This window comes from Micromonospora echinospora (genome assembly GCF_900091495.1).
GTDB lineage: Bacteria > Actinomycetota > Actinomycetes > Mycobacteriales > Micromonosporaceae > Micromonospora > Micromonospora echinospora.
In genome coordinates this window covers 6,324,910-6,382,580 of the sequence record NZ_LT607413.1, presented here as the reverse complement: position 1 = coordinate 6,382,580, position 57,671 = coordinate 6,324,910, and the positions used below count along the sequence as shown (strand labels likewise).

Below are 57,671 nucleotides of genomic sequence, written 5' to 3'. Positions count from 1 at the left end.
TGGCCGATTCGGAATCCGAGGTTTGACATGTTCTTCAGCGTTCGCCGCCCGTCAGCGCCGAACCGGTCGGCGCGGCGCGTCCGGCTGGTCCGCTCCGTCACCGTCCGGTCGGCCCTCGCGGCGTCACTCGCCGCGATCCTGGCGCTCAACCTTGGTGGAAGCGGCATGCCCGGGCTGTCGCCGACCGCCGCGTGGGCCGACGGCCGCACCGATCGCTCCACCCCCAAGCCGGGCCAGCAGTGGGGCTCCGCCGCCGGCCGGGACCACGTCGAACAGGGCCGGGTCAACCGGGAACTGCCCCGGTCGTTGCGTGGCCAGTACCCGCTGCACACGTTGACCGAACGCCCGGCCCCCGGCCGGAACACCGCGAGGACCGCCACGCCGCCGCCGCACCCGGGCCGTGGGTTCGACCGGTCGAGCAGCCGGGAACGTCCCGCCGAGCGGGGCTCCCACCAGCGGGTCTACGACAACGCCGATGGCACCCAGACCACCGAGTTCTCTGCCACCCCGGTCAACTACCAACGCCCCGACGGCAGTTGGGCCCCGATCGACCTCGCCCTGGCCCCCGCTGCTGACGGGGCCGGATGGCGTAACACCGCCGACGCGGTCGACGTCCGACTGGCCGACCGGGGTGACGCCGCCCACCTGGCCCGGCTGACCTTCGGTGAAGGCGTGGAGTTCGGCTTCGGCCTGGCCGGCGCGGCGGCGGCGAAGGGGCGGGTCGCCGGCGACACGGTCACCTACCCCGAGGTCCAGCCCGGCGTCGACCTCCGGCTCGAACCGGCCGCCGGTGGCGTCAAGGAAACCATCGTCCTGCGCTCGGCGAAGGCACCCACGTCGTACCTGTTCCCGCTGCACCTGCGCGGGCTGACCGCGCGTCTGGTGGACGGCCGGATCCTGCTCATCGACACCGGCGGTCGGGAGCGGGCCGCCATCCCCGCCGGGTACATGCTCGACGCCGGCACCGACACCATCGGCCCCGCCCTCTCCACGGGCGTCGACTACCAGCTCGTGCCCCATGCCGGCGGGACCGCGCTCAGGGTCACCCTCGACGCCGACTGGCTGAACCAGCCCGGCCGGCATTACCCGGTCGAGGTCGACCCCACCGTCGGTCCGCCGGTCACCGGGGGCAACGCCGACAGCAGCATGTACGTGCACGGCGGCAGCTCCACCTCCGGCGGGCAGGAGCTGCTGGTCGGCCGGATGAACGGCGCCAACGCGGCAGCGTACGTGAAGTTCGGCGACCTGGTCGGACGGCTGCAGAACCACACCGTCTACGGCGCGGCCCTGTCCGCCGTCAACTACGACGCGCCCTCCTGCACGCCCCGCGCCGTCACCGTGCACCCGGTCACCGAGGCGTGGACCGCCGGCACCGGCCACTCGTACCCCGGCCCGGCCGTGGGTAGTTCCCTGGCCACCCGGTCCTTCGCCCACGGGTACATCGGTCTCGGTCAGTCCCAGTCGGCCTGCCCGGCGGCGGGGGAGATGTTCGACCTCGGTGCGGCCGGCCGCAGCCTGGTCCAGCGCTGGGTCAACGGCCAGCAGGCCAACCACGGCCTGTCGCTGCGGGCGTCCACCACCGACAGCGGCGCCTGGAAGCGGTTCGCCGGAACCGCCACCGCCAACCCGCCCAAGCTCTACGTCACCCACACGCCCTACAACGCGAACTACGCCATCCCCAAGCCTTCCCCGGAACCGCCGGTGCTGCGCAACCAGGACGGCAAGGTCAAGGTCACCGTTACCAACCTCGGCGCGGAGGCCTGGTCGCCCAGCAACTACTACCTGGCCTACCGGGCGTACAACGCGCAGACCGGCGCGGCGGTGACCCAGCAGCGGGCCGCGAACCTGAGCACCACCCTCGCCCGGGGCGCGAAGGTGACCCTGGACGCCACCATCAAGCGACTCGAGCCGGGCACGTACTTCCTCGACTTCACCATGGTCCGCACCGGCGGGGTGGTCTTCACCGACCACCAGGTCCCGCCGGGCCGGATCGTGCTCCAGGTCTTCGACGTACCACCGGTGGTGCAGGAACTCCACCCGCCGAACGGCTACCAGGCGCCCACCCTGACACCGCTGCTCTGGGCGCGGGCGGTGGACTCCGACGCGCCACCCGGGGCCACGCTCTCCTTCAAGTTCGAGGTCTGCGACCGCACCGACGCGGGTACGGCCACCAACTGCACCAACTCCGGCTACCAGACGAAGCCCTCCTGGGTGGTGCCCGCCGGTCGGCTCTCCTGGACCAAGGAGTACCTGTGGCGGGCCTACGTCAAGGACGGCGCCAACGAGGTGATCTCACCCGACTCGGTGCTGACCACCGCCGTACCGCAGCCGGACGTCATCTCCCGGATCGCCGGCTCGCCCGCCGCCGAACAGGGCCGTGAGTTCGACGCCCAGACCGGCAACTTCACCACCACGGCCATCGACGCCGCGGTGGCGACCGTCGGACCGGAACTGAACCTGGTCCGGACCTACAACAGCCTCGACCCGCGCTCCACTGCGGTTTTCGGCACCGGTTGGTCCACCCGGTACGACATGTTGCTCACCCCGGACAACGACGGCTCCGGCAACGTGGTGATCCGCTACCCGGACGGGCAGGAGGTGCGGTTCGGCAGGAACCCGGACGGCACGTACGCCGCCCCGTCCGGCCGGGTAGCCAAGCTGACCGTCGACGCCGTCAACTGGAAGCTGCTCGACCGGTCGAACACCACATACACGTTCTCGCTCGCCGGCCGGCTGACGAAGATCACCGACGGGATGTTCCGCTCGCTGGTCCTCACCTACGACTTCATGACCGGAAAGCTGGCCAAGGTCCAGGTCTCCAACAGCCAGACCAACACCGCCGGCCGGTCGCTACGGTTCACCTGGACCGGCGAGCACGTCACCACGGTCAGCACCGACCCGGTCGACGGCGCGGCGCTGACCTGGACGTACACCTACGACGGCGACCTGCTGACCAAGGTCTGCGGCCCCGGCGGCACGGCCTGCACCAGCTACGACTACGCCGCCGGCAACCACTACCGCACCGCCGCCCTCGACGCGCGCCCCGACTCGTACTACCGGCTCGGCGAGGCCGAGGGGACCGGCGCGGCCAGCGACGTGGCGATCAACCTGGGCAAGGACGCCGGCACCTACCGGAACGTGACCCTGGCCCAGCCGGGCGCGCTGGCCGGGACCGGCAACACCGCGGCCGGCTTCAACGGCACCTCCTCGTACGTGGAGCTGCCGAAGGGCCTGGTCAAGAAGAGCCGGGACGCGGCCGTCGAACTGTGGTTCAAGATCGGCCTCACCCAGACCGGCGGGCCGCTGATCGGCTACCAGGACAAGGCGTACGGGACCGCGGCGACCAGCGGCGTGCCCCTGCTCTACACCGGCGCCGACGGCAGGCTGCGCGGCCAGTTCGCCACCGGCGCCGTCGCGCCGATCACCTCGGCCACCCCCGTCAACGACAACAAGTGGCACCACGTCGTGCTCTCCGCGATGGGCGCCACCCAGACCATGTACCTCGACGGCGTCAAGGTCGGCGAGCTGACCGGCCAGACCATCGAACACTCGCTGCTCACCTTCAACCAGATCGGTGTCGCCTCCGCCACCACACCGACTTCCTGGCCGTCCTGGGGTGCCAGCGTCCAGCGGCACTTCGCCGGCGTGATCGACGAGGTGTCGGTCTACTCCCACCCCATCGGCCCGGCCACCGCCACCGCCCACTTCCAGGCGGGTAAGGCCGCGCAGCAACTGACCCGGGTGACCCTGCCCAGCGGCCGGGTGGCCAGCGAGGTCGAGTACGACACCACCAGCGACCGGGTCAGGGAGTACACCGACGACGACGGCGGCACCTGGAAGGTCGGCCTGCCCGCCGTCTACGGCGGCGACACCGACCTGCGGCGCAGCGTCCAGGTGCTCGACCCGGCCAACCGGCCCCACCTGTACGAGTACGACGCGTTGGCCGGCCGACTGCTGCGCTCCGGCACGCCGCTCGGGCTGGAGATCCGGGAGGAGGACCGGCCCGGCGAGCCCACCTCGCCACCGACGTCCCCGCCGACGGAGACCTGCACCCAGCCGGACCCGAACGACCCGGCCTTCTGCACCATCATCCCGGGCGAATCGGGCGGCCCCGTCTTCATCCGGCACCCGCTGGACGGCATGGCGATCCGCACCTTCTCGTACGACGAGGACGGCTACCAGAGCAAGGTCACCAACGAGAACGGCGACTCGGTGGAGATGACCTACGACAGCAAGGGCCACCTCGCGTCGCGCAAGAGCTGCCGGACCGCCACCCAGTGCTTCACCACCTACTACACGTACTCGACCACCATCACGAACCCGTACGACCCGCGTGCCGACCTGGCGGTGGAGACCCGGGACGGCCGGTCGGCCAGCGCCACCGACACCACCTACCGCACCACCTTCGAGTACCACTCCAGCGGCCAGCTGAGCCGGCAGGTCAACCCGGACGGCAGCATCGTCAGCCACACCTACACCACCGGCGGCGAGGCGGCGATCGGCGGCGGCAATCCACCCGCCGGACTGCTCTCCACCAGCACCGACGCACGGACCAAGGTCAGCCGTAACACGTACTACAGCAACGGTGACCTGGCCAAGGTGACCGAGCCGTCCGGCCTGGTCACCGAGTACACCTACGACGCGCTGGGCCGGCGGATCACCGAGAAGGTCATCTCCGACAGCTACCCGGCCGGCGTAACCACCACCATCACCTACGACAACCACAACCGGGTCGCCACCGTGACCGGGCCGATCACCACCGACGCGGTCTCCGGCGCCCAGCACCAGTCCCGCACCGTCAACGAATACGACCTGGACGGCAACGTCACCAAGGTCACCGTCTCCGACCTGCTCGGCGGCGACCCGGACCGGGTCACCACCACCGAGTACGACGAACACAACCGGCCGGTGCGCGTGGTCGACCCGGAGGGTAACGAGACCAACTACGGCTACGACCGGTTCGGCAACAAGACGTCCATGGTGGACGCCAAGGGCAACCGCTACGACTGGGCGTACACCGCGCAGAACAAGGTCGCCGAGGTGCGCTTCCGTGACTGGCGCAGCGACCCGCCCGGCTCCCCGGGCACCGGCGACCTCGACTACCTGGTCCTGCACTCCTACTCGTACGACCACGCGGGGCGGCTGGCCAGCGACACCGACGCGATGGGCCGCCGGCTGGAGTACCAGTACTACCGGGACGACCTACTCCACAAGATCACTCTCAAGGACTTCCGTAACCCGGACGGGACCAAACGGAACTACGTCGTCGAGGAGAACACCTACGACGGCGCGGGCAACGCGACGAAGAAGATCGCCGGCAACGGCACCCAGGTCACCGAATACACCTACGACCGGGGCGGCAAGCTCACCAGCACCGTCCTGGACCCGACCGGGCTCCGCCGCACCACCACGTTCGGCTACGACCTGAACGGCAACGTCACCCGCACCACCCGCACCGGCAACCCTTCCAACCTGCCGTGGCTGGTGGCCGCCGCGACCGAGACCGTCGAGTACACCTACGACGACGCGGGCAACCAGCTCACCGAGAAGGTGATCGCCGGCACCGAGAGCCGGGTGACCAGCTACACCTACGACCAGCGCGGCCTGCGCAAGACGATGACCGACCCGCGCGGCAACGTCACCGGCGCGGACAAGGCCGCGTTCACCACCACCTACCGGTACGACGAACTCGGCCAGCTGGTCGGCGCGACCGGCCCGGCGGTCAGCGCGGAGAGCAACGGCGGCACGCCCGCCACCGTCAGCCCGGAGACCGCGCTCGGCTACAACGCCTTCGGCGAGCAGGTCGCCTCCCGCGACCCGCGCGGCCAGGTCTCCACTGCCGAGTACGACAAGCTCGGCCGGCCGGTACGCACCGTCGCCCCCACCTATCTGCCGCCCGGAGTGACCGAGCCGGTCACCCCGCAGACCAGCACGAGGTACGACGCCCTCGGTAACGTGGTCGAGACGATCGACCCGAGCGGCACCACCCGCTTCAGCTACGACCAGCTCAACCGGATGGTCAGCCGGGACGAACCGTCCAGCACCGACTACGAACGGGCCGTCACCACCTACACCTACACCCGCACCGGTGAGGTGCTGTCGGTGACCGACCCGACCGGTGCCCGCGTCGAGTTCACCTACGACGACCTGGACCGGCAGGTCACCCAGACCCGGGTGGAGCGCCACCCGGTGGTGCGGAACCTCGTCACCCGGATGGTGTACGACGACCGGGGCGACCTGACGTCGACGGTGTCGCCCAGCGGCGCGACCACGGTCAACGTCTTCAACGCCCTGGGTGAGCTGACCCGCAGCACCGCGCCGACCGGCGAGGCCACCCTGTTCGGTTACGACTTCACCGGCCGGCAGGTCCGTACCTCCGACGGGCTCGGCCGGACCACCCGGGTCGGCTACGACCTGTTCGGCAACCGGATCGCCGACTCGCACCTCAACGCCGAGGGCACCCCGCTGCGGACGCAGACCTACGGCTACGACGCCGCCGGCAACATGACCTCCTCGAAGGACCCCTACGACGTCGTCACCGCCTACCGGTACGACGCGGCGAACCGGTTGGTCGAGCAGGTCGAGCCGGTCAGCGACACCGAGTCGATCACCACCACGTTCGGGTACGACGTCGCCGGCAACCGCACCCGGTACACCGACGGGCGGGGCAACTCGACCATCTACACGTACAACAGCCTGGATCTTCCGGAGTCGGCGATCGAGCCGGCGACGGCGAGCCACCCGGCAGCGGCCGACCGGACCTGGACCGTCGGCTACGACGCCGAGGGCAAGCCGGTGCGGCTGAGCGCCCCCGGTGGCGTGCACCGCACCCGCACCTACGACGCGGCCGGGCGACTCACCACCGAGACCGGCTCCGGCGGGGAGACCGCCACCGCTGCCCGCGACCTCGACTACGACCTGGCCGGCCGGCTGGTCAACGCCAACGGTGCAACCGGCACCAACACCTACACCTGGAACGACCGGGGCGGGCTGCTGACCACCAGCGGACCGTCCGGGGCGGCCAGCTTCGGCTACGACGACGACGGCAACCTCACCAGCCGCACCGACGCGGCCGGCACCGGCACCTTCGGCTACGTCAACGGCCGGCTGGACTCGCTCAACGACGGACTGACCGGCCAACAGCAGAAGCTCACCTACGACGCCGCCGGGGACGTCAAGACCATCGACTACGGCGGCGGGCGGATCCGCACCTTCGGATACGACGACTACGGCCGGGTCAACAGCGACGTACTGCGCAACGCCGCCGGTCAGACCGTCGCCTCGGTCAGCTACGGCTTCGACCTCAACGGCCACCTGACCAGCAAGAACACCACCGGTACGGCAGGCGCGGGCAACAACAGCTACGGCTACGACAAGGCCGGACGGCTGACCTCCTGGACCGGGCCGGGCGGCACCGTCGACTACCAGTGGGACGCCAGCGGCAACCGGATCCGGGCCGGCTCCAAGTCGGCCACCTTCGACGAGCGCAACCGGCTGCTCTCCGACGGCGACTTCACCTACACCTACAGCGCCCGGGGCACCCTGCTCGGCCGCACCAGCTCCGGCCTGACCGAGCAGTACGCCTTCGACGCCTTCGACCGGCTCACCGCGGCCGAGGGGCAGACGTACGCGTACGACGGCCTGGACCGGCTGGTCACCCGCACCGGGCAGACGTTCACCTACGCCGGGCTGGGTGACGACGTGGTCGCCGACGGGGTCGAGTACTTCGCCCGGGGACCGGCCCACGAACTGCTCGCCACCGGGGCCGCCGACCAGGAGCGGCTGTCGCTGACCGACGCGCACGGCGACGTGGTGGCCGCCATCGACCCGGCTGACACCGACCTGACCACGCTGAACGACTCCACCGCGTACGACCCGTTCGGCAAGAAGGTCGGCAGTGTCGGGAACACCGGCAACCTGGGCTACCAGGGTGACTGGACCGACCCGGACACCGGCAAAATCGACATGGGTGCCCGCTGGTACGACCCCGGCACCGGCACCTTCGCCTCCCGTGACAGCGTCGACTACGTCAGCGGCGACTCGATCCTGGCCAACCGCTACACGTACGCGGCCGGCGCCCCGCTGGACTTCGACGACCCGGACGGTCACTGGCCGAAGTGGGTCAAGCGGGCGGCCCGGGCGGTCAGCAACACCGTGTCCCACGTGTCGAACACGGTCAGCAGCTGGGCGTCGACCGCCTGGAACTGGGGTGTTTCGGCGGTCAAGGCCGTCGGCAACGCCATCTCCAGCGCCGCGAAGTGGGTCTACAACAAGGCCAAGACGGTCGTCAGCACCGTCTACAACAAGGTCAAGTCCGGTGTCGCATACCTGAAGAACACGGCCGTCAACTGGGCCAAGGAACAGGCCCGCGCGGTGGCCCAACGAATACACCAGGCCAAGGTCGCGGTGACCAAGGCGGCCAAGGCGGCCGTCCAGCAGGCGGTGAGGTTCACCAAGCTGCCCGTCGTCCAGGCCCTGACCAAGCCGCTGATGGCCGGGATCAAGCTGGTCTCGGCCGGCGTCAAGGTGGCGGCGAGCGTCGTCGCGGTCACCGCCCAGGCCATCAAGGACCCGGAGAAGTTCAAGCAGAACCTCTACCTGAGCGTCTCGCAGAAGCTCGCGCCGCTGGTCGAGGGCGCCACGGCGATGTGGGACAAGGCAACCCAGTTCGTCGAGGACCACGCCGCCGAGATCGCCGGGTTTGCCGTCGGCGCGGTGGTCGGCCTCGGTTGCGGCGCGGCCATCGGCTGGACCGGCGTCGGCGCGGTCGCCTGCGGGGCGCTCGCCGGGGCGGTCGGCTCCGCGGTCACCGGATACATGAACGGCAAGCGCGGCTGGGACCTCGCCGGCGCCACCGCCATGGGTGGTCTGACCGGTGCACTTGGCGGTGCCCTGGGCTCGGTCGCCGGGCAGGCGCTCGGCGCGGGCGTCCGGGCGCTCGGTGGTGGCCTGCGCGCGGCCGGCAGCAAGGCCCTCAGCGCCGGCATGTCGGAGGCCCGCAGCATCGGCCGTGGCCTGGTCGGAAAGAGCTGCACGAACAGCTTCACCCCGGAAACTCGGGTACTGATGGCCGACGGCAGCCGTAAACCGATCAGCGAGGTCCGGGTGGGCGACAAGGTGGTCGCCACCGACCCGACCACCGGTCGGACCGAGGTGCGGGCGGTGACCGCCCTGATCATCGGCTCGGGCAGCAAGAACCTGGTCGAGATCACCGTCGACACCGACGGCGACAAGGGCGACCGCACCGGCAAGATCACGGCCACCGACGGACACCCGTTCTGGGTCGCCAACGAGGGCCGTTGGGCCGACGCCAAGGACCTGAAGCCCGGGTACGTCTTCGAGACCGCCGACCACCGCCCGGCCTCCGTGGTGGCCGTCCGGAAGTGGACCGAGCAGCGGCAGGTCCATAACCTCACCATCGACGAGATCCACACGTACTATGTGCTCGCCGGAAAAACTTCAGTACTCGTGCACAACTGCGGTGGTGTCGGCCGGGATCTCATTGACGGTGAGGCCCAATATCACATCATTGCTGGCAATCGTACGGGCGGCGGACATAAATGGCCGGGGCAGCCAGGGAAGACGGTTTTCCCGCAGTCTTGGGATACCGACAAGATTTTGGACGGTGTTGCGGACGTTGCTACGAATCCTTCCAATTCCTGGACCTGGCAGAAGGGCGCGCATGGATCGCTCTATACCAGGAGGGGAGACCCATCGCGGGTAAAGATTGAGGGTGTTCATGATGGGGTGCAGATTCGGGTGATCTTTGAGCCAGCTACGGACCGTGTCATCACGGGTTTCCCGATTGGGTGAAGAAGTGGATTTTCGCCAGGCGCAAGCGGACATTTTGGCCCTGCTTAACGAGTCGCCCATCACGTCGGGTGATGTCAGAGCAGATGTCCGTGAGTTGGTGCAGGTTGGAGAGTTAGGGCTGGCTTTCGATACCCTCTGCTCCTGGATCTTTGAGGATTCACTTGCTATATCGCGGCATTTTTATGAACGACTCAAAGTGCTTGGAGATGAACTGGAGGAGAAAGCTGCTGTTAATCGGCTCGACGAACTCATAGTTGAGTGATCGGGTTTCGTTGGAAAGCAGCAGCATTTCCCAAATCCCTGTGGCCGGCACGGGTCAGTCCGGATGTCTCCGACCCGGCGACGACCGGCCCGACCGTCGCGCCGTTCACCGGGGCCAACGGACAGTCTTGGATGATCGTGTTGCGAAACGCCATCGGTGCCACCGGTTTACGAACGGCAGGTCGTGTCGACTGCGCTGCGGACCGCCAGGCCGGCAGTGGGTTTCGTCGCTCATATGTTGCAGGCCTTGTGACAGGGCTGGCGGCCTTTATAGGGCGTACGGCCAATCGGAAGAGTTGCGAATGGAAGGGATGCGGGGTTGGAACCGGTGACTACGGCTCGGAGGCTCGATGAGTTGGGCAGCCGACGAAGAGTGATACGACGGGATGGCCGATCATGGCTGGCCGCAGCCAGCGCGCTGCTCTGCGTCTCGGCCGCACTGTCGGCTCCGTTCACCTCTCCCGGTGTGGCCCAGGCGGATGCGGCGGGTAAGGGCGGAGACTACGTTCCGGTCAGCGCAGTGCTGTTGGACACCCGCAGCGGTGTCGGTGGCGTCACCGGAACGCGGGGCGCCGGGAGCACCACGGCGGTGACCGCATTGGGCGTCGGCGGTGTACCGGCGTCCAACGTCAGTGCGCTGATGGTGGAAATCACCGCGATCGGCCCTACCGCGAGCACCGCCCTGACGGTCTTTCCGGACGGGGCCACCCGTCCGGTCGGAGCGTCTCTGAATGTCTCGGCTGGGCAGACCCTTTCCAACTCGGCCGTCGTGCAGGTCGGCACCAACGGCAAGCTCGCGGTACACAACAGCGCGGGCAGTACCCATGTCAAGCTTGACGTGCAGGGCTACTTCACGACGAGCACCGGCAGCACGGGCGCAGGCTTCGTTCCCATAAAGCACACATATATCGTCGACACCAATGTCGGTCAGGGCACCACTGCCGGGACCATTGCCAGCGGGGCGAGCCGCACCGCCACTCTGACCGGCAGTGCGATACCGCCCGGGGCTTCCGCACTGGTCGCCAACATCAGGGTCACGGGGGCCACGACGGCGGGAACCCTGACGATCGCCCCCACGAACGAAGCGGGTACGGCGAGGCAGGTCAACTACCTTGCGGGCTCGACCCACGAGATCATGACGGTGAAGCTCCCGTCTGACGGGCAGGTGACTCTGACCAACAGTGGCTCCGCCGTACACGTGGTCATCGCAACCTACGGCTACTTCGGGAGCAGCGCCAGCACCGGTGCGGGAATGCGTCCGTTGTCCGCTGTGCGCCTGGCCAATTTCTACAATGGTGGCGGGACGTCAATCCCGAGCGGGGGCCGGGCCTCTTTCAGGATCGGTGGTGCGTTCGGTCTTCCTACTCTTGGCATCGCTGCGGCGGCGGTCAACGTCACGGTTGCCGCGCCGACTGCAAGCGGGTCTCTCCAGGTGTTGCCAGGAGATGCGCTTTATCCCCCGGATATGATCAGCAGAGCCCACGCCATATATTTCACGGCAGGTCAGACGGCGCGTTCCTACTTCGTCGTTGCGGATGTCAGGAGTGGCGCTTTTACTATCCACAACGGTAGTGAGGGAACGGTCCAGATCCTGGCCGATCTGCAGGGGTGGTTTGCGGACCCGCTGCCCACTGTGGCAATCGAACAGAACACGCCCACCTCGGTACTCCAGACTCAGCCGTCCGGCACGGCAGCGGGCACCATCGAGTACGCGTACACCGACAACCTGGGGCGGGTCCGGGTCGGACATCAGACGGATCCGGACAACTACGGAAGCGTCCAGTGGACCACGATCTCCGGCAACGACGCCTTCACTGGCCGGCCGGGGCTGTATCAGCCGACCGGCAAGCCGATGGAGGTGGTGACGCAGAACATCGACAGCAACATCTGGAGGTCGGCCCAGACCGCCACCGGTTCGGCAAGCTGGAATCCGTGGACGAGCCTCGGCGGCTCGATGCCGTCACCGCCCCTGGCCGCTGTCCAGGCTGATGGCACGAGCGTACTGTTCAGCATCGAGGACGGCCGGATCTGGCATTACCGCTCAGGTGACAGCAGTCCGACCTGGAAGATCCTGACCACCACGCCGTGGTATTCGTACAGCACCTTCGACAAGTTGACTGTGGCGCGGATCGACAGTGGGCTACGGATGGCGGCTACTACGGATGACGGTGTGCTCCACACTGCGGTCTACTACCCCGATGGGACGCTCTCGGACTTCACCGACCTCGGCGGTAACGTCACCGGCTCGACCAGCATGATCGTCTATCCCGGTTACCGGACTCGAGTGGTCGGCCGCTCGACGGACGGCTCCGTCGTGACCAAGCTCCAAAATCTCGATGGCACCTGGCCGTCCGGATGGGACACGGTCGGCACCCTGACCGCTGTTGGTACGCCGGCGGCGATTCTCGATCCGGTTTTGGGTCGGACGGCGATCGTGGTGCGCGGTGTCGACAACGAGGTGTACCGGGTGTTCGAGACGGCGCAGGGCTCAGGCGCCTGGGGCGACTGGGCGCGGGTCAACCCGGACGTCTCCGACCCGGCGGTGACCGACCCGACCGTGGCGCCGTTTGCCGGGGCCAACGGACAGTCCTGGATGATCGTGTTCCGTAACGCCAACGATGCCACCCGGGTCTACGAGCGGCAGGTCGTACCGACCGGGCTGCGGACCGCCACGCCGGCAGCGGAGTTCACCGCCCACACCTTGCCGATCCCACCGGCCTGACGACCGGCAACGGCGATCGGGGCGGATGGTGCCACCACGTTCGCCCCGAGTCGGCAAGCGACAAACGCACCGCTCCCCGTCGACTGGTCTGTCGACGGGGAGCGGTGTCCCGCTGCCTGCCGGAACGTGGTCGTCGCCGAGCCACGGTCCGGACGCCCCCGATTGGCAGCAGGATGGGGAAGGTCTCAGAGGGTCAGCAGCACCGCGATTCCGACACCGGTGTCGAACACGGCGCACCACTCGGCGTACCCACGCGGCACCACCCGGTCCAGACGGTGGTGCACGACGTCCCACGCCGCGTGGGCCAACCAGCCGGCCGCCACCAGCCAGGTGGCGAGCGGCTCGGCGGCGGTCGCCGCGACCACCACCAGGCCGATCATGCCGAGCGCCCCGGCCACCTGCGCGGCGAGCACCCGCCGGTCACCCAGCCGCCGCCGGTACGCGCCGATCAGCAGGTAGCCCGCCGGCAGTGCCACCAGGAACCACGGATCTGGCACGAACGGCGCGAACACCATGTCGACCGTCATGAGCAGGGCCAGCAGGGTCGGCCAGCGGCGTCGCAGCAGCCCACCCAGCGGACCCGCCGCCGGGGCCGGGCCGGCCGCGTGGACGTGGTCGTCCGGCCGCCGCCACACCACCACGACCGTCGCCGGCACCATCAGCAGATGCGCGCCGAGGGTCAGGGCGTCCGCGTCGATCAGGCCGGCCCACCACGGTACGGCCAGCAGCGCCAGCGGCAGCAGCATCGCGGCGACCATCTCGCCCACCCCGGACCACGGGTGCCCCCGGTACCGCATCCACACCGTCATCCCGACCGCCATGTCCACGGCCATCACGCCGACGTCCACCTCGGGCCGGTCGAGCAGGCCGGGCCGGCCCAGGCCGTCGGCGGCCAGCGCCCAGACCGGGTCGAGGAGCAGCATCCCCGCCACCATGGCGGCGAGCATCTCCAGTACGGGTCGGAGCAGCCGGCGTCGACCCGCCACCGGCTCGGACACCGAGGGCGTTCCGATCGTCGTGGGGGCCGTCGCAGTCGTCGTTTCGGTCATGGGTCGAGCCTGCGGCCCAACCGGTCCCGGAACCCATCCGCGCGGTGTCACCGGTCGGCTGTGCGAAACGCCCGGCGTACCCGTGCGTTCCGGGTCGGACGGCCGGCGCGGCATTCTCCTAACATCGGGGCCGTGCCGATTACCCCCGCCGCCCCGGATCCGGACCGCTGGCTGCGCCCGGCCCGGGCGACCACACTGGTGTCCCTGGCCAGCGGCCTGTGGGGGACCCTCTTCCTTCCCCTGATCGGCCTGCTCCGGGAGCCCGACCCGATCCGCGCGGCCGCCGGCGTGCTCGGGATCGTCCTGTTCGCCGTCACCCAGGGGGCCGCGGTGCACGCGGCGGTGACTCCGTGGCTGGACGACCGGACCCGTCGTCGCCGCCGGTTCGCCTTCGTCGGCGCGGCGGTGCTGAGCGTGCCGCTGGTGGCGCCGCTGGCGGCCGGCGTCTGGCCGAGTTGGGCGTGGCTGGGCGCGACCATCGTCGGCACCGCCCCGCTGCTCGGCCCGGTACGCGCGGTGCTGCCCGTCACGGCCGGGACGGTGGCCGTCGCGGCGGCGGTGGCCGCGTCGACCGGCGGGTCCATGACGAAGCACCTGGTCATCGCCGGTGGCATCGGTCTCGGTATCGCCGCCATCAACGGTTGTCAGGTGTGGTTCTGGGACCTGCTGGTGCAGGCCAAACAGGGGCAGGAGGCGCGGGCCCGGTTGGCCGCCGCCGAGGAACGCCTGCGGTTCGCCCGGGACGTGCACGACGTGCTCGGGCACGCGTTGACCGTCATCGCCCTGAAGGCCGAACTCGCCGCCCGGCTCGCCCCGGTGGACGCCGAGCGCGCCGGACGGGAGGCCGACGAGGTACGCCGGCTGGCCGCGACCGCCCTGGACGAGCTCCGCGACGCCGTGCACGGGTACCGGCGGGTCGACCTCGCCGACCAGGCCGCCGCCGTCGGGCAGGTGCTCCGGTCCTGTGGCGTACGGTCCACCGTGCTCCTGCCCGACGGTGACCTGTCGGCGGGGGCGTCGGCCCAGTTCGCGGCGGTGCTGCGGGAGGCGAGCACCAACGTGCTGCGGCACAGCCGGGCCGGCTGGTGCCGGATCGAGGTCAGCCTGGAGGAGGAGATGGCCCGGATGACCGTCGCCAACGACGGGGCCCCGGCGGCCGGCCCGGGCGACCGCCGCCACGGCCTGGACGGCCTGGCCGAACGGCTGGCCGCGGTCGGCGGCGTGCTCGCCGTCCGGCGTGACGGCGACGTCTTCACCGTCGAGGCGACCGTGCCGGCCGGGGCGGTAGGCGACCGGGAACCAGCAGCCGCATGATCCGCGTCCTGCTCGCCGACGACGAGGAGCTGATCCGGGCGGCCCTCGGCGCCCTGCTGGACCTGGAACCGGACCTGACGGTGGTGGCGCAGGCCGCCGACGGGCCCGCCGCGGTGACCGCCGCCCTGGCCCACCGCCCCGACGTGGCCGTGGTCGACCTGGAGATGCCCAACCTGGACGGGTTCGGCGTCACCGCCGAACTGGCCCGGGTGCTGCCCGACTGCGCGGTGGTGATCCTCACCGGCCGGGGTCGGCCCGCGCACCTGGCCCGCGCGCTCGCCGCCGGGGCGCGGGGCTTCCTGCCCAAGGGCTCGCCGGCCGGCGCGCTGGCCGACGTGATCCGACGGGTGCGCGCCGGTGGCCGGTACGTCGACCCGGCGCTGGCCGCCGACGCGTTGAGCATCCCGCCGTGCCCACTGACGCCACGGGAGTTGGAGACGCTGCGGCTGGCCGAGTACGGCGCACCGGTCGCGGTGATCGCCCGCCGCGCGCACCTGTCCAGCGGCACGGTGCGCAACTACCTCGCCTCGGCCGTGCAGAAGCTCGGGGCGGCCAGCCGCGCCGAGGCGGTGCGCGCGGCCCGGGACAACGGCTGGCTCTGAGCGTCGCCGCACCAGGACCGCCACGGTGGTGATGCGTGATTGCAGGGGCACCTTGCCGGGCGAAAATGATGAGCAGGGGTCCCCGGCAACCGCCTCCCGCGCCAGTGCACCGGCCGCAGGCGGTTTAGCCTGGGCGGCGTGCGGACCGTCGAGTTGCTCTGCTCCCCACCGTTGGAGAACGCGGTCCGGGACGCGTGGCACCGGCTCGCCGAGGCCGGTCTGCCCAGCCTGGCCCGGAACACCCACCCGACCAACCGCCCGCACCTGACGCTGGCCTCGGTCGAGGAGTTCCCGCCCGGGGCGCAGGAGCGCCTCGCCGACCTGGTCGACGCCGCTCTGCCCCTGCCGGTGCGGCTGGACCGGATCGCCGTCCTGGACGGCAGCGCCCCGCTGGTCTGGCTGCTCCAGCCGTCACCCGCGCTTACCACGCTGCACGCCGCCGTCTGGGACGTCCTCGCCGGCGCCGAGGGGCGGCTGCCCTGGCACGAGCCGGGCCGCTGGGTTCCGCACCTGAGCCTGGCGCTGCGTTTCCGGGACGCCGACCGCCGGCGGGCCCGCGCGGTGGCCGCCGTCGACCGACCCGCCGGCGCGTTCGTCGCCGCCCGAAGCTACGACGGCGCCGACCGGACGGTCACCCCGCTGGGCGGTGCCCGTCGTCGGGCGAGCGCCCTGGGCCGGACGCGCGACGGGTCGACCGGCCCCGGTTCGTGACCGAGCCCCCCGCCCGGCTGGGCAGGGGGCCCGGCTGGACGGTCCGACGCCGCACCCCGTGGACCGTCCGTCTCCGCGACTACCGGTAGAAGCGCAGGTAGTCGAAGTGCGCGGTGACCGCCGGCTCGGCTCCGCCGTGCGCGACCAGGCCGATCCGGGGAGTGGTGTCGGCCGGGAAGGTCCAGACGCCACCCCAGGTCCAGGTACGCCCGTCCCGGCTGGACCCGGCCCGGAACTCGTGCTCGCCGGTGGCCGGGTCGACCCGGTGCGCCAGCCGCAGCCAGGTGGTGGTGGCCGGGGTGCCGACGATGTTCCCGCCGTACACCGGCTGGCCGGCGAAGGGCAGCTCGTAGCCGTACTCGACCTGCCGGGTGTTCCAGATCGCCACCTGGCTCAGCCGGGCAAACCGGTCGTCGTCGACGTACGCCACCAGGCCGGCCTGCTGGTAGTTGCGGACCGTCTCCTCGCCCAGGTCGAGGGTCACCTTCGTCTCGACGACGTAGTCGCCGGTCGGCGCGTCGCGCAGCAGCACCCCGGCGGTGTTGCCGGTGCCGGTGAGGTCCGCCGAGCGCACCGGCCAGCGCAGCGCGCCGTCGGTGACGGTGACCGCCGGGTCCGGCCGGACCCACTGCCAGTCTGCGTCGAGGCCGCCGTCGAACTCGTCGGAGAAGCGGGGCAGCAGCCCACCGGTGCGGGGCGCCGGCACGGTCCGCCGTACCGGCTGGTGCAGGCGGGCCACGCTGGCGTTGTCGAACTCGGCCACGCCGCCCTCGGCGGCCAGGCCAAGGCGGCCGGCCGGCGGGCGGTCCAGGCGCAGGGTCACCACGGCGAACTGGTCGCCCAGCCGGGCCGGGCTCAGCTCGGCGACCAGTCGGTCGCCGCGTACCTCGACGGCCAGGTGGTGCCGGTGACCGGGGACGAAGCCGGCCGGCAGCGGTGCGGTCGCCGTCCGTCGGCCGTCTCGGGCCACCAGGTGACCACCGGCCACGTCGACCCGGACCTCGATCCGGTCGCCCAGGGTGACACCCGCGGTGCGGGCCTCGTACGGACGCAGGTCCACCTCGACGCGAAGGTCCCCGCCGATGGTCGTCCGGCTGGTCAGCGTGCCGGTGCCACGCAGCCGCCCGTCGGTGACCCGCCAGTCGCCGTCGCGCCGCCAGCCGGCGAGGGCGCCGTCGTGGAAGCGATCGTCGACCCGCCCGGTGGTGACCGGGGCGGGCCGGTCGCCGTCGGAGGGCCCCGCGCCCGCGTTCACCACCGGCCAGCCGTCGACCCAGTCGAGCCGGTCGATCAGCATCGGTCGCTCGTTGATGCCGAACGGCTCGTCCAGGTACGGGTCGGCCCGGTCGATGCCGTGGTAGACGATCCAGTCCTGACCGGACAGGTCGGTGAGGAACCCGTTGTGGCCGACGCCGATCCAGCGGTTGCCGTTCTGGGTCAGCACGGGTGTGCCGCCGGCCCGGGAGGCGGTCAACGCCAGCCCGTCGCGGTCAACGAACGGCCCACGTGGACTCCTGGACCGACCGACGTGGACGGAGTAGCCGGTGGCCGGTCCGGCGCAGCAGTTGGCGGTGGAGGCGAAGAGGTAGTACCAGTCGTCGTGGCGCAGCACGTAGCTGCCCTCGAACTTGTTGTCGATCGCCACCAGGGTCGACTCTCCGACGGCGCGCAGCCCGTCAGGGGAGAGCTCGGTGACCGAGACGCCGCCGTAGTAGCTGCCGTAGTAGAGGTAGGGGGTCCCGTCGACGTCGGTGAACTGGCTCGGGTCGATGGTCCACAGCCAGCCGCCGCCACCACCGGGTCGGGGGGCGACGACCGGCTCGTCGACGAAGGTCCACGGGCCGGTCGGGGTGGGAGCGGTCGCCGCCCCGACGGCGAAGTCGCCCCCGTCCGGGGAGACGGTGGTGTCGGTGACGGTCACGTACATGACCCAGCGGCCGTCGACCCAGCGCACGTCGGGGGCCCAGAACCCGGCCCCCTCCGCGGCGTACGAGGGGCGCTGGCCGGGGGTGAACGCGTCCCCGACGTACGTCCATTGGACCAGGTCGGACGAGCGCGCCATGGGGATGCCGTGGAACTGCTTCTCGCCCTCCCGGAGGGGGTCGGTGGTGCCGTAGGCGTACCAGAGGCCGTCGGGTCCCCGGACGACGACCGGGTCGGCGAAGGTGTCGGCGAAGGAGGCGGAGAGTGGATTGTCGTAGCGGGGCGGGCGGTCCGGGTCGGCGAGTGCCGGCGCGGACGCGGTGGCCGCGAGAACGAGCCCGAGTACGGCGCTGCACGCGCCGCCGCGGCGGAGGTGTCCCATCAGACCTGCCTTGGGTCGTCGGTGGTGTCGACCGTCGTCGCTGCGGTGTCGTGTCTTTCTACAACGTTGGATACAACGTTGTAAAGATCTCCCTCGCCGGTCCACACCAGATCGGCGGTGCTCGTGCGCGTCCGGCTTCCGGGCGCGGTGGCGCGGCGCGCCGGCGTCGGTGGACACCGGCCCCGGCGGGAACCCGCGCCTACTTTCCCCCGAATGGGGAGCTTTGGTGCCAGATAAGAGCAATCCTCGTACTCGTGGCGGTAGAGGTGGATACCGTCGTCTCCAGGCTCATCCTGCCGTACACCGGGAGAGAGGACCGTGCCATGCGAGTGCCCAGCCGACGTCCGGGGCGGCCCGGCTCGTCCGCGACGGCCGGCGGACCGATCCGGGCGGCCCGGAGCACGGCGGCCCGCCCCGACCTGGACGCCTACCGCGCCGCCGTGACCGAACTGCTGGTGGAGATCCGGGCGTTGGCCGACGAGCACTCCGCCGCCGCCCGGCAGTCCCTGCTCACCGACCGGCTCGGCGAGCCGGCGCTGGCCGACGTCCTCCGGGCCACCCCGCAGGGGGTGATCGGTGCCCGGGAGACCCTGCTGCTGGAGATGGCCCGCTACCGGCCCAACGCCCGCAGCTCCGCCGCCGACCTCACCGCCCTGGTCCGGATCTACCTGCTCTCCCGGATCGACGTGATGTGGTGGGCGACGACGTCCACCTACCTCACCGACGACCAGATCCAGCGGGACACGAACCTGGTCGACCTGGACCGACTGCGCCGCCGGGGGCTGCTGCGGTTCCGCTACCGGAGGCAGCCCGGCACCCTCCTCGGCCGGGCCGTCCGCGTCGCGCAACGGCGGATCGTCCCGCACCAGGTGCCGCGGACCGCCGGACTGAGGATCCTCTACGCCCGCCCCGAACCGGTGTCGCTGCTCAACCAGATCGCCGCCGAATTCGCTCTCGCCGCGCCGGCCGGAACGCCCCCGCTCTGGGTCACCAGCCTGACCCGCAGCCTGGAGCACCAGTACCGGCTGCGCCAGCTCGGCTACGCGGCCATGCTGCCCAGCTCGCACTGCCTCGGCTGGGCCGTCGACGTGGAGATGCACTGGTTCCGCCGGTTCGGTGCCGCCGAGGCGCTGGCCAACGTGCTGCTCGGCCGCCAGGACGCCGGCGAGGTCAACGTCGTCGACGAGGGACAGGCATGGCACCTCTGCGTCGCCCCCGAGGCCGCGCCCCGGCTGCGCGGGGCGTACCGGGGCGAGCTGGGGGAGTGCTGAGACGTGCGGCAGGAGTGCTCGGCGTCGGCGCGGAGACCGCGTCCGGATGGTAGGAGGGGTCCCCTGTTACCGCTTTCTGCGGTGCAGGGGACCCCTCCTACCGACCCAGCCGGGGTGCGCCGTCAGCGCAGGTACGGGCCGGTGACGCCGATCCTGCCCGGCGCCGGGTTGCCCGGCAGGTCGAGCACGTAGACCCGCAGGTTGCCGGCACCGCTGACGCTGGCGGTCAGCGTGCCGCCGGTGACGGTCTTCACGTCACCGGTGACCACGTCGGTGTACCGGCCGTTCGGGATGCCAGTGAAGGTCGCGCCGGAGGAGACGGTGACCAGGGCGAAGCTGTCCACCCCGTCGGCGGTGTACCGGCGCTTGAAGGCCATGTTGCCGGTGACGCCCTCGGTGGAGTACTGCCCCTTCTGCAGGGCCGGCACCGCCCGCCGGATCTGGTTGAGCCGCTGCACGTGCTTGACCAGTGGCTTGTCCAGCGTGGTGGCCACCGGGCCGCTGGCGGCGCCGACGACCCCGAAGTCGGTGGCGGTGACGCTGCCCTCCAGGTGGCCGCCGTAGTAGGCCCGTCCGGTGGTGGCGAGCGGGCAGGTGGGGCCGCAGTCGATCCGCGCGCCCTTCTGGAACTCGATCTCCGAGCCGTAGTAGAGCGTCGGGATCCCCCGGAACGTCCACATCAGGCTCATGTTCTCCGCCCACGCGTCGGTGCCGCCGGTGTACCGGGTGTTCGACTTGTTCGGCCCGTAGTCGTGGCTGTCGACGTAGACCACGTTGTACGTGGCGTCGTTGTAACTGTCGTCGGAGTCCTTTCCGTTGTGGAACGCGTTGGACGCGTCGGAGAAGTTCATGTGCATCCGCATGTCGATGACGTTCATGCCGGAGAACTTCGAGTGGTCGGGAGCGTGGTAGCTGTTGCCGCGCAGGAACGCGTTGTCACTGGTCGGCTGGTTGCCGGTGCCGAGCAGTTGCTCGTAGTCGTACTGTTCGATCGCGGCGCGGACGTCGTCCGGGCTGTACTCCTTGCGTTCCTTCCAGGTGAAGAACTGCGCGGAGTGGTTCACCGAGCCCCGGTTCCACTTGTCGTTGACGAACGCGGCGACCTCGCCGAAGACGTAGAAGTCCTTGCCCTTGGCGCCGTGCTTCGCCACCGCGTGCGCCTGGAGGGCCGGCAGGAAGCGACGGTTCCAGGTGACCCGGGGAATGTGCACGGCGGTGTCGACCCGGAAACCGTCCACCCCCATGTCGATGTACTTGTTGTACACGTCGATCAGGTACTGCTGGACCCTCGGGTTCTCGGTGTTGAAGTCGGCGAGGTCCTCGTGCAGCCAGCAGCTACGGGAGTCCTCGCCCTCCCAGTTGCCGATCCAGCACTGGTGGTAGAGGTCGGCGGGGAAGAGCTTGTTCGTCGGCGATGGCCACTGGCAGTCGTAGAGCGTGTAGCCCTCCGGGCTGCGGCCGTTCGGCGTGCCCCAGCGCAGGCACTGGTTGCCGGCCGGCGCGGCGGTCGACCAGAGGTCGCCGTTGTACGGCTGCCCCTTGGCGAGCGCGTTCTGGGCCGGGGTCAGCTCCGGGTCGTTCCCGGCGTGCTCGACCATCGGGTCGTACGACCGGCCGGGCTCCTGCTTGCTGTACATCCACTTCCACTGCTCGTCGCGCACGCCGTAGACGGTCGGGGTGAACAGGCCCTTCGCGCCCCAGCGGGAGCTGTGGTTGTAGACCACGTCCTGGAAGATCTTGATGCCCTTGCCGTGCGCGGCGTTGATGAGGTCCTGGTAGCTCGCCCCGGGGCTCTCCAGGCGCGGGTCGACCCGGTGGAAGTCCCAGCCGTGGTAGCCGTGGAAGTCGTAGTCGGAGCGGTTGAGCACCACCGGCGTGATCCAGATGGCGGAGAAGCCCAGGCCCTTGATGTAGTCCAGCTTGTCGATCAGGCCTTGGAAGTCGCCCCGGAACATCGGGTCGTCGTTGGCCGCGTTGCCGGACTTCACGTGCTGGCTGCCGCCCCGGTTGTTGGCACTGTCACCGTCGGCGAACCGGGCGGTCATCACGAAGTAGATGGTGTCCTCGCGGGGGTCGCCGCCGAGCGGGGTGCCGCCGGGCGGGTCCGGGGGAGCGGTGCCGGTGGTGGCCGCGGCCGGGGTGCTGGCGGGCGAGGCGTTGCCGGCCGCGTCGTGCGCCCGGACGGTGTACTCGTAGCGGGTGCCGGCGGTGAGGTTGCCGTCGACCAGGCCGGTGCCGCTGGTGGTCAGGGTGACCGTGCCCTGCGGACCGCCGGTGCGGGTGATCCGGTAGCCGGTGACGCCCCGGTCGTCGGTGGAGGCGGTCCAGGCCAGCGTGATCCGCACGCCGTCGGCGGTCGCGGTCAGTCCGGTCGGCGTCGACGGGGGCGTGGTGTCCGGCGTCGGTGCCGTGCAGGGCGCGGTCGCGTTCGGCGTGACCACGCCGGCCCGGACGGTGGTGACGCCCGCCCCGACACGGTAGTCCGCGCCGTTGTTGTTGTCCCACCGGCCGGTGCCGTCGTTGAACGCCGCGCGCAGGCCGGTGGCACCGTCGAGGTCGACCACCTTCCGCGCCCAGCCGTCGCAGACGGTCTGCATCGGTACGCCGGGCACAGCGGTCCAGCTGCCGCCGGTGACCTGGTAGTGGATGTTCGCGCTGGTCCAGCCCCGGCTGCCGGTGTGGTACCAGACCTCGGCGGACCCCTGCACCGGCGTCTCACCGCCGGTGCAGGGGTCGCCGGTGCCGACCGTCCCGCCGGAGACGGTCACCGTTCCGGTGCCGATCCGGTAGTTCGCGCCGTTGTTGTTGTCCCAGGTGCCAGTGGTGTTGGTGAAGACCACCTGCGCGCCGGTGGCCGCGCCGAGGTCGATGGTCCGTTTCCGCCAGCCGGTGCAGGCGGCCTCCATCGGCACGCCGGGCACGGCGGTCCAGGTGCCGCCGGTCGGCGCGTAGTGGACGTTGACGGTGCTGCCCCAGGCGGCGGGTGGCTGGTAGTAGACGGTGACGGTCTGCGCGGCCGAGGCTCCGGTGAGCGGGCTGAGGCCCGCTGCGAGGCCGACGGTCACGGCCAGTGCCGCCCATCGCCGCCGGGTTCGGATGCTGCTCATCGACTCTCCTCGAACGGAGGGCTCCCGGCGGGGTCCGACGGGGGCAGCTGGATGTTCTTGCAATCCTTGACTCGCCGGTGAGTAAATGTTTCTGCAAGAACATGAAAGTCTTGCCGGGAAGTTACCACCATCACTCTCCTGAGACCAGATGTCGCCCAGCTGGCGAACGGGTAAGGAACAGGCCATGACGAACGTGGACGTGATGGTGGTCGGACAGATCGCCCGGGACCTGGTGCTCCAGGTCGACGAGGTGCCGGACGCCGGCGGCACCGCCCCGGTGCGGCGGCGGCGCGAACTGCTCGGCGGCAAGGGTGCCAACCAGGCGGTCGGACTCGCCCAACTGGGTGTCCGGGTGGGACTGCTCGGCGTGGTCGGAGACGACGAGGTGGGGCGGGCGCTGCTCGCGCAGGCCCGAGCCGACGGGATCGACGTCGCCTCGGTGGTCCGACGCGACGGCACGTCCACCGGACTGATCGTGGACGTGGTCGACGCCGGGGCGCGCTGGCGCTACCTGGAGGACCTGCCCGAGCCGGTGCTGCTCACCGAAGCGGACGTGTCCGCCGCCGTCGACGCGCTGACCACGGCGCGGGCGGTGGTCGTCCAACTGCAACAGCCCCCGGCGGCGGCCCTGGCCGCCGCCCGCCTGGCCCGCGACGCCGGCCGCCTGGTGGTGCTCGACGGCGCGCCCGCCCCCGAGGCCGCCGACGACCTCCTCGCCACCGCCACCGTGCTGCGCGCCGACAGCCAGGAGACCGCCCTGCTCACCGGTCGGGAACCCGCCGACGCGGCCGGCGGGCTGCGGGCCGCCCGGGACCTGCTCACCCGTGGCCCCGCGCTGGTGGCGGTGGAGGTCGACGGGGTGGGCAACGCCTTCGCCTGGCCGGACGACGAGGTGTTCGTGCCGCTGAGTGAGACCACGACCGTGGACACCACCGGGGCGGGGGACGCCTTCGTCGCGGCGCTCACCGCCGGGCTGCTTCGCGACGAACCGCGCGATCGGTTGGTCCGGCTCGCGGTGGCGGCGGCCGGGGCCACCGTCGGCAGTCCCGGTGGGCGGCCGGCGCTGACCGCTGCGGCCATCGCCGCCCAGATGGCGCGGATTCCGACGGGCTGACCGGCCCGCGTCAACCTCGCCCACGCCTACCGGGCTGCCGGCGACCTGCGGCGGGCCATCCAGCTGTACGAACAGGCCCTAACCCGCTGCCGCCGGGTCCTCGGCAACGATCACCCACAAACACGGGCTGTCTACGACAACCTGCAAGCCGCCATCAAGGACTCCGACTCCAGGTAGCGGCGACAGCGGCGGGTTGAAGTTCTGGCCGACTGCATGCCGCTAGCGGATCCTGGTAACTACCAGTGGTGAACCCGACGAGCCACCCCGGTTGGACTGGCGGGGGCCGGCTGTCCGTGGTGCTGTTCAGCGCGGCCGGGGGCATGGGCATCAACATCCATTCGAACTGCCCGTGCGAGCCCGGGAGCCCAACTCCGTCCACCCCGTCCACCTCAGACGAGCACGCCGACGGCCCGCCGGGGCCAGCGACGCTGGTGGACCCGGCGGGCCGTCGGTGGTGTCGGGGGTGGGTCGTCAGCCCGCCGGCGGGTACGGGTCGTCCCGGTAGGTGTACTCGGTCTCGATCCGGCCGTCGGCGGTGTGGACGACGAGCTGGCTGGGCTCGTTGTCGTGCGCGACCTTCCGGCCCGCCTCGACCGCGACCTGCTTGGTGTCGTACCGGCCGACCTGCTTGCCGCCCTGTTCGACCTTCCAGCCCTGACCGTCCGGCACCACGTGGTACTCGTTGCGCTTCATCGTCACCTCACCATCCCTTCGGCGTTCGTGGTACCCGCCACCGGCGACCGGAAACCGGGGCATCCACCACCGTGGACAACCCGCCGCCGCTGTCCTAGCGTCTTCCAGCTATGCGGAGACATGCGCTCGTGCTCGGCCTGGCGGTGCTGCTGACGGTCACCGGCTGCTCGGGGGCGGAGCCGGTGACCGGCGCGTCGGCCGGGCCGACCGGCGCGACGGCGACCCCGGTCGCCTCCCGGCAGAGCCCGGCCGAGGCTGAGCGGACGCTGGCCAGCCTGCGCCGCGTCGACGACCTTCCCCTGTACGAGATGACCTACGTCGGCGACTACGACGCGCGCCCCGGTCTGGACCGGCCGACCCCCAGCCCGGTCGGGTGCTCGCTGTTCGCCGCGCTCGGCGACCCGGCCCGGCCGCTGTTCGCCCGCAACTTCGACTGGGATCCCAACCCGGCGATGGTGCTGCGCACCGACCCGCCCGACGGGTACGCCTCGATCTCCGTGGTGGACATCTCCTACCTGGGGGTGGGGGCCGACCCGACCGGCGACCGTCGGCTGCTCGACGCCCCGTTGCTGCCCTTCGACGGGATGAACGAGCGGGGCCTGGCGGTAGGGCTGGCCGCCGACGACAACGCCCGCGCCGAACCGGTGCCCGGTCTGCCCAAGGTGGGCAGTGTCCGGATCCTGCGGCTGGTGCTCGACGAGGCGGCCACGGTCGCCGAGGCGGTGAAGGTGTTCGGGCGGTACAACCTCGACTTCGAGGGCGGGCCGCCGCTGCACTACCTGCTTGCCGACGCGACCGGCGCGTCGGCGGTGGTGGAGTTCGTCGACGGCCGTATGCGAGTACAGCCGGGCGGCGGGACGTGGCAGGCGCTGACCAACGTGCCCGTGATCGACGTACCGGAGCAGCGGCGACGTGCCGACCACCGCTACCGGGTGCTCGCCGAGGCGCTGACCGCCGCCGGCGGCCGGCTGGACGCCCCGGCGGCGCTGGACCTGCTCGACGACGTCCGGCAGGGGCACACCCGGTGGTCGGTGACGTACGGCCTGCGCGACGGCGCGGTGCGGGTGGTCACCGCCGCCGGTGGACGGCACGAGTACCGGCTGCCGACCGCCTGACCGACGGACACAACTCGGCCCGGCCCCCGTGGGGGCCGGGCCGAGGACGCGGATCGACTACCGGCTGCGGTAGCTGGGCTGGGTCTGCGGGTTGAACTCCTGGAACCGGGTCAGCTTCGCCGACGCGGTACGCGGGTCGTTGATCTCCAGGATGTCCAGTCCCTTGATCGTGTCACTGGAGTAGATGTACCCGTTGTAGTAGTACGCCGACCAGGTGCCTCCGAAGGTGAGTTCGCTGTCCGACAGCGGCCCCCGCTCCCAGTAGCCGATCTCCTTCGGCTTGGTCGAGTCGGTGAAGTCCCAGACCGAGATTCCGCCCTGGTACCAGGACTGGACCATGATGTCCCGCCCCTTCACCGGGAGCAGCGAGCCGTTGTGGGCCACGCAGTTCTCGGTGTCGGCGTTGGCCCGGGGGATCTTGAAGTAGCTGCGGAAGGTCAGCTTGCGGGCGTCTCCCTTCCCGGAGAGGTCGTAGACGGCGTTCGCGCCCCGGTTCGGTCCCACGGTGGCGTTGCAGGTGGCCGCGCCGCCGCCACCCAGTTCGTCGACGAACACCACCTTCGTGCCGGCGTTGTTGAACGTGGCCGAGTGCCAGAAGGCGAAGTTCTCCGTGTCCCGTACCCGGTTGATCACCCGGGGCGCCTCCCGGTCGGCGATGTCCAGCAGGATGCCGTCGCCCATGCACGCGCCGGCGGCCAGGTCCTTCTCCGGGTAGACGGTGATGTCGTGGCAGCCGCTGGTGGCGGAGCCGCCCGGGCGTCCCTCGTACCCGCCGTCGGGGAAGAGGTTCGGCACGGCCACCACGCTCGACGCCGTCGGGTTCTTCACCGGCACCTTGATGATGGAGATGGAGTCGTGCGGCCGGGAACAGCCGACGTAGGTGTCGGACGGGCCGTACGAGGAGACGTAGAGGTAGACGGTGTTCCGGGCGCGCGACGGCACCAGGGTGTGCGTGTGCGAGCCGCAGGCGGTCTGGACGGACTTGACGTAGCGCGGGGCGGTCTTGTCGCTGATGTCGAAGATCTTGATGCCCTCCCACGCGGTCTGGTCCGGGTTGACCCGGTCGCTGGCGCAGGAGTCGTCGCTGCGGGGGGAGTCGGTCGACAGGAACAGCAGGTCACCGTGGACCGAGATGTCGTTCTGCGACCCCGGGCAGAGCACCTGGGAGACCAGCTTCGGCCGCTCCGGGCGGGCGATGTCGTGGATCTGGAAGCCGTTGTAGTTGCCGACGAAGACGTACCGGCCCTGGAAGGCCAGGTCGCTGTTGACGCTCGTGTTCAGCGGCTCGCCGATCGGCGTGTTCGCGACCAGCCGCATGTTGGGGCTGCTGACGATCTCGTCGACCCCGGGTATGGTCGCCGGGCTCTGGGCGCTCACCGGCGCGGGATCCGCGACGGGGGCGGTCTGCGCGGCGCTGGGCGCGGCGGGAGCGAGACCGATCAGGAGCAGGCCGGTGGCGGCCAGGCCCAGGGTCCGCAGGTGACGTGGGGGTGGGAGCGCTCTGCTCATCGGCGGCATCCTTCGACGGAAAGGCTATGGTACGAGGGCGCCTTGCAACCTGACGATAGCAGTCGATGTGACCGGGAGGCGGGAGTTGTTCCGCCCTCCCGTGCCAGCCGAAAAGGGGAGGGGTGCCGATGACGGTCCGACATGGACGGCTGCTGGCGGTCGCCATGGTGCTGCTGGTGGTGGGGGCGGCCGCGCTGCTGCTGCGGGTCACCGCGGACCCGCCCGCGCCACCCCCGCCGCCCGCCGCCCGACCCACGGCCACACCCGCGCCGGACGGTCCACCGGTGATCGTCCCGGGGCGTCCCGGTGAGTCCGCGGTGACCCGCGCCGGCAACGAGGTGCGCCGGGACGCCTCACCCGGCCACAACGACGCGGACGTCTCGTTCGTCCGGGCGATGATCCCGCACCACAACCAGGCGCTGGAGATGGCCGCGCTCGCCCCGCAGCGGGCCGGTGACCCGGCGGTGCGGGCGGTCGCCGAGCGGATCAGGGCCAGCCAGGGACCGGAGGTCGGGATGCTGCGGGGCTGGCTGGCCACCCGGGGACTGCCCGCCGAGGAGACCGGTCACGGGCACAGCACCGGCACCATGCGGGGCATGCAGTCCCCGGAGGCGATGCGGCAACTCGCCGCCGCCCGGGGAACGGAGTTCGACCGTCTCTTCGTCAGCATGATGACCGACCACCACCGGGGCGCCATCGCGATGGCCACCGACCTGCTCCGGGTCGGCGCGGACCTGACCCTGTCGGAGTTCGCCAACGCGGTCGCGGTCGAGCAGAGCGTGGAGATCGACCGGATGCGTACGCTGCTCGACCGCTGACCGGGGCGCGTCACCGCCTCCCCGGGGTGGGCGTCAGCCGGTGCCCTCCGCGCCTCCGCCTCCGGCGGCCGGGTCGGTCGTGGTCTGCCCGACCGTGGGCACCGGATCGGTCGGCTCGGCCGGTGCGGTCGTGGTGGGCGCCACCGGCGGCGTGGTGGTCGGCGCGCCGGTCGGGTCGGTCGACGGGACCGGTTCGCCCGAGCCGCTCGCCCCGGGGCTCGGGGTCACCGTCGGGTCGACCGACGGGCGGCCGGTGGGCCCGCCGGGCCGGTTCGGACGGTTCGGTCCCGGTGTCGTCTCCTCGACCCCGCCCGACTCCTCGGCGTCGGCGCTCGGGGCCGTGGCCGGCGGGGTCGTCGGCAGATTGGTGGCCGGTGGCGAGTCGCCGCTGGTCAGGCTCATCGCCGTGACCAGACCGATGATGGCCACCAGCACCGCCGCGACCGCGCCGACCAGCGGACCGCGCCGCCGGTTGTGCGCACCGGTGGGCAGCACGGCGGGCAGGTCGGTGCGGGTGTCCGGGCCGGAGAGCCGCAGCGGACCGGGAACCGGCACGGTGGGCGTGCCACCGGCCGTGGTGGCGGTCGCCATACCCCCCGCCGTCCGGGCGGCGACGGCCATCTCGGTGCCGGAGGCGTACCGCTCGGCCGGGTCCTTGGCCAGCGCCCGGAAGACGAGGTCCCGCACCGGTGCGGGGATCTCGTCCGGCAGCGGCGGGGGTTCGTCGTCCAGGTGCCGCACGGCCACCTGGAGCGGGTTGTCGCCGGTGAACGGCGGGCCGCCGGTGAGACAGCAGTACGCGACCGCGCCGAGGGCATAGATGTCGGTGGCGGCCGAGACCGGTCGGCCGGCAGCCTGCTCCGGGGCCATGTAGAGGGCGGTGCCCGGCACGGCGTTGGTGCTGGTGATGCTGGTGACGTTCGTCGAGCGGGCCACGCCGAAGTCGACGAGGACGACCGCGCCGCTCTCCTGGACCATCAGGTTGCTCGGTTTCACGTCCCGGTGCACGATGCCGCCGGTGTGCGCGGCGTGCAGCGCCTCGGCGGCCTGGGCCACCACGGACATGGTCTCGGCGACGCCCAGCGTGCCGTCGGCCTCGATGCGCCGGGAGAGCGGTTTGCCCTGGACGAACTCCATCACCAGGTAGTCGGCCGTGCCACCCTCGGGAAGCTCGTCCTGGCCGCAGTCGTAGACCTGCACGATCCCGGGGTGGCGCAGTGCCGCCATCATCCGCGCCTCGGCGCGGAACCGGGCGATGAAGTCGGGGTCGGAGACCAGCGCGGGCAGCAGCACCTTGACCGCGACCTGCCGCCCCAGCACCACGTCGGACCCGCGCCAGACATCGCCCATGCCGCCGGTGGCGACACGTTCGTCCAGGCGGTACCGACCGCTGAGCACGACTCCCGAAGACAACACGGCAATACCGTACCCATCGGCGCGTGAGGCTACCCGGGCGCGATCCCGGGTAGGGTGAGCGGCGCGCACCGGGTGGGTCACACTGCGTGACGATGGTGTTCTCTGGCTGGCGCGTCGCCGTGCGGGGAGCCCACCGACGAACCGGAGGCGGGCGTGCGGATGTGCCCGTAAGCTGCGCGAACACCGCAGTTCGCCGCTTCGGCCCCCGGGAGCGTCCGATGGTCGACAGGCGTTACGGCGACTCGCCGTGGCTTGTCCTTGATTTATGTCACTTGTTTGGGTTGTGGTGCTGCCTTGTCGGTGCGTGACGTGCCCCCTACCGTTACCGACTCGGGTCGGCCCCGACCGGGGCGCGGGACCTGCCCGGACGGGCGGCTCCGCCCCGGTCCGTGCCGTGCCGTGCCGTCTCGGCATCGGACGCGAGTCGAGGCCAGCGGGGGGCTGATGGTGCGGCTGGAGCTCCGGTCGGGCGTCGACGGCACCGACCCCGGACGGTCCGCCCCGGGCGGGCACGTGGCAGGATCATCGCCCCGATGACCGGTGACCTGAACGCGGTGGTGACCGCTGCGCAGAGTGGTGACGAGGAGGCGTTCCGTCTCCTCTACCGCACGCTGCAACCGGGCCTGCTGCGTTACCTCACCGCCCTGGTCGGCGCGGACGCCGAGGACGTCGCCTCGGAGACCTGGCTCCAGGTCGCCCGGGACCTCACCGCCTTCACCGGCGGCGAGTTCCGGGCCTGGGCGGTCACCATCGCCCGCAACCGGGCCATGGACCATCTCCGTCGGCAGCGCCGCCGGCCGTCCGTGCCGGTGCCCGTGCAGTCCCTCAGTGAACTGCCCGGCGACAGCGACACCGCCGAAAACGCGGGGGAGACCCTCGGCACCGAGTCGGCGATCGCGCTGATCGCCACGCTCCCGCCCAGCGAGGCGGAGGCGGTCCTGCTCCGGGCAGTGATCGGGCTGGACGCCGAGTCCGCCGCCCGGGTGCTGGGCAAGCGGCCGGGCGCGGTCCGTACCGCCGCCCACCGGGGTCTGCGCCGGCTCGCGGCGCTCCTCGGCGACGGCGGGTCGACCCCGGTCACCCCACCCCGCCCCCGTCCCGGTCGGGGCCGGCAGATACCGGCCCCGCCGCACGTCGAACCGGCGGACGGTTGACGTGAGGGGAGCCTGGATGCCTTTCCGTCGATCCCGCCGACCGGACGAGCAGACGGCCGAGCGACTGCTCGACACCGTCGCCACCGCCGGCGTCGACCCACCCGACGAGCCCGTCGCCCGGCTGCTGGCCGCCGCCGCCGCGTCGGCCCGCCCCGGCGAACTGGCCGGCGAGGATGCGGCGCTGGCCGCGTTCCGGGCCGTCCGGACGCAGCGTCCCGCGCCGGTGCCGCCGCCCCGTCCACGCCGCACCGCCCGGGCCGTAGCCTGGCTGGCCGGCCTGACGGTCGTCGCGACCGCCGGGGTGGCCGTGGCCACCGTCGACCTGCACCGGTCCGACCCGCCGCCGGCGCCACCCGCGCCGACGACCCCCGCCCCGGCCCCGCCGGAGACCGCGCCGACACCGACCCGGACGCCGTCCGCCGCCACCGGCACCACGGTGCCCCCGTCCGGGGAGCAACCGCGCCGGTCCACCAGTCCCCGCCCCGCCGCCCAGCGTGGCCAATGCACCGCATACCTGGCCAAGCCCGCCGGGCAGCGCGCCAAGGCGCTGAGGACGCCCGCCTTCGGGGCGCTCGTCGAGGCGGCCGGCGGTCCCGACCAGGTCGAGCAGTACTGCCGGGAGCTGCTGGACGTCCCACCGGGCCGCCACCCCTCCCCGACCGCCCGGCCCCGACACGACACGCGGACCGGGCCGCCGACCGCCCGACCGTCGCCGCCCCGGTGAACCCGTACGACGAGCGACACCGGTCGTTCGTCTGCTAGACATGACACGGAAGGGCCGCCGACGCGCCGGTTCGCGACGGTGGGCCCGGTGTCGACGAACGGTTCGGGGAGGGACCACCCATGGTGACGTCGCCGGAGCTGGACCGCTCGGCGATCCTGCGGGAGGCCGGTGCCGCCGCCGGCCACATCGCCCGGATCTGCTTCAAGACCGGCCCTCCGCTCCTCACCGGTGTCGAGCTGGAATGGACCGTGCACGACGCCGCGGACCCGGCCCGTCCCGTCGACCGGGACCGGCTGCGCGCGGCACTGGGGCGGCACAGCCCCACCACTCTGGACAGCGAGAGCCCGGCCGAGCGGCTCCACCACGGCGGTACGGTCACCGTGGAGCCCGGCGGGCAGGTGGAACTCTCCACCGCGCCGCGCCCCTCGCTCGCGGCCCTGCTCACCGACACCGACGCGGACGTCGGTGAGCTGGCCCGGCTGTTGGCCGCCGCCGGCCTGACCCTCGGGCGCAGCGGCATCGACCCGCACCGGCCGCCCCGTCCCGTCGTGGACACCCCCCGCTACCACGCCATGCGCCGTGCCTTCGACCGGCGCGGCCCGGCCGGGCGGACCATGATGTTCAGCACCGCCGGGGTCCAGGTCTGCCTGGACGCGGGGGAGCGGACCGACCTGGCGGCCCGCTGGACGGCGGCGCACGCCGTCGGCCCGCCGCTGCTGGCGGCCTTCGCCACCGCCGACCGGCACGCCGGCCGGCTCACCGGCTGGGCGTCGGCCCGGATGGCCGCCTGGCTCACCATCGACCCGACCCGCACCCGGCCGGTCTGGCAGCCCGGCGAGGGGCACCGGGACCCGGTAACGGCCTGGACCGGGTACGCGCTCGCCGCGCCGCTGCTCTGCGTCCGTGCCGACGGGCCGGACTGGAGCGTCCCGCCGGGCATCACCTTCGCGGACTGGATCGACGGCGCCCTGCCCCGGCCACCCACCACCGACGACCTCGACTACCACCTGAGCACCCTCTTCCCGCCGGTCCGCCCCCGGGGCTACCTGGAGATCCGCTACCTGGACGCCCAGCCGGGCCGGGAGTGGACGGCGCCGGTGGCGGTGCTCGCCGCCCTGTTCGGCGATCCGGCGACGACCGCCGCGGCGGCGGCGTGCGGCGCGCCGGTGGCCGACCGCTGGTACCAGGCGGCCCGGTACGGGCTCGCCGACCCACCGGTGGCCCGGGCCGCGCGGGAGCTGCTCGACCTGGCGCTGGCGGCCCTGCCCCGGTTCGACCTGCCGGGCGGGACGTACGAGGAGATCGTTCGAGGCGTACGACGGCGTCGGGCCGTCGCGGAGAGGAACGCACGGTGACACCAACCCAGTCGGACGCGGAGACGCTCCGCGACCGGATCGCGGCCGAGCTGGCCCGCACCCGGGCCCGGACCGCCGGACTGACCGACGCGGTCGACGACGACGACCTCACCCGCCAGCATTCCCCGTTGATGTCCCCGCTGGTGTGGGACCTGGCGCACGTCGGCAACCAGGAGGAGCTCTGGTTGGTCCGCGACGTCGGCGGCCGGGAGCCGGTCCGCCGGGACATCGACGACCTCTACGACGCGTTCAAGCAGCCCCGCCGGGACCGGCCGGCCCTGCCGCTGCTGCCACCCCGGGAGGCCCGCGCCTACGTGGCGACCGTCCGGGACAAGGTGCACGACCTGCTGGACCAGGTCCGGTTCACCGACCGGCCGCTGGTCGCCGACGGGTTCGCCTTCGGCATGATCGTCCAGCACGAGCAGCAGCACGACGAGACGATGCTCGCCACCCACCAGTTGCGCTCCGGTCCGCCGGTGCTCGCCGCGCCGCCGCCACCCGAGCCGACCGTCCGGGTCGGCGGGGAGGTGCTGGTGCCGGCGGGACCGTTCACCATGGGCACCTCCACCGACCCGTGGGCACTGGACAACGAACGCCCCGCCCACACCGTCGACCTGCCCGCGTACCTCATCGACGCCGCGCCGGTCACCAACGGCCGGTACCGGGAGTTCATCGCCGACGGCGGCTACGACGACCCCCGCTGGTGGAGCCCGGCCGGCTGGGCGCACCGGCAGGCCGAGGCGCTGAGCGCGCCGATGCATTGGCGGCGCGACGGCGACGGCTGGGCGTACCGCCGGTTCGGCCGCTGGGACCCGGTCCGCGACGACGAGCCGGTGGTGCACGTCTGCTTCCACGAGGCGGAGGCGTTCGCCACCTGGGCCGGCCGGCGGCTGCCCACCGAGGCGGAGTGGGAAAAGGCCGCCCGCTGGGACCCGGCGACCGGCCGGTCCCGCCGCTACCCCTGGGGCGACGACGAGCCCACCGCCGCGCACGCCAACCTCGACCAGCGGCACCTGTGGCCGGCGCCGGTCGGCGCGTACCCGGCCGGGGCGTCCTCGCTCGGCGTGCACCAGCTGATCGGGGACGTGTGGGAGTGGACCTCGACCACCTTCCGGGGTCACCCGGGCTTCACCGCCTTCCCCTACCGGGAGTACTCCGAGGTCTTCTTCGGCGACGACTACCGGGTGCTGCGGGGCGGCTCGTTCGGCACCGACCGGGCGGCCTGCCGGGGCACCTTCCGCAACTGGGACTACCCGATCCGCCGGCAGATCTTCAGCGGCTTCCGCTGCGCCCGGGACGCCCGGCCGGAGGAGCGGTGACCCGACGCGCCGTCGGGCCGATCCCGGTCGGTGACGCCTGATGTGCCGGCATCTGGCGTACCTGGGACCGCCCGTGTCGCTGCGGGCGCTGCTGTTCGATCCGCCGCACTCGCTGGTACGGCAGTCCTGGGCGCCGGCGGACATGCGCGGCGGCGGCACGGTCAACGCCGACGGCTTCGGCGTCGGCTGGTACCCGGACGGCGGTGTCCCGGTGCGCTACCGGGGCGCGCAACCGATCTGGAGCGACCCGGCGCTGCCCGGCCTGGCCGCCGCCACGGTCACGTCGGCGGCGCTGGCCGCCGTCCGCTCCGCCACGGTCGGCATGCCGGTGCACGCCGGAGCCGCCGCCCCGTTCGGTACCGGGCCGTGGCTGTTCAGCCACAACGGCGTGGTGCGCGGCTGGCCGGGGTCGGTGGCCGGGCTCGCCGCCGACCTCCCGGTGACCGACCTGCTCACCCTGGACGCCCCGACCGACGCGGCGCTGCTCTGGGCACTGGTCCACGACCGGCTACGGGCTGGTGCGGACCCGGCCGAGGCGGTCGCCGACACCGTCCGGGCGGTCACCGTGGCCGCCCCCGGATCCCGCCTGAACCTGCTGCTCACCGACGGCCGTACCGCCGTGGCGACCGCCGCCGGGCACGCCCTGTCGGTCCGCGCGGACGGTGACGCGGTGCTGCTCGCCTCCGAACCCCACGACGACCACCCGGCCTGGCGGCCGGTGCCCGACGGCCACCTGGTGGTGGCCACCCCGGCCGGGCTGCGCACGGCCCCGCTCGACCGCGGGTAGCGCCGGCCGGACGCGACGTTCACCAACGAAAGGGAAGTCCATGACCGCCGAACCGCTGGAGATCCACCTGGAGGAGCGTGACCTCGACCGGAGCCTGCGCGACGACGTCCGGGCCGGGCTCACCGCCGACCCGAAGTGGCTGCCGCCGAAGTGGTTCTACGACGCCCGGGGCAGTGAGCTGTTCGAGGAGATCACCCGGCTGCCGGAGTACTACCCGACCCGGGCGGAACGAGCCGCGCTCGGGCGGCACGCGTCCCGGATCGCGGCGGTGACCGGGGCGAAGACCCTCATCGAGCTGGGCTCCGGCTCGTCGGAGAAGACCCGGCTGCTGCTCGACGCGCTCAGCGGCCAGGGCACCCTGGGCACCTTCGTCCCGCTGGACGTGTCGGTGAGCGCGCTGCGCCAGTCCACCGCCGCCATCGCCGCCGACTATCCCCACCTGCGGGTGCGGGGCATCGTCGGAGACTTCACCCGCCATCTGGACCGGCTGCCGGCCGGCGGGCGGCGACTGGTGGCCTTCCTCGGCGGCACCATCGGCAACCTGCTCCCGGCGGAGCGGGCCACCTTCCTGGCCGCGACGCGGGCCGCCCTGGAGGCCGGGGACTGGCTGCTGCTCGGCACCGACCTGGTGAAGGACCCGGGGATCATCGTGCCCGCCTACGACGACGCCGCCGGGGTGACCACCGAGTTCAACCGCAACGTGCTCCGGGTGATCAACCGTGAGCTGGGCGCCGACTTCGTGCCCGACGACTTCCGGCACGTGGCCGTCTGGGACGCCGAACGGGAGTGGATCGAGATGCGGCTGCGGGCGCAGCGGCCGATGCGGGTCCGGGTGCTCGACCTCACCGTCGACTTCGCCGAGGGGGAGGAGCTGCGGACCGAGGTGTCGGCGAAGTTCCGTCCCGAGGGGGTCGCCACCGAGCTGGCCGCCGCCGGCTTCACCGCCGAGGAGCTGTGGACCGACCCGGACGGTCTGTTCGGGCTGACCCTCGCCCGGGCGATCTGAGTTTGCGCTGCCCGGGCCGCCCCCACCGAGGGCGGCGGCCCGGGTTCGGGTAGGGTGGGGACTGCGAAGGGGAGTAGCCCCCAATGTCGTGGTCGACACACTGATGCGTTCCGCATCCGGCCACGCGGCCCCGCACCGGGGCGGGCGAGACCTTCGACTCAGGCTGTTGACAGCCGGGTCGAGGGCGCCCCTGTTCCTCCTCCCGGCCTGATCCGGAAGGATGCCCATGGAGGGCTTTCTCGTCGCGCTGGCGGTGAGTTTCGGCGTGATCTTCGTCGCCGAGCTGGGGGACAAGTCCCAGCTCATGGCGCTGACCTTCGCCACGAGGTTCAAGACGGTCCCGGTGCTGATCGGGATCACCGTCGCCACCGCCGTGGTCCACCTGGTCTCGGTCGCCATCGGCTACGGACTCGGCGCGACCCTGCCGACCGGGTGGATCGCGCTCGTCGCCGGTGTGGCCTTCCTCGGGTTCGGCGCGTGGACGCTGCGCGGGGACACCCTGACCGAGGAGGAGAAGCGCAAGGCCGAGCGGAGCACCAAGTCGGCGGTCTTCGCCGTGGGCGTGGCGTTCTTCCTCGCCGAGCTGGGCGACAAGACCATGCTCGCCACCATCACCCTGGCCACCCAGTACGGCTGGTTCGGCACCTGGATCGGCTCGACCGTCGGCATGGTGGCGGCCGATGCCCTCGCCATCGTGGTCGGCCGGATGCTCGGCCGTAGGCTGCCGGAGAAGACCATCAAGTACGGCGCCGCGATCCTCTTCGCGATCTGCGGCCTCTGGCTGATCCTCGACGGGGTCAACCAGCTCACCTGACCCGGCCCCTTGCTGGTCACCTGCCCACCTGCGCGTCTGCCGGCTTGCTCTCGTCCGGCGCGAAGGCCACCTCCCGCTGCCGGGAGGTGGCCTTCGCCGGTGAGGGCACCAGCGGCCTCAGGCGGTCCTCCGGCCGAGCACCCGGGCGAGGACCAGCGTGACGACGCCGGCCCCGACGACGGTGAGCAGGCCGACGCGCAGGCTGGTCAGGTCGGCGACGAAGCCGACCAGCGGCGGGGAGAGCAGGAAACCGGCGCGCAGCAGCCAGCTCACGATGGTCAGGCCGGTGCCCGGGGGCAGGCCGGGCAGCTCGTCGGCGGTGTGCATGGCGGCGGGCACGAGGGTGGCGAAGCCCAGCCCGGCGAAGGCGAACCCACCCAGCGTGGTGCCCACGGTGGGCACGGCCAGGGCGGCGCCCATGCCGACGGCGGCGAGCGCCGCGCCGGCCTGGGCGACGGCGCGCTGGCCGAAGTGGTCCACGACGCGGTCGCCCGCCAGGCGTCCGACGGTCATGGCCCCCTGGAACACCACGACCGCCAGGCCGGCGACGGCGGCCCCGGTGTGCAGGTCGTCGCTCAGGTAGATGGCACCCCAGGACGCGCCGGCGTCCTCCACCAGGGCCCCGCAGGCGGCCAGCGCGCTCAGCGCGGCGAGCATCCGTACGGCGGGGCCGGCGAACAAGCGCCGCCGGACCGGGCGATGGTGTGCGGGCGGCGCGCCGGGGTGTCCGTCGGCGGCGGCGAGGTCCTCCGCCTCGGTGGCCCGCTCGGCGTCCTCCGGTCCGGGCAGCAGGAACCGGTAGGCGACCAGGGCGACGAGGCTGAGCGTCACGGCCGAGATCCCCAGGTGGACGGTGAGCGGAACGTCGAGGCCGGCGGCGGCCGAGCCCATCAGGCCGCCGAGCACCGCGCCGATGCTCCACACTCCGTGCAGCGAGTTGAGGATCGAACGCCGGTAGCGGCGCTGAACGCGGAGGCCGTGGGCGTTCTGCGCCACGTCGACGATCGAGTCGAGGGCACCGACGACGAACAGCACGGCGCCGAGCGCGAACCAGTTCGGCGCGGCGGGGATGGCCAGCGTCGCGACGGTGGTGACGACGATTCCGAACGCCGCCAGCCGGGCGGAGCGGAAGCGGCGGATGGCAGCGCCGGCGAGCAGCCCGGCCAGCAGGGCGCCGATCGAGTAGCCGGCCAGGGCGGTGCCGAGCACGGCGTTGCTCAGCCCGAGGTCGGCCTTGATCTGCGGATAGCGCGGGACGACGTTGAAGAACACGGCGCCGTTGGTGAGGAACAGCGCGGCGACGGCGGCACGGGCCCGGCGCACCTGGCGGGTCGGCGGGGCCAGGGTGGAGGCGGACAAGGTGGTCTCCCGGTGGGTGCGGCGATGGGATGGGGCCTGCGCCGACGGGTCAGCGCAGGTACCGCTCGATGGCGTGGCGGACCTGCGCCGGCGTCATGGGGTCGGTCGACAGCGCGCTGTGCAGGGTCAGGCCTTCGATCAGGGCGTCGAGTTCCCGGGCGGTGGTCGGGTCGAAGTGACGCTCCAGGGCCTGGCGGCTGCGCTGCATCCAGGCCTGCGTGACGGTGCGCAGCGCCTGGTTGCGTGCCGCCGCCGTGTACAGCTCCACGGCCAGCACGAGGTCGTCCTGGGGCCCGCCGATCAGGTCCTCGCACACCAACGCGACCACCGCCTCGATCGCGGCGTCGCGGTCGGCGGCGGATGCCATCCGCTGGTCGAACACGGCGGCGGCTGCGGTGGCGTGCCGGGTGAACGCCGCCACGAGGATCTCGTCGAGGCTGGCGAAGTGGTAGGTCATCGACCCCAACGGCACGTCCGCGACGCGGGCGATCTCCCGATGCGTGGTGCCGACCACGCCGCGCTCGGCGATCACGGTCAGCGCCGCGTCGATCAGCCGGTCGCGGCGGTTCGGGTCGTGCCGGCGGGGTCGGCGTGGTGTCGACGCCCCACTGGTCGGGGGAGCCCCGCTCATGGAACGCCGGCCCCGATGGCGCGTACCACGCGGGCCGGATCGCCCGCCGTGACGAACTCGTCGCTGCCCACCCTCATGGGTACGACCGTACACATGATGTGTACGTGCGTACATAGCGCGTCGAGGTCCACTCGCAGGGTGGTGGAGAGCGAGGACTTGCGAGCGGCCCACAATCGGCCGTCGGCGTCGGCCTACTCTGCAGCTCGCCGAGCCCGGACCCGTGTGGAGGATGGGCGTCCGAGACAAACGCCGCTGAACCCAGAAAGCACTACTATTCGACGATCGCGCCGTTGCGGGCGAGGAGGTCGCGGACGGCCGGCTGCAGGCCTGTGGCTTCCCGGAAGATCGCACCACGGACCTTGGTGCTCAGGTTCGCCGTGGCGACTTCAGTGCAGGTAGCCAAGTCATAGGCACTGAGGCCGCCATAGGCGTCGGCGACGACGAGAACGCCCCGGTCAGTGATGGTGAAGCTCGTGACATGGCGGTCGGGGTCGATCTCCAGGATCGGACGGGCAGGCTCGTCGACGCGGAACACGCGAACGCCGCCGGCGAACGGGACGGCGGCGATGCTGCCGTCCCGGCTCAGTTTGAACGCGCGCTGGCTCCGGGCCGGGTAGTCGAGGAGCCGGTCGGAGGGCTTCACGGACGGGTCCAAGAAGTCGATCAGGCGCGCGCTGCTCGTGTCGACGTCGAGCAACATCAGGCGCAGGCCATCGTCGTCGACTGACATCACGCCCACGCCGCTCTCGCCGTACAGCTGCATGTTGTCATCGTCGACCGTGGGGACCCGCAGGGTGCGGTGCGGTTCGTAGCGGAGGTCTCCGCCTGCGCCGATGGTCAGCTCGAAGACTTCGACCTCGGATGTCGAAAGGATGTCGTCCTGCCCGACGCTCAGCACGTTGAAGCCGAACACCCGGCCGAACCCATTCACCTCAAAGCGCACATCGGCCGGTTCAAGTAGGATCTCGGCGGTCACCGTGTCGGCGTCGATGTCGCGCAGGGTAAGCAACTCGCCGTTCTCGCGCTGGTGCAGCTCCAGCAGATAGTGCTTCTCGCCGACCTGCCACCCGTCGCCGGCGACCCCGCGGACAGGGTGGGGCGAGACCTTGCCGGTCGCCGGATCGTGTAGGGCTCCGGCGAGCCGTGACGCCGTCGTGTCGTCCCGGTAAACGACGAGCATCTTGCCGTCGTCGAACATCACGGCGTCGTCCACCTTGTCCGGCACTCTAAAGATCAGCTCGGGATCCCCTGACAGCGTCCACACGTAGATCCGGTCGTCCCGGGTAAGGCAGACGACCGGCAGGTCGCCGCGGCTGCCGAGGGCATGCACGGCGCTGCGCTCGAAGCCGAGGTAGTCGGCGGCGGCAAAACGGGCGCCGGTCAGATCTGCGCCAGCTAGCTCCACGTCCTCCAGGTCGGCGTCCTCGAACCTGGCTCCGCGCAGCGAACAGCCGGCCAGGCTCATCCCCGCGTCAAACCTGTCCAGCTGTGCGGACCGCAAGTCGACGCCGTCGAGCTGTCGGCCGCGCAGCGTGTTCAGGTCGATCCGGGCAATGATTTCGATGAGGTTCGCGCCCAGCAGGCTCGCGTGGCTGTCGGACAGTTCCGCGGTGCACCGCAGGTACTCGACCAGCGACTCAAGCGGGTTCGTGGTCAGCATCGGGCTCATCAGGTCGAAGACGGCGGGTGTGTCGACACTGACAGCGGACTCGGCGAGCTGTTGGAGGCTCTCCGCGCGCCATCCGGCCGCAGCGGCGCGCTCGTCAGCCGAGATGGACGGCAGCTCTGACCATGTGAACCTCGGCTCGCCCGCAGGCCGTACCGACCCGATCAGGGCCATGAAGTCCTCGTTCATGACGCCGAGCTTGGCCGCCATCCGGTAGGCGGCGAAGAACTCAAGCAGGGAGCGATGGGCCGGGGAGTAGTCGCCCTCCGAGTTCCGGACCAGCATGGTCTGCCCGAGCATGTCGTAGTGCCAGTGGTCGAGGTCGCGCTGTTCCTGTACAGCGGGGCCAAAGCACGCGCGGATGTGGTCGGGAATCGCACGGTAGTTGATGCTGAGGATCGACTCCTTGAGCATGTACGCGGACAACTCGCACAGGAAGTAGACTTTGTCGGCCAGCGACGTGAACGTACGCTCGGCCCGAATGTCGGCATCGATCTTGTGCTGCACGGCGTACAGGTAGACGCGAGAGATGTCGACCTTCGCGCCGCGCTCGATGGCCGGCAGCGCGGAAAGCACGAGTTCAGCCATGACGGGGCGCCGTATGAGGTCGACCAGGTCCGGATTCTGTAGGATCGCCTCCTTCGCCGGACCGGTCGTCAGCTTGTCGAGCAGCTCCTCGACCTGGTCGTTGTCGAACGGCTGAAGTTCGACCACCTCGAACTGCGGCGGCTCGCCGGTCAGCGCCTGAGTCGAGGCGGCCAACCGGGCGCTGAGCACATCGCGGCCCTCGCGTGCCTCTGGAAAGTGCTCGGTGCGGCAGGTGAGCAACACCTTCGAACCGGGAACGACGGCCCGGGCCAGCTCCCAAAAGTTGTTGATCATTGCCTGGCGATCGACCCGCGCGGCCATCTCGTCGAAGCCGTCGAAGATCAGCAGCAGTCGGCCCATCCGGTTCAGCGCCTCGAAGACGCCGTAGCCGCCGGGCAGGATCTCGTGCTTGCGGAAGAAGAACTCACTGAACAGCGACTCAAGGCTGACCGCCTTCGCGTAGTCGCGCAGCGGGATCACCAGCGGCAGGCGAGGGCGTTTGCGGCCGGAGGCCTTGGCCGCCCGCCACTCCTGCGCGACAGTCCAGGCGAAGTGGAGGCTGAACCAGCTCTTGCCCATGCCGAACTCGCCGAGGATCGACAGGTGCTCCTTGGCGTCGTCGTCCAGCCAAGAACGCACATAACTGCCGAGCCCGCCCTCGCTCCACGGGTAGACGCTCTGTGCGGCGATCCGGCCGGTGCGTCGGTCGGGCTCGTCCTTCACGCAGGACGGCGTCACGAACCGCTCGTCGATCCCGCGGTCGCGAACCTCGCGCTCGAGCCATTCCAGGTACGGCTCGAAGTCGGCACTCTCGTCGATCAGCTCGTCGAGCGTATAGCAGTAGACCTGGTCGAGCTGCTCATCGACGGCACGGGCGGCCTTGCTGATCCGTTGCGGCACAACCACCCAGCCCTCGGAGGCGTGGTGGGCCGTCACCAGCTCGGCGGCGCGGGTGACATCCGGGGCGCTGAGCTCCCCACTCTTACCGAGGACAACCGCAGTGTCATACCCGCGGCGGGCCGGCACCCGCACCAGCCAGACGAACTCCGCCGAACCGGACTCGACCTCCCGCAGAATGCGGTATTCCACAGCGGCGAACCACTCGCGCAACTCGTTGGCCAGTTGCTGGATCGAGGTGATCGCCCCACCCTCCTGCCGCAGGATCTCCTCGCGGGTGTTCATCCGGTCAATTCGCTTGATCAGCCCGGCGAGGGACTCCTGGATGTCGCTGACGCCGCGCTCCATCCTGGTCTCGGCGGCGGTGCGGGTGCGGTCGACCAGCCGGTTGAAGATGATCGAGAAGCCGGTGACCTCCCGGGCCAAATTGTAGTCAAGACGGCCGAGCGCGCCGGTTTCCTCATTCCACTGGAGAATTTCGGTCACCTCGCGGTCGAGGTGGGCCGGGTCGCCAGTCACGAAGGACCGCTCGAACGCCTCGCGCACGTACTGGTTCTGGAAAAGCCGGAGCACCGGTTCCGGCTTGCCGTAGCAGTACTCGACCACCGTGTACGTGTAGACGCCCGCGAAGTCAGGCGGTGGCGCATCCGGCGCCATGCCCAGCTTGTGCAGGACCGCGACCACGCCCTCCTTGCGCTTCAGCTTGTCGGTCGCAGGCTTGGCGATGGCGCCCAAGACCCTTAACGCCGTGGATAGCTCCGCCCCAGACATGACTGCCTTCTATCACGCCGCCCCGCCGGGCGTAACCCGAGGGGCCAAGCAGGGGCCGCGGAACCTCCACCGCCCAGCCGCCAGCCTCGACCATGGTCGCGACAGTCATCGAACGCAGGCTGGCCGCGACCCTCGCCGGCGACCTGAACGCCTGCGCGGCACGAGCCGCACGACTGGCCTACGCGATCATCGACGGCACCCTCATCCCGACCGACCGGGTCACCGACCAGAAGCCGTACTACTCGGGCAAACACAAACAACACGGCGTTACGGTGCGGGTCCTGGCCGACCCCCGCCGGCCGGTCTGGGTCTCACCGGCAAGTTGCTGGCCCGCAAGCGGCCGAAGCTCATCCCCGTCTCGCACCCGCCGCCCAGCGGCAAAGCCGGCGGGCCTGTCACGCTCCTCGCACGGCGACGCGCTCTTGTCGGCTTATCCGAACACGGACGCGACCTGTACCTGCCTGGGTCACCGGACGCCGCCAGCGCCGCCGGGCGATGGCTGCGGCATGATGGCGCGGCTCTGGTGCGGCCGGCTCTCGCCGGCGCGGCCTCCTGACGGATGAGCCGGTTCCGGCCGGACACCAGGAATATTCCGAAGTTTCGCGGTCGAGCGTCCACTAACGTCCCGCCGCATGGGAAGCACGGCACTACGCACCGAACGCCTGGAACTCCGCCCGGTCCGTGATGACGACATCGACCGGATCCTCGAATACCGCAACCTTCCGGAGGTCACTTACTGGCTACTTCGCACCGAGGTGGAACCTGCGTCCCTTCGGGCGGCGTGGCGGCGCGCGGCGGCGAACCCCGACGACCACAGCGTGGCGGTGACCCTCGACGGCCTGGTGATCGGAACGGTCTCGCTCGACGTGGTCGACGGGATGGGGCAGCCGGGCATGCCACCGCAAACCGAGGCCCAGCTTGGCTACATCTTCGACCCGGCCTACCACGGCCACGGATACGCGACTGAGGCGGTCACCGCGATGGTGGCACACGCCTTCGAACGGCTGGGCGTTCGAAGGATCACCGCCGGATGCTTCGCGGACAACCTCCCCTCGGTGCGGCTCCTCGAAAAAGTCGGCATGCGTCGTGAACAACACGGCGTCGGCGACTCCTGGCACGCCGTGCGGGGCTGGGTGGACGGCTACACCTACGCCCTGCTCGCCGAACATGCGCGGGACTCCCGCCGCGACGGGCCTCACCACCGGTAGCGGGTCAGCGTAGGCGGCAACCACCGACACCACGCGGTCCGCGCCGTACACCGTGGCATCCGGCGGCCGCTCACGAGTACGCACTGTCGGCGGCAGATCGCGCACCCTGACCTCGGCCAACCGGTGCCGCACGACGTGCGGTTGGAGTCCGCGCATGCGGGGTGAGACCGTTCTGCGGCTCGACCGCGCAACCGCCGAAGATCTGTACGTCGCGTGATACGAGGCCGGAGAGCACATCGCGGCTGGCGCGGCCATCACTCCGCAGTGCTGTCGACCATTTCACGTCGACGTACCTTCTGGCGCGGACGGCATCTGCGGGTTACCCGATGACCGCGTCCTCAGGCGAACTCGCGTGCGGTGGATTCCAGCCTTTCGCGGTAGGCGGCCCACCACGTCCTGTCTCCCTCGGCCATGTTGTCGCCGGGCCGCCGCCAGCCGACCTGGCCGTCGACCAGTTCGCGCACGATGTCGGCGTGCCCGGCGTGCCGGTTCAGCTCGGCGAGCACGTGCACGAGGATGAGGTGCAGCGTCACCGGCGTGTGTTGCCACCACCGCACCGTGCCGGGCGCGTCGATCGGGAGCGTCTCGATCGTGGCGTCCGCGTGTGCCCAGACTCGGTGCCACAGGCCGATGATGTCGTCGCGGGACTCGTCGGCGGTGGCCCACATGTCCGTGTTCGGCTCGGCGTCTTCGTCCAGGCCGGCGAGGGGTTCGGGGAAGGGGCGGTCGAACACCTCGCCGAAGTACCCGGCGGTCACCGAGGCCACGTGCTTGACCAGCCCGAGCAGGTTCGTCCCGGTCGGCACGAGCGGGCGCCGTACGTCGTACTCCGACAGCCCGTCGAGCTTCCCGAGCAGCGCCTCGCGCGCCTCCCGCAGGTACCGGTGGAGATTCACCTTGGCGTCGAGGTTTGTCACGCCGCCCAGGATCTCACCGCTGCATCCGCCGCGATGCCCTGTACGTGTGCGTCCCGAACCGCGGCTCTGGCGGTCACGCTTTCTGATTGCGCCATGCCCGGAGAACGTGTACTCCCACGTCGAACGGTTCTACCGGCAGGTTGTGACCGAGCGGATCCTCACCGAGTTACGGGAGCGGGTTCGCCTGGCCCACGACCGGCAACCCGAACCGACGGCGGCGATCATCGACTGCCGGTCGTTCAGGCCGCCGACACCGTGCGCCGCGACAGCCGTGGCTACGACTGCGGGAAGAAGGTCAACGGCCGGAAACGATTTGTCGTCACCGACACCCTGGGGCTTGCTGGTCACCGTCCGGGTCCCGGACGCGTCCTGGCGGTACCGCAGCGGCTCCGCGCGGTCTAGGCTCGGTCATCATGACGACTCTCGGTGTGGTCTTCCGTCCGCAGAACCCACCCGAACGCCTCCGGTCCGTCGCGCGCGCCGCCGACGAGGCCGGTCTCGAGGAGTTGTGGCTCTGGGAGGACTGCTTCCTGGAGAGCGGCATCGCCACCGCGGCCGCCGCCCTCGCCTGGACCGACCGCCTTGCGGTGGGGATCGGCCTGCTGCCGGTGCCGTTGCGTAACGTCGCGGTGCTCGGCATGGAGGCCGCCACGCTGCAACGGCTCTTCCCCGACCGGCTGCTCCTCACCCTCGGCCACGGCGTCCAGGACTGGATGGGCCAGGTCGGCGCGCGGGTCGACTCGCCGCTGACCCTGCTGCGCGAGCACGTCGAGGCGTTGCGGGCACTGCTGGCCGGCGAGACGGTCACGACCTCGGGGCGTTACGTGAAACTCGACAAGGTCAAGCTGGACTACCCGCCGGTGGGCGCGACCCGCGTCTACGCCGGTGCGACCGGGCCCAAGACGCGCGCACTCGCATGCGAGGTCGCCGACGGCATCCTGTTGACGGCTGGCACGCCGCCGGAGGAGGTGGCCGCCGTCAGGCCGATGGCCAAGGCCGTGACGGTATACGTGCACGCGGCGACCGGCCCCGACGGCGAGGCACGCATGGCCCGCGAACTGGAGTTCTGGGGCGAGTCGAACAAGTCCGACATAGCGGCGGTCGGTGGTGCCGCCGACATCGCTGCCGTGGTGAACCGCTACAAGGACGCCGGAGCCGACGCCGTGATCCTGCAACCCACCGCCGACGAACCCGACCTCGAGGGCTTCGCGCGGTTCACCGCACGCGAGGTTCGCGCTCTCGTCTCGTGATGCCTGCCGCGCCGAAGCGGGCCGCGACCGTGGCCACGGCGGCGCGTAGTTCGGGGCCTGCTTCCACGACGAAATCGAACGGGACGGTGGCGAGCCACTCCTGCGCGTACATCGCGGGATTCCGGGTGCTGCCGACCAGGACGCACCGGTCGCCGTCCGGTTCGAGGCGGCCCATCGGCGGGCGGATCCACGGCGCCACCTTCTCCTGCGGCGCGTCGAACACCACCCGGGTGGGGTACTTCCAGCCGGCGCCCAGGTTCTCCTCTAGCGCGGCGACCGGATCCAGATCGCCGGGCGGTGTGAAGCCGTGCGGGGTATGCCGCGCGGCGCGGATCCGGTCGACCCGGTAGGTGCGGATCGCTTCCGCCCGGTGCGAATGGCACAGCAGGTACCAGCGCCCGTACCTCACCACGACCGCCCACGGGTCGACCTCGGCGTCCCACTCCTCGCCGCCTTCACTCCGACAGGTGACCACCACACGGCGCCGGTCGGCGACGGCGGCGACCAGCGCGCTCATGATGGCGGGGTCGGGGCGGGTCGACTGCCGGTCCGGGGCGGCCGAGGCGTGGGCCCGCAGCGCCGCCGCCTGCCGTCCGATGCTCTCGGGGAGAGCCCGGATGACCTTGCTGAGCGCCGAGCCGACCAGGTCGTCGGCGTCGATCGCGGCCGGTTGCCCGTCGAGCACGGCCATGACCAGGGCGAGGGCCTGCTCCTCAGTGAAGACCACCGGCGGCAGCCGGGTGCCACGGCCCAGCCGGTAGCCACCGTAGGGGCCGCGAGCCGACTCGACCGGGATGCCGGCCTCGCGGAGGATGCCGACGTACCGCCGCGCGGCCCGCTCCGTCACGCCGAGGGACGAGGCGAGCTGGTCGGCGGTCGTGCCGGGACGGGCCTGCAGGATCTCGAGCGCGCGCAGGGCCCGGGCGGTCGGGCTCGAACCAGTCGGCACAGGAAGCAGGGTACCGGAAGCCGATCGTCCGGAATTGGTTCTAGGTTGATCGCATGACCGAAGAACAGATCGTGCTCGTGGGTGGCCTGTGGCTGGACGCGTCGGCGTGGACCGGCGTCGCGTCCGAGCTGGCGGAACAGGGCCGCCGCGCGGTACCGGTGACCTTGCCGGGCCAGGGCGACGGCAACACCTCGGCGACACTCGCCGACCAGGTGGCCGCAGTGCTCGCCGTCGTGGACGCGGGGCCCGGCGGTTCGGTGGTGGTGGGGCACTCCGCCGCCTGCACCCTGGCCTGGCTGGCAGCCGACGCACGGCCCGGACGGGTGACCAAGGTGGTGCTGATCGGCGGGTTCCCGTCGGGCAACGGGCAGCCGTACGCGGACTTCTTCCCGATCGTCGACGGTGTCATGCCGTTCCCCGGCTGGGAGCCGTTCGAGGGAGCGGACGCGGCGGACCTGGACGAGCCGACGCGGCAGGCGTTCGCGGCGGCGGCGATCCCGGTCCCCGAGGGCGTGGCCAAGGGCGTCGTGCAGCTGACGGACGAGCGGCGGTTCGACGTACCCGTCGTGGTGGTCTGCCCCGAGTTCACGCCGGCCCAGGCACGCGAGTGGATCGCCGCGGGGGATGTGCCCGAACTGGCCCGGACGAAGCACGTCGACCTGGTCGACATCGACTCCGGCCACTGGCCGATGATCACGCGCCCAGCGGAGCTGGCGATGATCCTGGCGACGGTCTGACAACATCCTCGACGTCCAGGCCGGCGGCGACCCCCGCGTTCGGGTGCCGCCTTGTACGTCGCCTGCCGAGGGCGGAGGCTCAGCGCAGGGTGATGCGGGCGTCGACCCATTCGGCCGTAGGACGGAGCCGCTGCGGACAGTAGGGTCGTCGACGTGTCGAGCGCACCCGTGCACGTGGTCGTCGTCGGAGCCGGCATCGTCGGCGCGTCGGTGGCGTATCACGCCGCCCGGGCGGGCGCTGCCGTGACGTTGGTCGACGCCGGCCGGCCGGGCGCCGGGGTGACGGCGGACTCGTTTGCCTGGATCGGAGCGTCCGGGGTGATTACCGGCCCAGCGGCCGGGATCCGGGCTACCGCGACGGAGGAGTACCGCCGGGTCGAGGCCGAGTTGCCGGGACTTCCGGTGACCTGGTCCGGCTCGCTGAGCTGGCGTGCGGCGGGCAGTGCGCCGGAGGTCGGGCCCGGGCAGGAGATCGTGGACGCGGCCACCGTCATGACGTTCGAGCCCAACCTTCGGCAGCCACCGGAGTGGGCCGTGTGGGCACCCGGTGACGGCGCCGTTGACGCGGTGGGCGTGACCGAGCGGTTGGTCGCAGGCGCCCGCGACCACGGTGCCCGGGTGTGTCTGGACGCCGCGGTCGCCGCGGTCCGGCGGGATGCGGCAGGCCGGGTCGCCGGGGTCGAGACGGCCGTGGGACCCCTCGCCGGTACGACTGTGGTGTTGGCGGCCGGTGTCGCCACGGCCGCGCTGGGCGCGTCGCTCGGCGTGCGTGTCCCGGTCGAGCCGTCGCCGTGCCCGCTCCTCCGGTTCCGTGCGCCGGCCGGTCTGGTCCGTACCGTGGTCAACACCCAGGACTTCGATCTCCGGCAGGTCGCCGCAGACCGGATGATCGCGGCCGCGGACTCGCCCGAACAGGCCTTTGCCGCCGTCAGGTCCACGTTCCGGGGTGCCGGGGACGTCGAGCTGCTCGGCACCCGACTCGGAGTACGCCCGATGCCGGTCGACGGTGAGCCGATCGTCGGTCCGGTCGCCGACGTGCCCGGTCTCTACCTGGCGGTGATGCACTCGGCGGTCACCCTCGCCCCGGCCGTGGGTCGCCTCATCGCGGGGGAGTTGGTGGACGGCATCGTCGAGCCGGCATTGTCCGGTTGCCGTCTCGATCGCTTCTAGGGCCTGTGTCGAGGTCGGGGCCGGGGCTTGAGCTGCCGGCTTGCCCCGGCGGGGCGAGCGGAGTCGGATGGCGCGCGGTTGTTGTTGGCGCGGTAACCGGAGAGTTATACCTACGGCAACCGTCGGTCAGGTCTGCGGCAACTTCCGTCGCGGAATCTGGTTGCCGTGACGCATACCTTGAACGCCCTGGTGACGGTGGGTGCCGTTGTCGCGGCGCTGCTCGCCCCACCCCACGCCGGTGTCGCCACCACCCGACCCGCGGTCGTGACCACCGACAACGAAACCCCGGTCCTGTACGACGACGAGGCCGGCGGGAACGCCTCCGGTGACGACCCGGCGATCTGGGTCCACCCGGCGGACTCCCGGAAGTCGATGGTGATCGTGACGGCCAAGGAGGGCGGTCTCCGCGTCTACGACATGGGCTCCCGTGAGCTCCAGTCGTTGCCCGCCACCGAGGCGCCCCGGGTCGACGGCGCCGTGGGCCGTTACAACAACGTCGACATCGCCTACGGGGTCCGCCTGGCCGGTCGCCCGGTCGATGTCGCCGTCGTCTCGGACCGTTACAACGACCAGATTCGGTTCTTCGTCATCGACCCGGCTGGCGCGACGGCGCACACCCCGCTCACCGAGGTCACCGCCGTCGACCAGAGCTTCCTCTTCAACCCGGACCGTCAGGCCGTGGACGAGGAGCGCACCGCGTACGGCCTCGCCGTCTGGCAGCCGCGGCGTGGTGAGACGTACGCCGTCGTCACCCAGGAGGGAGCGACGACAATCGCTACCGCCCGGATCGTGGAGATCGGCGGCAGGCTCGGCTACACCGACGTCCGGCAGCTCACCATGCCGAGCAGCTTCCGGCTGCAGGACGGGACGACCTGGGTGCCCTGTGAGGAGCCGGGCGTGCTGCCGCAACTTGAGGGTGTCGCGGTGGACCAGTCGTCGGGCGTGCTCTACGCCGCGCAGGAGGACGTCGGCCTGTGGCGGCTGCAACTGCCGCTCGGATCGGGCAGCCAGCCGAAGCTCATCGACCGGGTGAGGGACTTCGGGATCCACGACGTCTACGACAGCGAAACCGAGGAATGCGAGCCGGTCGACCCGAACGCCAGGGGCTATGGCGGGAACCTTCTCACGGCCGACGCCGAAGGCGTCGACATCTACTATGGCCCTGGCTCGACCGGGTACGTGCTTGTGTCGAGCCAGGGGGACGACACGTTCGCGATCTACCGGCGCCAGGGCGCGAACAAAGCGGTGGGCAGCTTCCGGGTCACGGGCGTCGACGGTGCCGACGACATCAACGGTTCCGACGGTCTCGCGGTGACGAACCGCCCCGTCGGCGACTACCGGCAGGGTCTGCTCGTCACGCACGACGAGCCCGAGACGGGGGCCGACGTGGACGACGAGCGGGACACCACGAACTTCTCCTACGTCTCCTGGGATGACATCGCCCGCGCGATGTCCCTGTCCGTGGACACCCGGGCCGGGAACGACCCACGCTTCCGCTGACCCGATCGAACCGTGACCGGCCTGCTCAAGGACATCTTGAGCAGGCCGTTTCCGCTAGGCGTTCCCGCATCGCCTCCTCGACAAGGAGGTCGGTGGCGGAAACCTCGTCACATCCCGACCTCCGACACACGAAGATCTTCAAGCCGGCAGCTCAAGCCCCGGCACCGACTTCGACACCGGCCCTCATGTCCGCTTTCGAAGCCGTTGCGGCTGGCGGGCGGCAGGATCTCGTCGGCGGTCCTCGCAGGTGAGGTCACCGCGACTGGCGCTCACGGTCCCGTCACTGAAGCGGGCCGGTGTGGCGTGACGAACACGCGGTGCTCGGCGGCGGTGGGGGTGAGGTCGCGGGCGGCGAGCCAGGCCGCCGCCTCGGCCGGGTCGCCGGCGATGGTCGCCGGGCGTTGCAGTCGGGCCAGCAGCGCGGCGCGGATCTCCGGCGGGCCGGTGAGCAGGCCACCGGCCAGGACGAGCGGTTCTCCGCCGGGCGCGACGGCGTGCACGGTGGCGGCGAGCCGGTCGGCGGCCGTCTCGATCAGCCGGTGGGCGTCGGGGTCGCCGGCCCGGACCGCGTCGAACACGAGCGGGGCCAGTCCCGCCACCCGGTGCCGGGGCAACGTGTAGAACGCGGTGACGAATCCGTCGCCCGTCGGGTCTCCCGCCGGGGTGCCGCGTACGGCGCTGGACACGGCGTCGACCAGCGGCCCGGTCCTGTTCTGGCCGGTGGTCAGTGCCCGGGCGGTCAGCCGGGCCGCTTCGAGGCCGAGCCAGAAGCCGCCGCCCTCGTCGCCGAGCAGCCAGCCCAGTCCGTCGGCGGTGTGGGCCACCGAATGCGCGACGATCCGTGCCGCGACTGCTCCGGTCCCGGCGATCAGCACCGTGCCCGACGGTGCCGGTGTGCCGGCGGCGAACGCCGCCACCGCGTCGCCCACCGTGCGCGGCGGGTAGCGCAGTCCGGTCGCCTGCCAGGCGTCCGCGTAGCACGCCGCCACCGCCGGACGGTCCAGAGCGGACCGTCCGGCCAGCGCCACCACGGCGCTCGCCACCCGCGCGGGATCGTGCCCGGCGAGGGCCTCCCGTACCGCCGTGACCAGCGCGGCTGCGGCGTCGCCCGGTGGCCGGGCGACCGGGTTGCCGCCGCCGGCCCGTCCGTGCCCGACGGTCCGCCCGTCGGGCGTCGCGACGACCACCCGGGTCGCCGAGCCGCCGCAGTCGGCGCCGACAACGAGAGTCGTCGATGTGCAAAGTATTGACACATCCACATGTTCAATCATAATTTTGCTCATCACAAGGGTGAGTCGAAAGGAATGCTGATGGCCGGGACCGGGTTGCTGGGTCGTGTCCGTACCGAGCTGCCGACCCTGCCCGAAGCCCTCCAGCGGGTCGGCGAGCGGCTCCTCGGCGACCCCGAGGAGACCGCCCGGTCCACGATCGTCGACCTCGCCGAGCGGGCGGGCACCTCGACCGCCACGGTCACCCGCTTCTGCCGCACCTTCGGCTACCGGGGCTACGCCGAGCTGCGGGTCGCCGTCGCCACCGAGACCGGCCGGGCGGCGCAGGCCCGTTGGGACACCGACATCGACCGCGAGATCGGTCCCGACGACCCGCTCAGCCACCTGCTGGACGTCGTCGCGTCGGCCGACGGGCGGGCGATCCAGGACACGGCCGGCCAGGTCGACCTCGCCGCCGTCGACCGGGTGGCGGCCGCCGTCGCCGAGGCGCGCCGGGTCGAGCTGTTCGGTCTGGGCAGCTCCGGCAACGCGGCCCGGGAGATGGCGTTCCGCCTCGAACGGATCCGGGTGCCGTGCTGGCACCGCCCCGACCCGCACACCGCGCTCACCAACGCCGCGCTGCTCGATGCGGGCGACGTGGCGATCGGGCTGTCGCACAGCGGCCGTACCCGCGAGGTCATCGAGGTGCTCGCCGAGGCGGCCGACCACGGCGCGCTGACCGTCGCGGTCACCTCGTTCCCGCGCTCGCCGCTGGCCGAGATGGCCGACGTCGTGCTGACGACCGCGGTGCAGGAGACGACGTTCCGCCTCGCCGCCCTGTCGGCGCTGCACTCCCAGTTGCTCGTGCTCGACCTGATCTACGTCGCGGTCGCGCAGCGCACGTACCGCCGTACCACCGAGGCCTTCGAGGTGACCGCCCGTGCGGTCGCCGCCCACCGCCTGCCCGACGAGAGCCGCCGGCCCCGGCGGCGTCACCGACCGGAGGAACAATGATCGGCGCCCAGGAGTACCTCACCGCGGTCAACGCCGCGATCGCGCAGGTGGCCGCCACCCAGTCCGACGCCGTACGGCGCGCCGCCGACCTGATCACCGCCGCGCTGCGGGCCGGCGGCGTGGTGCAGGCGTTCGGCAGCGGTCACTCCGAGGCGCTGGCCATGGAGATCGCCGGACGGGCCGGCGGCCTCGTGCCCACCAACAAGATCGCGCTACGCGACATCGTCCTCTACGGCGGGGCCGAGCGGGCGGCCCTCGACGACCCGTTCCTCGAGCGCGACCCGGCCGTCGCCCACCGCCTCTACGAGCTGGCCCCGGTCAAGCCGGACGACGTGTTCGTGATCGCGTCGAGTTCGGGTGTCAACGGCGTCGTGGTGGAACTGGCGAGCGTCGTCCGCGACCACGGCCACCGGCTGGTCGCGATCACGTCCCTCGCCCACACGAACGCCGTCGGGTCGCGTCACCCGAGCGGCCGGCGGCTGAGCGACCTCGCCGACGTGGTGCTCGACAACGGCGCCCCGTACGGTGACGCCGCTCTGCCGATCGAGGGCGGGGGAGCGGTCGGGGCGATCTCGTCCATCACCGGTGCCCTGCTGGCCCAGCAGGTCGTGTGCGAGGTGGTGGCCCGGCTGGTCGCCGCCGGCGAGACGCCCCCGGTCTACCTGTCGGCGAACATCCCCGGCGGCGACCGGCACAACCAGGAGTTGGAGGCCCGGTACGCGGGGCGCATCCGACGTACCGCCTAGAGAAGGCGAGCTTGGTCATGGACCCCTCTTCCTCCCACCGACGACACCCGACCACCCGGCGCACCGTGCTGCGGGCGACCGCGGCCGTCGCCGCGGCCGTGCCCCTGGCCGGCTGCGTGACCGCCGGCGGGGGTGACGACGACGCCCCGGCCGTCGAGGGTGCGCGGAGCGCCGACAACCCGCTCGGGGTGCCCGACGCGACACCGCTCGAGGTCGTCATCTTCAAGGGCGGCTACGGCGACGATTACGCCCGGCACGCCGAGAAGCTCTACCAGGAGCGGCACCCGGGCGCGACCGTCGACCACAAGGGCATCCAGAAGGTGGGCGAGGCGCTCCAACCGCGTTTCGTCGCCGACACCCCGCCGGACGTCGTCGACAACACCGGCGCCGGCCGGCTCGACCTGGCCACCCTCGTCGCCGCCAGGAAGCTCACCGACCTGAACGAGCTGCTCGACGCCCCGGCGCTCGACGGCGGCGGCGCGAAGGTACGCGACACCCTGCTGCCGGGGGTGGTCGACGACGGCACCTTCGACGGCGTGCCGCGCGTCCTCAACTTCACCTACACCGTCTGGGGGCTGTGGTACTCCCGGTCGCTGTTCGCCCGCAACGGCTGGACGTTCCCGACGACCTGGGACGCCATGCTGACCCTCTGCGCCGAGATCAAGAAGACCGGCGCGGCGCCGTGGACGTACCAGGGCAAGTACCCGGAGTACCTGGGCGACCCGCTGTTGACCATGGCGGCCAAGGCCGGCGGCATGGACCTGGTCAAGGCCGTCGACAACCTCGAACCCCGGGCATGGAAACAGCCGGCGCTGCTCGACGCGGCCACCGCGATCGCCGAACTGGCCGGGCGCGGCTACCTCCTGCCCGGCTCGGAGGCGCTGTCGCACACCGAGTCGCAGGCGGCCTGGTGCCAGGGACGCGCCGCGATCATCCCCTGCGGATCGTGGCTGGAGGCCGAGCAGAAGGGCGTGACTCCGGACGGATTCGACATGGTGATGGCCCCCGTGCCGGCCCTCGACAGCGGCGACCGGATGCCGGCGAACAGCCTACAGGCGACCAGCAGCGAGTCGTTCATCGTGCCGGCCAGGGCGAAGAACCCACGGGGCGGCCTGGACTTCCTCCGCATCCTGTTCTCCAAGCCAGCCGCCCGGCGGTTCGCCGAGCTGAACTCCACCCTGCCCACGGTGGCCGGCGCGACCGACGGCCTCACCCTGTCCAGCGGGCTCGGCTCGGTGAAGAGCGCCGTCGACGCCGCCGCCACGAACACCCTCGCCTACCGCTTCCGCACCTGGTACGCGCCCCTGGCCAAGGCCGTCGACGACGCCACCGGCGAACTGGCCACGAGGCGCGTCACGCCGGCCCAGTGGGCCGACCGGATCCAGAAGGCGGCGGACCGCGTCGCGGCCGACAGCGCCGTCACCAGATACGAGCGGTAGCGATGACCACCGTCCGGTCCGGCCGGAGCCGGTTCCTCGCCGCCGCGATCCTGCCCGCCCTCGCCCTGTACGCGGTCTTCGTGCTGTCGCCGTACGCGCAGGCGTTCTACCTGGCCCTCACCGACTGGACCGGAGTGTCCGGCGAGGTGAGCTTCGTCGGGCTGGACAACTTCCGCCGGCTGGTCGACGACCCGCTGTTCCGGGCGGCGTTGCGCAACAACGCGCTGATGCTCCTCGTCGTGCCGGCGGTCACCATCCTCCTCGGCCTGCTGCTGGCCGCGCTGGTCTCGTTCGGCGGACGCGGCGGAGCCGCCGGACCGTCCGCCGTCCGCGGTGGCGAGCTGTACCGGGTGGCGTACTTCCTGCCGCAGGTGCTCGCGCTGCCGATCGTCGCCGTGCTCTGGCAGTTCGTCTACAACCCGAACGACGGGCTGCTCAACGGGTTCCTGCGCGGGGTCGGGCTCGACGCGCTGGCCCGGAGCTGGCTCGGCGACCCGGCCGTCGCGCTGTGGGCGGTGATGGCGGTGCTGATCTGGTCGTCGGTCGGCTTCTACATGGTCCTCTTCGGCGCCGCGATGGAGTCGATTCCGCGCGAGGTGCTGGAGGCGGCGGTCCTGGACGGCGCCGGGCGCCTCGCCGTCCTGTGGCGGGTCGTCGTGCCGCTGCTCTGGGACAACGTCCAGGTCGCGTTCGTCTACCTCGGCGTGCTCGCCCTGGACGGCTTCGCGGTGGTGCAGATCATGACCGTCGGCCCGGGCGGGCCGGACGGGGCGACCGAGGTGATGGGCCTCGGGCTGTACCGCAGCGCCTTCACCTACGGGCGGTTCGGTTACGCCGCGGCCATGGGTGTCGCGCTGTTCTTCCTCACGCTCGCCGTCGCCGTGGTGGCGCTGCGGGCCGGACGCCGGGAGCGGGTGGAGTACACATGACGACCGTCGTCGAACGACCCGTCGGGGCGCGACCCGCGCCGCCCGCCCGGCGTCGCCGCCGCAGCGGCACCTGGGGCCCGCACGTCTTCCTGGTGACCTGGGCGGCGATTGTCACGGTGCCCCTGCTCTGGGCGGTGGTCAGCTCGCTCAAGACCGACCGCGAGATCCTCACCAGTCCGTGGACGCTGCCGGAGCAGCCGCGCTTCGACAACTGGTCGCGTGCCTGGGAACAGGCCTCCATCGGCCGGTACGTCGGCAACAGCGCGATCGTCGTCGGCGCGGCGCTCCTGCTCACCATGGTGCTGGGCTCGACCGTCGCGTACGCCCTGGCCCGCTACCCGTTCCGGGGCAACCGGATCGTCTACTACACCTTCGTCTCCGGACTGCTCTTCCCGGTGTTCCTGGCCCTGGTGCCGCTCTTCTTCGTGGTCGAGCAGCTCGGCCTGCTCGGCACGTACCCCGGTCTGATCCTGGTCTACACCGCGTACGCGCTGCCGTTCACCGTATTCTTCCTGCACGCGTTCTTCCGGTCACTGCCGACCGCGCTCGCCGAGGCGGCGTTCCTCGACGGCTGCTCGCACTGGGGTGTTCTCGTCCGGGTGATGCTGCCGCTGGCCCGACCGGGCCTGATCAGCATCGCCATCTTCAACTTCCTGGGGCTGTGGAACCAGTACCTGCTCCCGCTGGTGCTCAATCCCGACCCCGACCGGTACGTGCTCGCCCAGGGGCTGGCCGCGCTGTCGGTCAGCCAGGGCTACCGCAGCGACTGGAGCGGCCTGTTCGCCGGCCTCACCATCGCGATGCTGCCGGTGCTTGCCGTGTACGTGCTCTTCCAACGGCAGATCCGCACGGGCCTCACCGCGGGGGCGATCAGGTAGGCCTTCCTGTCGGGTTCCACCGCGCGGGCGGTCGTCGTCGCCCGGCCGCGCGTGTCCCTTTCCCTCCCACCGTGAGGAGACCCCCATGTCACGGAGACCCCGCGTGGGCCTCGCCGCCGTCTCGGCGGCGGCGCTCACCGCCGTCGCCGCCCTCGCCGCAGTCGGCCCGGGTGGCAGCGCCACCGCCGCGGCCGAGACCTGCGGCGTGCTGTTCGACGACTTCGCGTACACGTCGTCGGCCGATCCCGCGCTGCCGGCCCGGAGCTGGACGGTACGCACCAACGCCGGTGGCCCCGGCGTGCCGGGCGCCTCGTGGCCGGCGTCCAACATCTCGTTCCCGACCTCCGGCGGCCAGAAGGTGCTCCAGCTCGCCGCCTCCACCAACGGGACCGCCGCCGGCACCAGCCACGCCGAGCTGTTCCAGCGCCGGGCCTTCTTCGAGGGCACCTACGCCGCCCGGGTGCGCTTCACCGACGCGCCGGTCTCCGGCAACGACGGCGACCGCCTCGTCGAGACGTTCTTCACGATCACCCCACTCGACCGTCCGATGGACCCGAACTACGGGGAGATCGACTTCGAGTACCTGCCCAACGGGGGCTGGGGCGAACAGGGCCCGATCTTCTACCAGACCACCTGGGAGACGTACCAGAACGAGCCCTGGGTGGCCGACAACATCCACACCGCGCAGCGTGCCACCTTCAACGGCTGGCACGACCTGGTCTTCACCGTGTCGGCGGGTCGGGTCAAGTACTACGTGGACGGCCAGCTGGTGGCCGACCACGGTGACAAGTACTACCCGGAAACGCCGATGTCGATCAACTTCAACCTCTGGTTC

40 protein-coding genes and 3 pseudogenes (1 of these 43 running past the window's edge) are annotated in these 57,671 nt (G+C 71.6%); 31 read left to right on the top strand and 12 right to left on the bottom strand.

Going from position 1 to position 57,671, the window contains the following annotated elements; all coding sequences use genetic code 11:
• The first annotated feature begins 27 nt into the window (after positions 1-27).
• From GA0070618_RS27350 to GA0070618_RS27340, 3 genes are all read left to right on the top strand, one after another.
• A complete protein-coding gene (locus GA0070618_RS27350) occupies positions 28-9,813 on the top strand; it encodes a LamG-like jellyroll fold domain-containing protein (protein ID WP_088984184.1) in 9,786 nt (3,261 codons plus the stop codon).
• Entirely contained in the window at positions 9,806-10,075 is a 270-nt protein-coding gene (locus GA0070618_RS27345; protein ID WP_197701660.1) for a MafI family immunity protein, read from the top strand. The genes GA0070618_RS27350 and GA0070618_RS27345 overlap by 8 nt, the downstream gene beginning before the upstream one ends.
• A gap of 465 nt (positions 10,076-10,540) precedes the next feature.
• Complete coding sequence (locus GA0070618_RS27340) at positions 10,541-12,796, top strand: PLL family lectin (RefSeq protein ID WP_088984182.1); 2,256 nt, start codon at positions 10,541-10,543, stop codon at positions 12,794-12,796.
• A 185-nt stretch (positions 12,797-12,981) separates the two neighbouring features.
• On the opposite strand, the gene GA0070618_RS34975 is transcribed toward GA0070618_RS27340, so the two are convergent.
• Entirely contained in the window at positions 12,982-13,845 is an 864-nt protein-coding gene (locus GA0070618_RS34975; RefSeq protein ID WP_231931482.1) for a hypothetical protein, read from the bottom strand.
• A 132-nt stretch (positions 13,846-13,977) separates the two neighbouring features.
• On the opposite strand from GA0070618_RS34975, the gene GA0070618_RS27330 reads away from it, so the two are divergent.
• The 3 genes from GA0070618_RS27330 (at position 13,978) to GA0070618_RS27320 (ending at position 16,472) form a co-directional block, all read left to right on the top strand.
• Positions 13,978-15,159, top strand: a complete 1,182-nt coding sequence (locus GA0070618_RS27330; protein WP_269148447.1) for a sensor histidine kinase — start codon at positions 13,978-13,980, stop codon at positions 15,157-15,159.
• Entirely contained in the window at positions 15,156-15,761 is a 606-nt protein-coding gene (locus GA0070618_RS27325) for a response regulator transcription factor (protein ID WP_088984181.1), read from the top strand. Before GA0070618_RS27330 ends, GA0070618_RS27325 begins: the two co-directional genes overlap by 4 nt.
• Positions 15,762-15,899: 138 nt before the next feature.
• The gene (locus GA0070618_RS27320; protein WP_088984180.1) at positions 15,900-16,472 is read left to right on the top strand and encodes a 2'-5' RNA ligase family protein; all 573 of its coding nucleotides are present in this window, start codon (positions 15,900-15,902) and stop codon (positions 16,470-16,472) included.
• 79 nt (positions 16,473-16,551) lie between these two features.
• Here GA0070618_RS27320 and GA0070618_RS27315 read toward each other — a convergent pair whose 3' ends face one another.
• Positions 16,552-18,777 carry a family 43 glycosylhydrolase gene (locus tag GA0070618_RS27315; RefSeq protein ID WP_088984179.1) on the bottom strand — a complete coding sequence of 742 codons (2,226 nt, stop codon included), beginning with the start codon at positions 18,775-18,777 and terminating at the stop codon, positions 16,552-16,554.
• A 323-nt stretch (positions 18,778-19,100) separates the two neighbouring features.
• On the opposite strand from GA0070618_RS27315, the gene GA0070618_RS27310 reads away from it, so the two are divergent.
• On the top strand, positions 19,101-20,048 hold the full coding sequence (locus GA0070618_RS27310) for a DUF5715 family protein (RefSeq protein WP_088984178.1): 948 nt from the start codon (positions 19,101-19,103) through the stop codon (positions 20,046-20,048).
• 122 nt (positions 20,049-20,170) lie between these two features.
• Here the strand turns inward: GA0070618_RS27310 and GA0070618_RS27305 are convergent, their stop codons facing one another.
• The gene (locus GA0070618_RS27305; RefSeq protein ID WP_088984177.1) at positions 20,171-23,155 is read right to left on the bottom strand and encodes a carbohydrate binding domain-containing protein; all 2,985 of its coding nucleotides are present in this window, start codon (positions 23,153-23,155) and stop codon (positions 20,171-20,173) included.
• A gap of 184 nt (positions 23,156-23,339) precedes the next feature.
• On the opposite strand from GA0070618_RS27305, the gene GA0070618_RS27300 reads away from it, so the two are divergent.
• A complete protein-coding gene (locus tag GA0070618_RS27300) occupies positions 23,340-24,269 on the top strand; it encodes a PfkB family carbohydrate kinase (protein ID WP_088984176.1) in 930 nt (309 codons plus the stop codon).
• A gap of 18 nt (positions 24,270-24,287) precedes the next feature.
• Positions 24,288-24,446, top strand: a pseudogene (locus tag GA0070618_RS27295) (tetratricopeptide repeat protein); the annotation flags it as partial.
• A 294-nt stretch (positions 24,447-24,740) separates the two neighbouring features.
• Here GA0070618_RS27295 and GA0070618_RS27290 read toward each other — a convergent pair.
• Positions 24,741-24,962: a DUF2188 domain-containing protein gene (locus GA0070618_RS27290; RefSeq protein ID WP_157749024.1), complete on the bottom strand. Its 222-nt coding sequence runs from the start codon at positions 24,960-24,962 to the stop codon at positions 24,741-24,743.
• Positions 24,963-25,072: 110 nt separating this feature from the next.
• Here GA0070618_RS27290 and GA0070618_RS27285 point away from each other — a divergent pair, with 110 nt between their 5' ends.
• Positions 25,073-26,077, top strand: coding sequence for a carcinine hydrolase/isopenicillin-N N-acyltransferase family protein (locus tag GA0070618_RS27285; RefSeq protein WP_088984174.1), 1,005 nt, complete (start codon positions 25,073-25,075; stop codon positions 26,075-26,077).
• A 57-nt stretch (positions 26,078-26,134) separates the two neighbouring features.
• Here the strand turns inward: GA0070618_RS27285 and GA0070618_RS27280 are convergent, their stop codons facing one another.
• On the bottom strand, positions 26,135-27,586 hold the full coding sequence (locus GA0070618_RS27280; protein ID WP_088984173.1) for an LVIVD repeat-containing protein: 1,452 nt from the start codon (positions 27,584-27,586) through the stop codon (positions 26,135-26,137).
• Between the two features lie 128 nt (positions 27,587-27,714).
• Between GA0070618_RS27280 and GA0070618_RS27275 the strand changes: the two genes are divergently transcribed.
• Positions 27,715-28,404: a DUF305 domain-containing protein gene (locus tag GA0070618_RS27275; protein WP_088984172.1), complete on the top strand. Its 690-nt coding sequence runs from the start codon at positions 27,715-27,717 to the stop codon at positions 28,402-28,404.
• 33 nt (positions 28,405-28,437) lie between these two features.
• Here GA0070618_RS27275 and GA0070618_RS27270 read toward each other — a convergent pair whose 3' ends face one another.
• A complete protein-coding gene (locus GA0070618_RS27270) occupies positions 28,438-29,820 on the bottom strand; it encodes a serine/threonine-protein kinase (protein ID WP_331253115.1) in 1,383 nt (460 codons plus the stop codon).
• 533 nt (positions 29,821-30,353) lie between these two features.
• On the opposite strand from GA0070618_RS27270, the gene GA0070618_RS27260 reads away from it, so the two are divergent.
• The 7 genes from GA0070618_RS27260 (at position 30,354) to GA0070618_RS27230 (ending at position 36,979) form a co-directional block, all read left to right on the top strand.
• The gene (locus tag GA0070618_RS27260) at positions 30,354-30,974 is read left to right on the top strand and encodes an RNA polymerase sigma factor (protein ID WP_088984169.1); all 621 of its coding nucleotides are present in this window, start codon (positions 30,354-30,356) and stop codon (positions 30,972-30,974) included.
• 16 nt (positions 30,975-30,990) lie between these two features.
• Positions 30,991-31,698, top strand: coding sequence for a hypothetical protein (locus GA0070618_RS27255; protein ID WP_197701658.1), 708 nt, complete (start codon positions 30,991-30,993; stop codon positions 31,696-31,698).
• A gap of 119 nt (positions 31,699-31,817) precedes the next feature.
• Entirely contained in the window at positions 31,818-33,053 is a 1,236-nt protein-coding gene (gene egtA / locus GA0070618_RS27250) for an ergothioneine biosynthesis glutamate--cysteine ligase EgtA (RefSeq protein ID WP_088984168.1), read from the top strand.
• Positions 33,050-34,372, top strand: a complete 1,323-nt coding sequence (gene egtB, locus GA0070618_RS27245) for an ergothioneine biosynthesis protein EgtB (protein ID WP_088984167.1) — start codon at positions 33,050-33,052, stop codon at positions 34,370-34,372. Before egtA ends, egtB begins: the two co-directional genes overlap by 4 nt.
• 40 nt (positions 34,373-34,412) lie before the next feature.
• Complete coding sequence (egtC, locus tag GA0070618_RS27240) at positions 34,413-35,159, top strand: ergothioneine biosynthesis protein EgtC (protein ID WP_088984166.1); 747 nt, start codon at positions 34,413-34,415, stop codon at positions 35,157-35,159.
• Between the two features lie 40 nt (positions 35,160-35,199).
• The gene (gene egtD, locus GA0070618_RS27235) at positions 35,200-36,165 is read left to right on the top strand and encodes an L-histidine N(alpha)-methyltransferase (RefSeq protein ID WP_088984165.1); all 966 of its coding nucleotides are present in this window, start codon (positions 35,200-35,202) and stop codon (positions 36,163-36,165) included.
• 226 nt (positions 36,166-36,391) lie between these two features.
• Positions 36,392-36,979, top strand: coding sequence for a TMEM165/GDT1 family protein (locus GA0070618_RS27230; protein ID WP_088984164.1), 588 nt, complete (start codon positions 36,392-36,394; stop codon positions 36,977-36,979).
• A 117-nt stretch (positions 36,980-37,096) separates the two neighbouring features.
• Here GA0070618_RS27230 and GA0070618_RS27225 read toward each other — a convergent pair whose 3' ends face one another.
• The 3 genes from GA0070618_RS27225 to GA0070618_RS27215 all read right to left on the bottom strand — a co-directional run bounded on the left by GA0070618_RS27225 (position 37,097) and on the right by GA0070618_RS27215 (position 42,855).
• Complete coding sequence (locus GA0070618_RS27225; RefSeq protein ID WP_088984163.1) at positions 37,097-38,338, bottom strand: MFS transporter; 1,242 nt, start codon at positions 38,336-38,338, stop codon at positions 37,097-37,099.
• A gap of 49 nt (positions 38,339-38,387) precedes the next feature.
• Positions 38,388-38,969 (bottom strand): TetR/AcrR family transcriptional regulator, encoded by a 582-nt coding sequence (locus tag GA0070618_RS27220; protein WP_088984162.1) that lies wholly within the window; start codon positions 38,967-38,969, stop codon positions 38,388-38,390.
• 271 nt (positions 38,970-39,240) lie between these two features.
• Entirely contained in the window at positions 39,241-42,855 is a 3,615-nt protein-coding gene (locus GA0070618_RS27215) for an NACHT domain-containing protein (protein WP_170107826.1), read from the bottom strand.
• 155 nt (positions 42,856-43,010) lie between these two features.
• On the opposite strand from GA0070618_RS27215, the pseudogene GA0070618_RS27210 reads away from it, so the two are divergent.
• Together GA0070618_RS27210 and GA0070618_RS27205 are read left to right on the top strand one after the other, a co-directional pair.
• Positions 43,011-43,211 (top strand): annotated as a pseudogene (locus GA0070618_RS27210) (IS5/IS1182 family transposase); the annotation flags it as partial.
• Positions 43,212-43,523: 312 nt separating this feature from the next.
• Positions 43,524-44,099: a GNAT family N-acetyltransferase gene (locus tag GA0070618_RS27205; protein ID WP_088984160.1), complete on the top strand. Its 576-nt coding sequence runs from the start codon at positions 43,524-43,526 to the stop codon at positions 44,097-44,099.
• Positions 44,100-44,437: 338 nt separating this feature from the next.
• Here the strand turns inward: GA0070618_RS27205 and GA0070618_RS27200 are convergent, their stop codons facing one another.
• The gene (locus tag GA0070618_RS27200) at positions 44,438-45,016 is read right to left on the bottom strand and encodes a DinB family protein (RefSeq protein ID WP_088984159.1); all 579 of its coding nucleotides are present in this window, start codon (positions 45,014-45,016) and stop codon (positions 44,438-44,440) included.
• 211 nt (positions 45,017-45,227) lie between these two features.
• On the opposite strand from GA0070618_RS27200, the pseudogene GA0070618_RS34960 reads away from it, so the two are divergent.
• Positions 45,228-45,355: pseudogene (locus tag GA0070618_RS34960) on the top strand (IS5-like element ISFal3A family transposase); the annotation flags it as partial.
• 74 nt (positions 45,356-45,429) lie between these two features.
• Entirely contained in the window at positions 45,430-46,266 is an 837-nt protein-coding gene (locus tag GA0070618_RS27195; RefSeq protein WP_088984158.1) for an LLM class flavin-dependent oxidoreductase, read from the top strand.
• Here the strand turns inward: GA0070618_RS27195 and GA0070618_RS27190 are convergent.
• Positions 46,232-47,215 carry a helix-turn-helix transcriptional regulator gene (locus tag GA0070618_RS27190; RefSeq protein ID WP_088984157.1) on the bottom strand — a complete coding sequence of 328 codons (984 nt, stop codon included), beginning with the start codon at positions 47,213-47,215 and terminating at the stop codon, positions 46,232-46,234. The two genes, GA0070618_RS27195 and GA0070618_RS27190, sit on opposite strands and share 35 nt — an antisense overlap.
• 53 nt (positions 47,216-47,268) lie before the next feature.
• On the opposite strand from GA0070618_RS27190, the gene GA0070618_RS27185 reads away from it, so the two are divergent.
• From GA0070618_RS27185 to GA0070618_RS27175, 3 genes are all read left to right on the top strand, one after another.
• A complete protein-coding gene (locus GA0070618_RS27185; protein ID WP_088984156.1) occupies positions 47,269-47,952 on the top strand; it encodes an alpha/beta fold hydrolase in 684 nt (227 codons plus the stop codon).
• A 153-nt stretch (positions 47,953-48,105) separates the two neighbouring features.
• Positions 48,106-49,122, top strand: coding sequence for an NAD(P)/FAD-dependent oxidoreductase (locus tag GA0070618_RS27180; RefSeq protein WP_088984155.1), 1,017 nt, complete (start codon positions 48,106-48,108; stop codon positions 49,120-49,122).
• Between the two features lie 165 nt (positions 49,123-49,287).
• A complete protein-coding gene (locus tag GA0070618_RS27175) occupies positions 49,288-50,622 on the top strand; it encodes a phytase (RefSeq protein WP_088984154.1) in 1,335 nt (444 codons plus the stop codon).
• 269 nt (positions 50,623-50,891) lie between these two features.
• On the opposite strand, the gene GA0070618_RS27170 is transcribed toward GA0070618_RS27175, so the two are convergent.
• On the bottom strand, positions 50,892-51,893 hold the full coding sequence (locus tag GA0070618_RS27170) for an N-acetylglucosamine kinase (protein WP_088984153.1): 1,002 nt from the start codon (positions 51,891-51,893) through the stop codon (positions 50,892-50,894).
• A 39-nt stretch (positions 51,894-51,932) separates the two neighbouring features.
• Between GA0070618_RS27170 and GA0070618_RS27165 the strand changes: the two genes are divergently transcribed.
• From GA0070618_RS27165 to GA0070618_RS27140, 6 genes are all read left to right on the top strand, one after another.
• A complete protein-coding gene (locus GA0070618_RS27165; RefSeq protein ID WP_231931480.1) occupies positions 51,933-52,844 on the top strand; it encodes a MurR/RpiR family transcriptional regulator in 912 nt (303 codons plus the stop codon).
• Positions 52,841-53,590, top strand: a complete 750-nt coding sequence (locus GA0070618_RS27160; protein ID WP_088984151.1) for a sugar isomerase domain-containing protein — start codon at positions 52,841-52,843, stop codon at positions 53,588-53,590. Before GA0070618_RS27165 ends, GA0070618_RS27160 begins: the two co-directional genes overlap by 4 nt.
• A 17-nt stretch (positions 53,591-53,607) precedes the next feature.
• Entirely contained in the window at positions 53,608-55,029 is a 1,422-nt protein-coding gene (gene ngcE, locus GA0070618_RS27155; protein WP_088984150.1) for an N-acetylglucosamine/diacetylchitobiose ABC transporter substrate-binding protein, read from the top strand.
• A 2-nt stretch (positions 55,030-55,031) separates the two neighbouring features.
• Positions 55,032-55,958: a carbohydrate ABC transporter permease gene (locus tag GA0070618_RS27150; RefSeq protein ID WP_088984149.1), complete on the top strand. Its 927-nt coding sequence runs from the start codon at positions 55,032-55,034 to the stop codon at positions 55,956-55,958.
• Complete coding sequence (locus tag GA0070618_RS27145; RefSeq protein WP_088984148.1) at positions 55,955-56,836, top strand: carbohydrate ABC transporter permease; 882 nt, start codon at positions 55,955-55,957, stop codon at positions 56,834-56,836. Before GA0070618_RS27150 ends, GA0070618_RS27145 begins: the two co-directional genes overlap by 4 nt.
• An 85-nt stretch (positions 56,837-56,921) precedes the next feature.
• On the top strand, positions 56,922-57,671 hold the 5' portion of the coding sequence (locus GA0070618_RS27140; protein ID WP_088984147.1) for a carbohydrate-binding protein. The gene runs 411 nt beyond the window's last position; the window shows 750 of its 1,161 coding nt (coding positions 1-750); its start codon is at positions 56,922-56,924; the stop codon falls past the right edge of the window.

Coding starts and splice junctions, on each gene's coding strand:
- GA0070618_RS27300 (WP_088984176.1), top strand. CDS start 23,340: ATGACGAACGTGGACGTGATGGTGGTCGGACAGATCGCCCGGGACCTG.
- GA0070618_RS27205 (WP_088984160.1), top strand. CDS start 43,524: ATGGGAAGCACGGCACTACGCACCGAACGCCTGGAACTCCGCCCGGTC.
- GA0070618_RS27165 (WP_231931480.1), top strand. CDS start 51,933: ATGGCCGGGACCGGGTTGCTGGGTCGTGTCCGTACCGAGCTGCCGACC.
- GA0070618_RS27315 (WP_088984179.1), bottom strand. CDS start 18,777: ATGGGACACCTCCGCCGCGGCGGCGCGTGCAGCGCCGTACTCGGGCTC.
- GA0070618_RS27160 (WP_088984151.1), top strand. CDS start 52,841: ATGATCGGCGCCCAGGAGTACCTCACCGCGGTCAACGCCGCGATCGCG.
- GA0070618_RS27260 (WP_088984169.1), top strand. CDS start 30,354: ATGACCGGTGACCTGAACGCGGTGGTGACCGCTGCGCAGAGTGGTGAC.
- GA0070618_RS27150 (WP_088984149.1), top strand. CDS start 55,032: ATGACCACCGTCCGGTCCGGCCGGAGCCGGTTCCTCGCCGCCGCGATC.
- GA0070618_RS27145 (WP_088984148.1), top strand. CDS start 55,955: ATGACGACCGTCGTCGAACGACCCGTCGGGGCGCGACCCGCGCCGCCC.
- GA0070618_RS27185 (WP_088984156.1), top strand. CDS start 47,269: ATGACCGAAGAACAGATCGTGCTCGTGGGTGGCCTGTGGCTGGACGCG.
- GA0070618_RS27195 (WP_088984158.1), top strand. CDS start 45,430: ATGACGACTCTCGGTGTGGTCTTCCGTCCGCAGAACCCACCCGAACGC.
- GA0070618_RS27275 (WP_088984172.1), top strand. CDS start 27,715: ATGACGGTCCGACATGGACGGCTGCTGGCGGTCGCCATGGTGCTGCTG.
- GA0070618_RS27220 (WP_088984162.1), bottom strand. CDS start 38,969: ATGAGCGGGGCTCCCCCGACCAGTGGGGCGTCGACACCACGCCGACCC.
- GA0070618_RS27255 (WP_197701658.1), top strand. CDS start 30,991: ATGCCTTTCCGTCGATCCCGCCGACCGGACGAGCAGACGGCCGAGCGA.
- egtA (WP_088984168.1), top strand. CDS start 31,818: ATGGTGACGTCGCCGGAGCTGGACCGCTCGGCGATCCTGCGGGAGGCC.
- GA0070618_RS27350 (WP_088984184.1), top strand. CDS start 28: ATGTTCTTCAGCGTTCGCCGCCCGTCAGCGCCGAACCGGTCGGCGCGG.
- GA0070618_RS27305 (WP_088984177.1), bottom strand. CDS start 23,155: ATGAGCAGCATCCGAACCCGGCGGCGATGGGCGGCACTGGCCGTGACC.
- egtD (WP_088984165.1), top strand. CDS start 35,200: ATGACCGCCGAACCGCTGGAGATCCACCTGGAGGAGCGTGACCTCGAC.
- GA0070618_RS27280 (WP_088984173.1), bottom strand. CDS start 27,586: ATGAGCAGAGCGCTCCCACCCCCACGTCACCTGCGGACCCTGGGCCTG.
- GA0070618_RS27325 (WP_088984181.1), top strand. CDS start 15,156: ATGATCCGCGTCCTGCTCGCCGACGACGAGGAGCTGATCCGGGCGGCC.
- GA0070618_RS27170 (WP_088984153.1), bottom strand. CDS start 51,893: ATGATTGAACATGTGGATGTGTCAATACTTTGCACATCGACGACTCTC.
- GA0070618_RS27290 (WP_157749024.1), bottom strand. CDS start 24,962: ATGAAGCGCAACGAGTACCACGTGGTGCCGGACGGTCAGGGCTGGAAG.
- GA0070618_RS27230 (WP_088984164.1), top strand. CDS start 36,392: ATGGAGGGCTTTCTCGTCGCGCTGGCGGTGAGTTTCGGCGTGATCTTC.
- ngcE (WP_088984150.1), top strand. CDS start 53,608: ATGGACCCCTCTTCCTCCCACCGACGACACCCGACCACCCGGCGCACC.
- GA0070618_RS27310 (WP_088984178.1), top strand. CDS start 19,101: ATGCGAGTGCCCAGCCGACGTCCGGGGCGGCCCGGCTCGTCCGCGACG.
- GA0070618_RS34975 (WP_231931482.1), bottom strand. CDS start 13,845: ATGACCGAAACGACGACTGCGACGGCCCCCACGACGATCGGAACGCCC.
- GA0070618_RS27285 (WP_088984174.1), top strand. CDS start 25,073: ATGCGGAGACATGCGCTCGTGCTCGGCCTGGCGGTGCTGCTGACGGTC.
- egtC (WP_088984166.1), top strand. CDS start 34,413: ATGTGCCGGCATCTGGCGTACCTGGGACCGCCCGTGTCGCTGCGGGCG.